Here is a 57,671-nt window from a genome sequence, read left to right on the forward strand (position 1 = left end):
CTGTCGCCGTTTCCGGTGTCGTCGCCGCTGTCGCCGTTTCCGGTGTCGTCGCCGCTGTCGCCGTTTCCGGTGTCGTCGCCACTGTCGCCGTTTCCGGTGTCGTCGCCGCTGTCGCCGTTTCCGGTGTCGTCGCCGCTGTCGCCGTTTCCGGTGTCGTCGCCACTGTCGCCGTTTCCGGTGTCGTCGCCGCTGTCGCCGTTTCCGGTGTCGTCGCCACTGTCGCCGTTTCCGGTGTCGTCACCGTTATCGCCGTGGCTAAAGGCATCTCCGCTGATCACTTCACGGTTGCCACCACTATCGGGACCTTTCCATTCAAGCTGCAGCGTGGACTTACCCCGAGCTTCAAAATACAGAATCTCGATCTTGTGGGCACCTTCGGACAGGTCCAACGTGACGCTTTCTTCGCGAGCCCTATGACGACCGTCATTGTTGATCACGCGCTCACCGTCAATATAAAGCGCTGAACCGTCATCGGATGTCAGATAGATCGTATAGTGCCCTGCGGTATCGACATTTAGTTGGCCTGTATAGCGCGCGGCAAAAAAATTCTTTGGGCCATCGTCCCAGAGAGATCCACGTGAGAAATAGGTGTCGAGTTTGGACACCACGCCTGTGCTGTTGGGATCGGCATCGAAATCAATATCAGACAGGCGTTTGGCGCGGGTGTTCAGGACAAAGTAGGCGCTATGGAGGCCCTGCATATTTTCGTTGTCCTGATTAGCGGGTCCGCTGTCATCGGTGTGGTTATCATGCTCTGTGTCACCCCCACTGACGCTGTCATCGGTGTGATCGCCATGCCCAGTGTCATCTCCGCCGGTGCTGTCGTCGGTGTGATCGCCATGGCTAAAAGCATCTCCGCTGATCACTTCACGGTTGCCACCGCTATCGGGACCTTCCCATTCAAGCTGAAGCGTGGACTTACCCCAGGCTTCGAAATACCGGACTTCAATCTCGTGTGAGCCTTTGGATAGGTCCAAAGTTACCGTCAACTCGCGGTCCGCATGTAACTCATCATTATTGATGACACGCTTGCCGTCGATATAGAGTGCCGAACCATCATCTGAAGTCAGGTAGAATGTGTAGACTCCGGCGGTTTCAACATTTAACTGGCCTGTGTAACGTGCCGCGAAGTAGTCGATCGTTCCGCCGTCCCAGAAGGAGCCTGCGCTACGCCTAATATCCAACTCCGATACGGTCTCAGTATCATCTGCCGCGCCTTCGAAGTTGATTTGGTCAAGACGTGACACCTCCGAATCAACGAAGAAGTATTTCGCAAAAAGACCCATGAGGTTACCTGCTCTCTTAATCCCGCTGTCAAGCGGTTATTGTTTCCATTTGACGGCCTCAGCGAGGCCCAATTAAGGCGGAATTACGACTCGGCAAAAAATCGCACAAAGCCGCACGTCTGCTGCAACACCCCACCAAGAAACCAAAAAACCTCACGAAACACAGTGCAAACGCCAGTTCATTCGCCGCAAAAAAGTACCACCTAGCTAAAGTGTGACTCCGTGCTTTCGTGATTTACTCGCTGCTCTTGCAACATCCCCATTCTTTAGTTCTGGATTGTTTCAATTCGGGAGCCATTGCAATCCTCATCAAAGAAAGTAGTTCGCTTTCGGCGAAAATCAGCGGAACAAAATGTCTGTGTTGGCAAAAATATGTCAAAAGGCCGAACGGATTTACTCAGGCGGTAATATGCATGACTGCTTCTGGGTTAGCTCCCCCATGGCTGTGCCATTTTAAGATGAGTAGTAGCAGGTCTCGCCAGATAAGCGCCAACTGGCCGCCCAAGTGAAGGCTCTGATAGACCGGAACCCATCCCATGCCACGTGCGATCGGGTCATCGAACTAAAACGTTGACAAAAGTGATGGTGTTGCAAAGAACGGTCTGGGCTAATGCAGTGATACGACACTGTTGCATAATTGATTGAGAAAAGCGTGATTATGGAATTAGTACCCCTTACAATCCCAGACATCCTTTTAATCACACCCGGACGTTTTGGCGATCAGCGGGGGTTCTTCGAGGAAACTTACAATCTGGACAGTTATGTGACCGCAGGCATCGAAACGGTATTTGTGCAGGACAACCACTCGCTTTCCAGCACTGTCGGCACGGTACGCGGTCTGCATTTCCAGGCGCCTCCACGCGCGCAGGTCAAGCTGGTCCGCTGTGGGCGCGGACGGTTTTTTGACGTGGCCGTGGACATCCGCAAAGGCTCACCTACCTTCGGCCAATGGGTCGGCGAAGAGCTCAGTTTCGAGAATGGCCGTATGCTGTTTATCCCTGCGGGGTTCGCGCATGGCTTCATGACGTTGGAGCCCGATACTGAGATCGTCTACAAATGCTCGGACACTTACGCTCCGGAAACAGAAGGCGCCATTCGCTGGGATGATCCCGATATTGGAATTAATTGGCCATTAGACATGGCCGAACCGCAATTGTCCGATAAAGATAAAGCAGCCCCATTTTTGCGAGATATAGATACCCCGTTTACGATTAAGGATGGTTGATGAAAATTATGGTCACGGGCGGTGCGGGCTTTATCGGCTCGGCTGTTATTCGGCGCGCGATTGCCGAGGGGCACTCGGTCGTCAATGTCGACGCTCTCACCTATGCCGCCTGCCTGGATAATGTTGCCTCGGTCGCGGATACGCCTGAGTATGAATTTGAGCAGGCGGATATCCGGGATGCCGGTGCGATGTCCAGCATTCTGCGCAAGCATCAACCCGATGCGATCATGCATCTGGCTGCTGAAAGCCATGTGGACCGTTCGATTGACGGCCCCGCAGCCTTTATCGATACCAATGTAACCGGAACATATGTGCTGCTAGAGGCGGCGCGTGCCTACTGGATGGAGGCTGGCCGACCCGAGAGCTTCCGCTTTCATCACATCTCGACCGATGAGGTCTTTGGATCTCTGGGCGAGACCGGCTTTTTCACCGAAGACAGCCCCTATCAGCCCAATTCACCCTATTCGGCTTCGAAAGCCGGATCAGATCACCTAGTGAGGGCGTGGCGCGAAACCTATGGCCTGCCAGTGGTTCTGACAAATTGCTCGAACAATTACGGCCCCTATCAGTTTCCGGAAAAGCTGATCCCGGTGGTGATCCTGAATGCGTTGTCCGGCAAGCCCATTCCGATCTACGGGGCAGGGGACAACATCCGCGATTGGTTGCATGTCGAGGACCACGCCGAGGCGCTGCTGCTGGTGTTGGAGAAAGGCCAGTTGGGGCGCAGCTATAACATCGGCGGTGAGAATGAGATGACCAATCTCGATCTGGTCAAAATGCTCTGCGCGACCCTGGATCGGTTGAAGCCGGGCAAAACGCCCTATGCCGATCTGATCACCTTTGTCACAGACCGCCCCGGCCACGATCGCCGCTATGCGATCGACCCAACCCGGATCCGCGAAGAGCTGAACTGGCGACCGTCCTACACGCCCGAGACCGGGTTGGAACAGACAGTTCAGTGGTATCTGGACAATGGCGCGTGGCTGAACGCATTACAGGCGCGCAGCGGAGTGGGCGAGCGGCTCGGGATTGCAAAATGAAGGCGCTGGTGTTCGGTTCTAGCGGTCAGGTAGCGACAGAGCTGCGCAGGCGTGCGAAGACGCATGACATCGCGATTGAAGCGTTGGACCGGTCTCAGGCAGATCTGTCTGACCCAATGGGTTGCGCTGACGCTGTCCGGCAAACGGATGCAGACGTGGTCATCAATGCCGCCGCCTATACTGCGGTTGATAGGGCCGAAGAAGAACAGGGGTTGGCCCAGCGGATCAATGGGGACGCCCCGGGCGCCATGGCACGCGCTGCGAAAGATCGGGGCCTGCCCTTCCTGCATATCTCGACCGATTATGTTTTTGATGGAGCAGGGGAGGCGCCCCGGTCCACCCAAGACCCAACTGGTCCGCTGGGTGTGTATGGCCAGACCAAACTGGACGGAGAGCGCCAGATTGCCCAGGCCGGGGGATGGCACGCCATTCTGCGTACAAGCTGGGTGTTTTCAGCCCATGGGACGAACTTTGTAAAAACGATCCTTCGGCTGTCCGAAGCGCGCGACAGACTGACCATTGTTGCAGATCAGATCGGCGGACCGACCCCCGCAGCCGATATTGCTGACGCGCTGCTGACAATCGCTAAGACCGAGGGGCGGGCCGAAGGCGGCCTGCTTCACTATTCTGGCGCTCCGGACGTCAGTTGGGCGGGTTTCGCGCGCGAAATCGTCTCTCAGGCGGGTCTAGCAACTCAGATCGAAGACATTCCGACCAAAGACTATCCGACCCCGGCCCCCAGGCCTCTAAATTCGCGTCTGGAGTGTTCGCGGCTTAAAGATATCTTCGAAATTCCCCGGCCCGACTGGAAAATCGGTCTGGCCAATGTATTGGCTGAATTGAAGGTCGCGAACGACTGAATCCTGAAAGGACAGATCATGCAGCGCAAAGGTATTATTCTTGCCGGTGGGTCCGGTACCCGGCTTTATCCGATCACCATGGCGGTCTCAAAACAGCTGCTGCCGATCTACGACAAGCCGATGATCTTTTATCCGCTCAGCGTCCTCATGCTCTCTAACATCCGCGAGATCGCGATTATCACGACGCCACAGGATCAGGACCAGTTCCAGCGCCTGCTGGGTGACGGCAGCCAATACGGGCTTTCATTGACCTGGATTACGCAGCCGTCTCCGGATGGTTTGGCGCAGGCTTATACCCTGGCCGAGGATTTCCTGGCGGGGGCTCCGTCGGCGATGATCCTGGGAGACAATATATTCTTTGGCCACGGCCTTCCGGATCTGCTGCATGAGGCGGACGCGCAGGAACGGGGAGGGACGGTCTTTGCTTACCGTGTCGCCGACCCCGAACGGTATGGCGTGGTTGATTTCGAAGGTAAGAAAGCGCGTGGCATCATCGAAAAACCCAAGGTGCCTCCGTCGAATTATGCGGTAACCGGGCTTTACTTCCTCGACGGCGATGCCCCGGCGCGTGCGCGCCAGGTTCAGCCATCCGAGCGTGGTGAACTGGAGATCACGTCGCTATTAGAGATGTATCTCGGTGAAGGGTTGCTGAATGTCCAGACCATGGGCCGCGGCTTTGCCTGGCTGGACACCGGCACTCATGGGTCCTTGCTGGATGCGAGCAACTTTGTGCGCACATTGACGGAGCGGCAAGGCATGCAAACCGGAAGCCTTGATGAGATCGCCTGGGCCAACGGCTGGATCAATGATGAAGCGCTTGAGGCGCGCGCGCGGCTGTTCGCCAAGTCTACATATGGTGAATATCTGAAGAACTTGCTGGGCTGAAGTAATGGTTCATTTGTGGAAATTTCATGGCGGGCCAAGCCACTTTTGAACTTCTAACGTTGGCTAATACCCCCGATCAGTCAAAGCGGTCCTTTATTTGTTACGCCGGCACTTTCACCTTTCTTGTTGCCAGAACTGTTCAACCGTTAATCGCCGATCAATCATCAGGCTTTTGAAACAGCGCAGCGACTTTGCGACAATCAGAGCGACCATACGATCGCGCAAGCTTGATCGTGTTAGTACTAGCCGAGGCTTCCATCGACGCGACTACTTGGGAAGCGCGACTGCGTAGAGTGCTGTTGACACATGGCGTTGCCCTTGTGCACGGTATCTTATCTCTAGTAATTATGTTTTGACCGAGGTTTTACGGTGACAAATACTTCTGGCTCGCCCCAGTGTGGCGAAGAAAACTCAAGCGTTTACCAGATCGATTGCGATACTCTTTATATTGATCCTAAAAAGGCAGCCGAAATCGGCAAGACTTTCGCGACTGAATATCAGTCAGGAAAGCCTTTTCACTACATTGGGATTGATAATTTCTTGCCTTTGTCTGTTGTCGAAAAGGTGCGACAGGAGGCCTTGGATCAAGGCGAGAAAGCTCCTGAAAATCTCAGCCCGCAAGAACATCTGAAGGCGTCCTACAAACCTGATATCCTACCATTGTATTCACGCGCGGTGTTCAACACCCTGAATTCCAAAGCGTTTCTTAAATTTCTTGAAGAGATGACGGGAATCCCGGGGCTTATCCCGGATCCATATTTTCTGGGGGCAGGTATTCATCGCACCAATAACGGCGGCTATTTGGGCGTTCACGCGGATTTCAACCATCATGGCCCAATGAATCTTGAGCGCCGCCTTAATGTACTGATTTATCTTAATCCGGATTGGAAGCCCGAGTATGGTGGCGCCTTCGAGATTTGGACTGATGATATGAAGCAGCAGGTTGCAGCTTTTCCGCCCATCATGAACCGGATGTGCTGTTTCTCGACCAGTTCGACAAGTATGCATGGCAACCCTGAGCCCATAAATCACCCGGAAGGTGCGCCCCGCCTTTCGATCGCGCTTTACTATTACACCTCTACCTGGTCCGACAGCCATATTGCACATTCAACGCTTTTCCGTACTCGTCCTGGTACGGGCGACAGAGCCGAAAACAAACAACAACGGTTAAGAACTATGCGAAAGTATACCCCACCCGTTCTGCACCCGCTGGCAGAAAGGGTGATGCGCAAGTTGCGGATCGTCTCGTGGTGAAGCTGGTAAACTATGGATGCTCCACTTTATTGTTATCGGAGCCCTGTACGCGGATTTTTTCGCACAATATCCCAGACGACTTTCTGCATCAGCCGTGCGGCTTCAGGGCCGGGGTCGGCGGCGGGTCCCCCGTCAACCTTTGTCAGAGCATGTGGCAGACCGACCGGTGATGCTTGATACAGAACGGCATAATGGGTCAGGGCGACAAGATATGTGCCGTAGTCGCTGAGGTGTATACCGTCGGAAAATAGATCCCTGCGATTGGATATCGGTCCAACGCCACCGCGGCTTTCAACCTCTCGCACGAACTGGGCCAAGACCTGACCGGCGGGGATGATATAGATGGGCTGAGGCTGGTCTTCACGAGCCAGAGCGCGTCGCAGGATATCTTGCTCCCAATAACGCTCCAGATCCTTGTCAAGACGGTTCAACCAGCCTTCTTCACTATCCAACGGGTGCCAAGTTTCGTAGAGGTAGACGCGTATATTAGGGTTGGATTGCCTACCCAGTTGCGCCCACTCATGCAGATACTTCCCGCTGTCGAAATATTTGATGGCATCTCGGATCTCGACCATCTCGGTCAGGACCAGCGCGTTGTAGTCCCCGGAAGAGATGGCGTCTTTGGCATCCTTGTACTCCGAGGGCATGTTGCGAAGTTCGAACCCTGCAATAGCCTGATCTGGTTCCCAATGGTCCATCAAAGGGGTACCCCAACCCAACTGGCTGCTGTAGTCATGCCCGTCCCCAGCCAGTTGCATCAGCATCACCGGCATGTCAGGCCCAACCAGGCTGTGGCCCAGGTGAAAGACGTTCGTAGGCCTGGACGGGGGCGGAGCAGGCACTTCGTATAAGGCATCGAAGGCAGCCGCATCCATTGGTTTGGCGGTTCCGAACCGGATCACTCCGACAACTGTGGCGATGGCAAGCAGGACAAAAGCCGGAAGATATCGTTTGATCATTATTTAAACCTGTTGCTATGTGTTGTGGGGCTAAGCGTTTCAGACACGTTCGTATGTGCGAAAATACTTCTTCCGACGATGAGGGTTTTGGTTTCGATGTGCACTCCTACGGGCCGGTCTGCGAGGATAATTCGCCAGACAGGAACTGCGATTTCCTCCTCCCTAAACTCAGTTACCTGACCCCTCAAAGGATAAAGCGTCCTATAGATGCTTTCCTTCATACAAAAGATTTGCTTGATCAGGCGTCCACGCCAGAAAACAGCCTGTGTCTTTAGCCAACCCTGCTCGGATGGGGTATATATAACATCTTCTGGATCGGCGGCCCTGATACCGATATCGGGGCCGAGCATCTTCTGAAGCTCAGCCTTTATTGCGGTGAGCCCGCTCATGCCGACCGTCTGCTTGCCCGCATTTCGCGCCGACGGGCCATGGCATCGCTGCGGCTACTGGCTTTTTCCGCGGACGGCTGGGTTGGGCTGGCCTCGGTCGATTTCGCACCCGTTTTCTGTTCCACCGTATCGGCCAGAGCCGTTAGGGTTGGGAACCGGAAAACGTCGGTAATGCTGAGGCTGGGCACGTTCAGCTCTTTGCGGATTTCTCGATGCGCCTGTACGGCCAGCAGGGAATGTCCGCCCAGATCGAAGAAGTTGTCCCGCCCGCTGATGTCGGTAACGCCCAGTATCTGCGACCAGATTGCTGCAATCTTTTGAGTGACCGATCCGCCGCCAGAAGCTGTTTCAGCCTGGGCAGGTGCAGCACGTGGTTTCTGAACTACTGGCGAAGGCAGGGCCTTGCGATCTACTTTCCGGTTCGGGGTCAGCGGGAAGCTGTCCAGTGTCACGAAACGGGTCGGAACCATGTAGTCGGGCAGGTGGGATGACAACGCGCTGCGCAACGCCTTTTCGTCTACAGGATGGTCCACGGTCATATAGGCTGCCAACTGAACCAGACCGGGCGTATCCTCCCGCGCAATGACAACGGACTGTCGCACGCCAGATTGCGTATCCAGAAGGCTTTCGATCTCACCCAGTTCGATACGATAGCCGCGCAGCTTGATTTGGTGATCTGCGCGGCCTAAGAAGTCGAGCCGTCCATCGGTGCGCCAGCGCACCAGATCTCCTGTGCGATACAACCGTGCCTCGGCCATGTCCGAGAACGGATCAGGCACAAACCGCTCGGCTGTCAGGTCTTCGCGCTGCCAATAGCCGCGGGTTACGCCAGCGCCGCCGACGTAAAGCTCTCCGGCCATGCCAACGGGGACTGGATTTCTGTCGTCGTCCAGCACGTAGACCTGCGTATTGGCGATCGGGGTCCCGACATTGACGACGCCATCGGTTGCAGTTGCGGTTTCGGTTGTCGACCAGATGGTCGTTTCCGTCGGCCCGTACATGTTTTCGATATGCGCCGGAGATAGCTTGTTGATCTGCTTGACCAGCGATCCGGGCAGGGCCTCGCCTCCGATCATCATGTGTTTGACCTTGGACAGCGCAAAGCGTGCTTCGTCGCTCATCAGGATCATCTGCGCCATGCTGGGGGTGCATTGCAGATGGCTGACATTGTGGCGGACGATCTGCGCGGCGATGGAATAGTCATCCTCTGCCAGTTCTGTATCCTGATTGGACAGGCGCAGGACATCAGCAAGGGGTTTCAAACCCTCCATCACCTGATCCACCGAGATGCCATAGTCGATCAGGCAGGCAATCTCATCGACGCCGATCCGTTTCAGATCTTCGACTCTGTTCAGGCAATCCTCGACCGTACCGAACAGGCCGGAATCCTCGAAATAGCGCAGGAAGGCGAAATCGAGGATCCCTTCCATCTCTTCGTCAGACAGGCTGCCCAGATCCAGTTGGAACGGGTTCGACACGCCCTGCGGTTTCTTGAACGCGGGGAAGGCCCAGGCATATTGCTTGATCAGCCCGGCGGCCGAGCGCAGGTAATCCTTCATCGGTTCGCGGGCGATCTCGCGCACCTCTTCGCGATCGTCTCCGACAAAAGTATGCAGCATCAGAGTGACCTTGTGGTCTTCGGGATCATGGCCTGCCTCGCGCAGGGCGGCATGATAGATGCCGATCTTGTCGGCAACCTCCTGCACGCTTTGGCCCAAAAGGTGGGTCAGAACGTTTGCCCCGATTGCCCCAGCTTCGCGCCATGTATCGGGATTGCCAGCTGTCGTGACCCAGACAGGTAGCGTTTTGGAGACCGGACGCGGTTGCGTAACAACACCATGCATCTCACCGGTTTTGGTAGGGAATTCCACCGTTTCCCCGGCCCAGAGCTGGCGCAGGGTGCCGATAGCCTCCAGCATCGCAGGCTTGTTTTCAGGTGGCGTATTTTCGGGCCGCAGGATGAAGTCATCCGGTTGCCAGCCGGAAGCAATAGCCAGCGCCGCACGCCCATTGGTCAGGTTGTCGATCACCGCCCATTCTTCGGCAATGCGCGCCGTATGGTGCAGGGGCGCGACACAGCTACCCGCACGCACACCAATATTCTCGGTCACGGCAGCGACAGCGGCACCGGTGACCGAAGGGTTGGGGTAGGGGCCACCAAAGGCATGAAAGTGGCGCTCGGGTGTCCAGACGGCGCAGAATCCGTTCTTGTCGGCAAATTTCGCGCCCTCAAGCAGCAGCTTATACTTGTCCCTGCCAACGCCATCGTCATTGCCCCAATAGAACAGGCTGAATTCCATCCCTTTGCCGGTGATGGATTTTCCGGGGTCAGAATCACCGGCCACAAGGGCGCGGTTTTCGTCATCGCTGAGAACGATCTTGAAGCCGCGCGCCAGGGTCCAGAACAATTCAAGCACAGAGATGTCGAAGGACAGGCTTGTCACCGCCAACCAGACACCCGCAGGGTCATGGCTGATACGGTCATCCATGCCGGTGAAGAAGTTCGACACATTGCGGTGTTCGACCATGACGCCCTTGGGGCGTCCGGTCGAACCGGATGTGTAGATCATATAGGCGAGGTTGGCCGAAGTTACTCCGCTGTCGACATTGCCAGTCGCAGCCGTACCCAGCCGCGGGTCCGTATCCAGCAGCAAAGCCTGAGCGCCATGTTCGGGCAGGCCCGAAACCAGCGCGGATTCCGTCAGAACAACTTTTGCGCCGCTATCCTCAAGGTACAGCGCGGTCCGATCCGCAGGATAGGCCGGGTCCATCGGAACATAGGCACCGCCCGCCTTCAGAATACCCAAAGCCCCGATCAACAGCAGCGGCGAGCGTTTGACATGCAGCCCAACCAAAGTGTCGGGTCCCACGCCCATCTCGCGCAAGACATGCGCAACCTGATTGGACAGAGCATTCAGCTCTGCGTAGGAGAAACTGAGGTTTTCAAAGACCAGCGCAGGGGCATCCGGGGTACGTTCGACTTGGGTCTCGAAATGCTGGTGAACGCAGGTGGTCCCGTCATAGTCGACGGAAGTATTGTTCCAGTCCTGCAAGATTTGTGTGCGTTCCGTATCAGGCAGAATGGAAAGCTTGGCGACGGGTAGCCCCGCAACGGTTGGATCAGTCAACGAGGCAAGCAGGCTTTCGAGCCGCGCAGCCAGCAAATTCAGGGCGGATTCCGAGATATGTCCGCTATCGGCAAACAAAACCGCCTGATCGCCGGATGTTGCCAGCGTCAGGCTTGTGCCCGGAATCAGGCCGGCTGACACGTCATCGGAAAGCCCTACCATGGGTGTTTGCAATGGCGCAGCGCCGGGTAGGCGCGCGGGAAGATCACAGGCAAACGGACCCAAATCTTGGGCCTGCGCGATTGTTTGGTTCAAACTCTCCCGCGCGTCCAAAAAAGTCTGTTCCGCATCAAAACGCACCGGAACCCAGCTATTGAGATAGGGCGACGTCGCCTTGTGCAGGCGCAGCGCCAGATCAAGGGTGAATGTATCCCCAAGACGTGCCATGAGGGCAGCCATTGCCGCCTTGGCCGTCTCATCGGCAAGATTTGCAGGCACATGCAATGGCTGCGACCGCGGCGCGCCGGAAGGTGCCGAAGTGTTGACCAGGGGTACCTCAACGGATTGCAGCGTCTCCAGGCGGGTGCGCCAATTCAGCTCGGTTGGCAGAGTATTAGCGATGTCCTGATCGATTGAGGCCGCCTGTTCCGCGATCAGTGGTGGCAAGGCACTGCCGCCATTCAAAATGCCATCCGTTGGCACAGACGCACCCAGACCATTGCGCAGGTCGCTGATCTCAATCGCGCCGTCTCCGGTTGCGATGGTCACGCTCTCGGCGTCGCTTGCAAGAATGGTACCCGGTGTGGCATCGGTCTGCTGGTCGCTTACCCGGGCCGACCCGATCAGCCAGACCTGACCATCGCGCTGAACCTTCGGCCGGCATAGCGGGTTCCAATAGTCACCGTGGTCCAACGCGCGGACCAGCGCGGCCAACTCTTGCGCGGGTTTTGCGAAATCCAACCGGGCCGCCGCCTGCGGGCGGTCGTTTTTGGCGAAATAGCTGCGCTGCGACAAGTCCTGCTGGGCAGGGGGCTGATCCGCCTCAAGCGCTCGGATCACATCGGCAAAACTTTCGATAGCGGCCCCATAGCATTTGGTGTTCAGGGTCAGGGCGGTTTCCGTATCGCTGATATCGAACAGCTTTTGAGCGACAATCCCGCCCTCGTCCACTCCACCCGAGATCATGTGCCAGGTGATCCCGTGCTGCACCTCACCATTCAGAATGGCCCAGACCGGCGCGTTCAGACCCGCATAGCGGGGCAGCGGGCCGTCATGGAAATTGACGGCGCCTTTCCGGGCCTTGTCCAAAAGCGCCTGCGGCAACAGGTCGAGGTTGGCGATGCTGAGCAACCAGTCAAACGAAACCCCGTCGATCCGGTCATGCAAATCCCGACCGGGCGCATGGAGGGGTAGAGAATGAGATTTGGCCCAAGCTTCGACATCCGGGTTACGAGTCGCGACACCCTGAATGCTGTGGCCGGCCTCGAGCAGCATTTCCCCACATTGAATGACAAGAGATTCATGGCCGACAAGAAAGGTGCTGAAAGGCATCGTTACTCTCCAATAACAGGCTTGGACAGGCTGTCCTGCTTGGCTTTGCGCGGCGTCGCGCGAAAGCAGGCAGACAGATCATGCCAAGCCAGGGTACGCAAAAAATGAGGGGGCACGCCGCTGTTTCTGCGGGTTATCAAGCAGCGTAGCCAATGCAAAAAACCACCTGCCAAATGCACGCAGGTGGCGCAGGCGGCATAAAACTTGCCGTGGTTCTTGACGAAATAATGCAGGCGGGAGTCAAACCAGTAGGTAGGCACACGTTGCCAGGTCTTCATGCCAGTTGAGACGGACCCGATATGCATAACCTCGCTGGAGCGCACGTAGTCGGTGCGATAGCCCGCCAGCGCAGCGCGCCGACACAGGTCGGTTTCCTCAAAATACAGAAAAAACTGTTCGTCAAAGAGGCCGATCTCATCCAGAACGCTTTGCCGCATCATCAGACTGGCCCCGGCAAGCCAATCGACGGGGCGGGTCTCAGACGGAATGGGAATAGGTACGATCCGGTTTTTGAACAGCCGGGTAACGGGACCAAAGTTAATACCGCTTTCAAATTCACTTGCAATCGAAGGGAAACGGAAGCTGGTCAGGTGCGGGTCATCGTCTTCGCCGTAGATATAGCTGCCGGCAAAGCCTGCCTCGGGCGTGGTTTCCAGATGGTCCAGCAGCAACCGGATTGCATTTTCGGCCGGAAAAGCGTCGGAATTCAGGATGTAGATATAGTCAGGCTGCGTGCCATCCGACAGACCTGTCCGGATGCCCACGTTGTTGCCCGCACCAAACCCGCCATTATGGCCCGACTGGATGACCCGAACATGGTTATCTTCATCCCAGCCCTGATCCTGAACATGCGCCGTGATCGCCTCAAAAGAACCATCCTGTGAATCATTGTCCACAATGATGATCTCGCTTGTGATCCCGGACATGGCTTTCCGTGCAGCCTCTGCCGAGCGCAGGGTCATATCCGGCGTTTTGTAGTTCAGGATAATGGTCAGGAGCACGGGATCGGACATGGCTATTCCGCCGCTTCCTGTATCATGGGATGTGGCCGTGCAATCTGGCGTTCCGCGTTTTCCAGACAGGTTTTCATTTGGGCCGCCAGCACCCGCACATTTGGCTCAAGAACCATCGAGTCATGATCTCCAGGCACTTCAAACACTTCGATATTAGGGGCCCAGGGCGTCCAGTCATTGTCATGGGTCAAGTAATGCCGCTCATGGTGCACCAACTGACCCGGTGCCACCTCCCATTTGCCAACCAGAGGCGGGCGGAACAGGGTCAGCGGACCGTTCCAAGCGTGCAGCGGATAAGCCGCGACGCTTTGCAGGAAGGCCGCCTCGATTTCGGTGTCATGGAATTGCTGACCGGTCTCGACCGTCTCGTCCTTGGGTTGGCGCTTCTCGATTTCCCAAGCGATCCGGTTTCTGGCCCACTGGATCGGGTAGCTTACCCCTTTGTCCCGCATCTCCAGCCACTGGATCATCAGACGATCCCGTTTGCTCAGGGGACGCCGCACCGGCAAGGGTGTATCGAGCATGACAAGCGCCGCGATCTCTTCGCCTGCTTCAGACAGTTGGCGTGCAATTTCATAAGCCGTAATCCCGCCACCCGAAAAACCGCCCAGCATGTAAGGCCCAGTGGGCTGAACCTGTCGCATTTCGGCGATGTAATCCTTAGCCGCTTCGCGCAGATCACGATGGGGTTCCTCATCCCCATAAAGGCCACGGGCCTGCAGGCCGTAGAATGGCCGGTTGGTCCCAACCAGATGTGCGAGATGGCGCAGGTTCAGCACGTTGCCAAACATGCCCGCCACCAGGAAGAAGGGTGTCTTGGATCCGCCTTCGCCAGAATGCATCGGCACCAGATGGGTAAAGCGACGTTCCGGTGTGGACGGTGCCGCTTCGGCAGGGGTATCTTCCCCGCCGTCTTTCGGCACGCCTCTGGCAGCGATGAGATCGGCGCATTTGCGGATGGTCGGAGCCTCGAACAAAACCGAGATCGGGAAGTCCACGTTATAGGCTTTGCGGATCTGCGCGAACAGCCGAACTGCAATCAGGGAGTGACCGCCCAGATCGAAGAAACTGTCTTCGACGCCAATCTCGTCAACGCCCAGCAATTCCTGCCAGAACCCGGCCAAACGTCGTTCGATGTCATTCTCCGGCGCGACATAGTCCGAATCCAACTCAGGCCTTTGGAATTTTTGATCCGCACTTTCGGTGGATGCCCCACTATCGGCAGCCTGGGCAATCAACCCATCCAGATCCAGCGAGGACAGGATGATCTGAGACTGCCCGCTAGTCAGCGCCTTGAAGAACAACGCAGGTCCTTCCGCTGCCGGAATGCCCTGAGACAGGTTGTGCCGCAGGCGTTCCTCGGCCGGGGAAAGGGGTGCTGGGGCATCTACCTCGGAGGTGACAACCGGAGCGCTTTCGGTGATCGCGAAGTCCACCGCGTCTTCCATCCTGCGGATCGAGAAGCCCTCGACTTCGATGCAGATCGTGCCGTCCGGGGCAGCAATGCTTACATCAAAGCTGGCGGTTTCACCCTCGGCGCGGTTGTCGCCCGCGTTGCGGACCCAACTGACGATCTGTGCCGGTAGGGGCGCGTAAACTCGAACCGACCGGTACGAGACCGGCACCCAAAGGTGAGACGCCTGATATCCAGAGATCAACTCCATCGCCCAGCCTGTTGCCAGATCCATCAGGGCAGGGTGCAGGTGATAGCCTGCCTCGATATCCGACTGCAGGCCCTCTGGCAAAGCCAGATGGGCGAGGCCTTCATTCTGCCCCAGCGCTGTCGAGGTCAGCACCCGCCAGCGTGGACCGAAATTCAGGTGCGCTTCCTGCAGGGAGCGCAAGCGTCCTGCGCCTTCGGCCTGATGGGCCGGGCTACAACGGCTGGCGATGGCCGCCACATCCAGCGGTGCGGGCGCGATCAGTGGTAGCAGTGACAGACTGGCCTGCGCATTCAGTTCGAACGCGTCATCCGTTCCGCTCTCGACCGTCAGATCATAGCCGACATCGCTGCGTGGCAAGCGTAGTCGGACCTGCTGATCTTCATTGTCCGACACAGCCAGAGGGCGCAGGAAATACAGATCACGGATCTCGAACGGGCCGGTTTCGCCCTGTACCCGCAGCGCCTCGGAGGCCAGTTCCAGATAGCCGGTGCCGGGCACCAGAGCGTGACCGGCCTTGGTCCGGTGATCGTTCAGAAACCAGCGATCATGGGCGTTGTAGGTCGCGCTGAGCAGGCGGTTTCCGGTGTCATCGAATGTTGCCTGATCCAGCATTGGCACATCTGCCGACGTGACCGGCGCGGGCTCTACGGAACCGGTCCGGGCCTCCATCGCGTCGGCGGCCATGCCAACATCGGCCCAGATGCCCCAATTGACCGACAGAACCTGCGTTTTGCTACCAGCGCGGGCACGCGCATAGGCGTTCAGGTAATCATTGGCGGCCACGTAATCGACCTGACCCACAGGGGCTGTTGCCGTCGAGGTAGACGAGAACAGAACCAGCCAATCCAGCGACCCATCGGGGAAAATCTGGTCGATGACCTGTGTGCCGTGGATCTTGGGTGTAAAGACATCCTCGATCTCCATCATGGTCTTGGTCATGATCGGCGCGTCATCGATCAGACCCGCCGCATGGATCACACCGTTGATCTGGCCGAATTCCTGTGTCGCGCTTTCAACGCATTGGCGCATTTCTTCAACGTTGCTGACATCGACCGACATCGGCAGGACCTTGCCACCTGCAGCTTCAAGCGCCTCAATAGCGCGGATGCGGCGGGCAGTTCTGTCTTGCGGGGCAGAGTTATTCAATACGTTTTCCCACTGATCGCGCGGCGGCAGTTCACCGCGCGCTAGCAGGACAATATTGGCGTTCACTTTGGTAATCAGCGCTTCGGCCAGTGTCAGACCGATGCCGCCAAAACCGCCGGTGATCAGATAGGTACCGCCGTCGCGCAGAGGTAAGTCATCCAGAGACGGCTCTGCCAGAGCCTGCGGGCGGTATCCCTGTTCAAAACGTTTGCCCCCGCGGATCGCTGCCGTGAACGAGGCGGGCGGGGCCATCAGGTCTTCGAGCACCTGATCGGTCAGGCCGTCGGGCAGGGCAGGGGTCCGGCGTTTTCCAGCGCTTTGTGGCAGATCGATATCCAGCAGCGCACAGGTCAGGCCGGGGAATTCGCGCGGGATGACGCGGGTCGGGCCGGTCACGGTGGCTTTTTCCGGATAGGGCAGCGCCTCATCCCGGACCTGCAACGCGCCCGAGCTGAGGACATGGAGGTGCAGGGGCATCGGCAGGTCTTCATCCCCGATTGCCTGTGCCAGAAAGAACAGGCCGTAAAAGCCCTGTTCCAGATTTCGGTGGAAAAAGCTGCCGCCGGGGCGGAAGGTCTCGGCCTGTGTCAGCAACCAGCCATGCACGATCCGGGTTGGGATGCGGTCCTGCGCGACCAGATCGCGGATCAGCGCATCATAGCTTTCGCGCCCGCGTTCGGGAGCCAGTTGATAGTGATCTTCGCTGATACGTGCAAAGGCATCGCCGGGCGTGACCGTCACCACCTTATGGCCGGCCTGCTTCAGACGCTCGGTCAGCTTGTTGCAAAGCCCAGCCTCATCCGCAAAGATCAGCCAGCTTTCCTGAGGCGCGTCTGACAGATCACCCGTAACATCGACATCACAGGTTGCGTATTTAGGTGTCCAGGCGACGCGATAGCCCCAATCGGCTGCATCTTCAGTGCGCATCAGCCATTGGCTGGTCGTCTCCGCCTGCGTCTTGCCGGGTTCGATGAAATAGGGCGAGCGCTGGAACGCATAGGTCGGCAGAGGTACCCGGTTGCGGCGCGCCTCACCCCAGATCTGCTCCCAGTCGAACGTGCCGCCCAAAGCCCAAATGCGACCCAGCATGGCCATAAAATAAGCGTCATCAGCCACGTCATCGTTCGGGTGACGCAGGCTGCTGATCACCTGATTGGCGTCCACCTTATCATGTTGTCCGGTCAGCGAAGCCAGCGCCTTGCCCGGGCCGACCTCGATGAAAATCCGCTCGGGGTTTTCAGACAATGTGGTGATGCAGTCGGCGAAATGAACGGTGTTGCGCAGATGGCCGACCCAGTATTCGGGATCCGTGGCCTCAGCCTCGGTGATCCAGTTGCCGCTGCGGTTTGAGGGGAAGGGGATCTGTGCTGCCTGCAGGTCGATCGAACGCAGATAATCGCCAAACTCCTTCAGAATAGGCTCCAGCATTCGCGAATGCGCGGCGATATCAATCGGGATGCGCTGGCAGTCTACGCCCTGATTGCGCAGGCGTTCCTCTAGATCATCCAGCGCCGCTTGAGGTCCGGTTGCAACGCTCAGGCTGGGAGCGTTGACGGCACCCAGATCAAGCGCGTCTCCCAGCAGCGGCCTCAGATCGTCGGCAGGCAGGGGGACGCTCAACATACCACCTGCAGGAACCGTATCGAACAGGCGCCCGCGCAGATGGACCAGACCGATGCAATCCTCGAATGACATCACACCTGCCACGCAAGCGGCGGTGTTTTCGCCCATCGAGTGGCCGACCAGAGCGGCGGGCTGAACACCCCATTCCATCCAGAGCTGCGCCAGCGCATATTCGGTGATCATGATCAACGGCAGCTGCACCGAGGGCGTTTTCAGCCGCTCATCCGCGGCCTCTTCCTGACCAGGTTCGGGCAACCAGATCGCGCGGATATCGTAGTCGAGTTTGGCCTGCAGAATATCCAGACCACGGTCCATCCAGTCGGCAAAGACTGGCTCGGTCTCATAGAGGTCCCGTGCCATACCGGCATATTGCGCGCCGCCGCCGGGGAACATGAACACATGCTCGGGCGCGTCCGAGATCACCGTATGCGTGAACACCCGGCGCGGATCGTTTTCCTCCAGAATGGCCGCAGCCTCTTCATGGGATTCAGCGACAATTACACGCCGCTTTTCAAACCCGCGCCGCCCGTTTTTCAACGTCCAGGCGACATCGGCCAAATCCTGATCGGGATTGGCGCGCAGATGTTCAGCCAGCGCCGCGCTGTTGGCATCCAGCGCCTTTTTGCCCCGCGCCGAAACCGTGAGGATTTGAAACGGCCAGTCCGAAGGCTCTGATGCAGCCCGCTCGGGCGCTTCCTCCAGAATGGCATGCGCGTTCGTCCCGCCGACCCCCAGAGAATTGACCCCAGCGCGGCGCGGCCCCTTGTGCGAGACCCAGTCGGTCAGGCTGTCATTCACTTGGAACGGGCTGTTCTCGAAATCAATCGCCGGGTTGGGCTTTTCAAATCCAAGGCTGGGCGGGATCTGCTTGTGATGCAAAGCCAGCGAGGTCTTGATCAGACTGGCCACCCCGGCGGCCGTATCCAGATGGCCGATATTGGTTTTGACCGAACCCAGCCGACAGAACCCCGTCTCCTGCGTGGTTTCCGAAAAGGCCTGCGTCAGCGCGGCCACTTCGATCGGGTCACCCAGATAGGTGCCGGTGCCGTGACACTCGATATAATCCACCGTATCGGCGCTCACATCGGCCATCACATGCGCCTCGGAAATCGCGGCAGCCTGACCATCAACGGACGGCGCCAGATACCCAGCCTTGGCCGCGCCGTCATTGTTGATGGCGGTCCCCCGGATCACGCCCCAGATATGGTCGCCATCCTCAATGGCATCAGACAGACGGCGCAGGATGACAGCGCCCGCGCCTGAGCCAAAAACAGTACCTTGCGCGCGATGATCGAAGGCGTGGCAATGGCCGTCCGGCGAGAGCACTTCGCCCTCTTTGTAAACATAACCCCTATTATGAGGCAGCTCGATCGTGACACCCCCAGCGATCGCCATATCGCACTCACCGGTCAACAAAGCCTGTGTCGCGTAATGCGCGGCAACCAATGAGGTCGAGCATGCCGTTTGCACATTCACACTTGGCCCCTTGAGGTCAAGGATGTGGCTTAGCCGGGTCGACAGAAAGTCCTTATCATTACCGGTATGGCGCAGCAGGAACATGCCCACATCATCGACCAGATCCCGGTTCGAACAGACGTTGAAATAGAAATAGCTGCCCATCCCACAGCCAGCGAATACGCCGATTGGTCCAGGAAAGTTCTCGGGCGTATGTCCTGCGTTTTCGAGTGCTTCCCAGGCAGTCTCCAGAAACTGGCGGTGCTGCGGATCCATGATGGCGGCTTCTTTGGGCGAGAGCCCGAAAAACTCGGCATCGAATTCCTCGAACCTGTCCAGTGGTGCGGCAAAAGGCACATAATCCGGCCGCTGCATCAGATGCCGCGCCTCGCCCGCGGCCAGGATCTCCTCTTCGCTCAGGCGGCGAATGGATTCCAGCCCTGCGCGCAGGTTGGACCAGTAGGCCCCGATCGACGAGGCACCGGGGAAATGCGCCGCCATACCAACAATTGCGATATCGCTTTCCCGAGCAGAACTATTCACTTTTGAACCATCCATTAACGAACCGGGTCGAGTTTAGGCCGCCACGCGCAGAATGCCAATGAAACAGATGCGATTTGAGGGATACGGAACGCCACACGGTGTTTCACAGTCCGGCACCCTGACATGGGGGCAGGTTTTCCCTGAAGTTCATAGCGTTTATCACGGTATCCCCCGAAATTATGTCGTACAAAAGGCAAACACACGCCAAAATCCCGGTTTCTGAAGTTAACACAATTATGTATCGGCCATGTGTTTGTGCTGAAATCCGGATCAGTAAAAAGGTACTGTCCCGCCGGATTATGGACAAGCAGATGACGCTGGGGCATCAACTGGCTTACGAAGCCCTTACGCCGGCGGATCGGGGTCCCGAGCAGCATGAATGAACCAAAGCTTGTCAATTTTGCCTCGCAGCGAGATCTGCTGACCGATCTGGACCGGCGTTGGAGCGAAGGTCGCGGGTTTGCGGTGGCGACACTCAATCTGGATCACATCGTCAAGATGCGCCAATCCGACGCGTTCCGGGCGGCCTATCTCGCGCAGACCCATGTGGTGGCCGACGGCAACCCGATCGTCTGGCTGTCGCGGATGGCCGGGCGACCGGTCGAACTGGTGCCGGGATCCGAGCTGATCGCGCCTCTGTCGGTGCTGGCGGCGGCAAGATCCGTCCCGGTTGCGCTGCTGGGGGCGACGCAGGACACGCTCGATCTGGCCGCCGCACAACTGGAAAAAGCCCATCCCGGATTACAGGTGGTGACCCGGATCGCCCCGCCCTTCGGATATGATCCGGAAGGGACAGATGCGGTTTCCAACCTGAAAGATGTGGCCGCTTCGGGCGCGCGGCTGTGCTTTCTGGCGCTTGGCGCCCCGAAACAGGAAAAGCTGGCGGTACTGGGCCGGACACATGCGCCCGAATGCGGCTTTGTCTCGATCGGAGCGGGTCTGGATTTCATCGCCGGGTCGCAGACCCGGGCGCCGCGCTGGGTGCGCAAACTTGCACTGGAATGGGTCTGGCGGTTGCTGAGCAACCCCACCCGGCTGGCCGCGCGTTATGGGCGCTGCATCCTGATCATGCCGGGGCTGACCATGGCCGCACTGCGCGAGCGTTTGCAGGGTTGATTCGGTTTCAACACCATATGTGTAACAAAGTGTTGTAATCTGAAGCCATGTTTCAGCGTTCCCTTGCCCTACCCACCTTGCTGAGCCTTTGCGTTGCCGCGCAGGCCGAAACCATCCGGCTGAACCCGGACGATCTGGTGCAGGTGGGCCCGTTCGGTTTGCTGGCCACAGGAATCGATATACCCGCCCCGCAGCCGGGCGGGCCAGTGATCGGTGAAAGCGCGGGCAACAATGCCGCGGCGATGCTGCGCCGGTTGGCACATCAGGGTGTGGCGGCCGGACTTGGCGGTGTGCTCTACGACAACCGGGACCGGGATCATTCAGCCCTGCCGCAGGACCTGTTTCCCGGCCTGACCCACATAAGCTATGCCCCCGCGCTGCGCGAAGCGGGCCTGGATTACGGGCTGGCCGGAGAAATCCTGTTTCCCGCAGTCACGCTGGGCAACTCCTCGACCGCGCTGACCGGTCAGACCATCCCGCGCAGCCAGCCACGTCTGGCAATGACCGCATCGATGGCTCCGGCCCGGGCCTTCCGCGGCTATGCAGCCAATCACCTCTATATCTACCCCGAACATCGCGATCACGATGCACAGGACCTGTTTCCCGCCAACTGGCCTTATACCGTGACTTCGCAAGGCTCTTCCGGCTCGGATCAGGCATTCCTGCGGGCACTGCTGATGACATTGGCGGCATTCCGGCCCGACACCCGCGATCGGCTGGAAGACGAAGGGCTGATCGCCCCGACCCTGCAGATGATCCTGCGCCGCACGCAAAAGGGCAGCTATAGCGCCGAAGCCTATCGCACCGGGGCCGCCCACCCCACTGTGTTTGACGCGCAAAACCTGTCGCCCGGACGCATGATCGGGCTGGCCGCGTCGATCTCCCCGGAAGACATTCCACCACTGGTCCGCCTGCATGTGGTGGCCGAAGATTTCGAACCCGCAGCCGGGCTGGCCGACCTGCCAGAGCGCTTGTTCGACACCCCTTCGGCCATCGCCCGCGTCTGGCGCGGACCGGACTATGAACGGAACATCACCCTGTCAGCCGCCCGAACCCGCGATCCCAATGGGCATGATCTGGAGTTCTTCTGGGTGCTGTTGCACGGCGATCCCGACAAGGTGCGGATCACCTCAGCTGAGGATGGGCTGAGCGCCGAGATTGTACTGAACTGGCATGACCCCTTCCCCGTTCCCGCTTCACCGCGGGGTGCCCCGCGTCTGAGTTCCCGCGTGGATATCGGCGTCATCGCCTGGAACGGAACCCAGTTCAGCGCCCCTGCCTTTCTCTCGGTCAGCTTCCCGACCCACCAGCTGCGCGTTTACGCCCCCGGAACGGACGGCCAGAAACGGCTGGTCTCGGTGGATTACGACGCACAGGCACGCAACGCGGCCTATGATCCGACGCTGCACTGGTCAGCCCCTTGGCGGGATGTGATAAAATATGACACGGATAACAACCTGACCGGCTGGCTGCGTGAGACGGGCGGCCAGACACTGGACATGAAGACGAAAAACGAAACCGTGGATGGCCAATCTATCCGGTACAACGTGCAGAATGCCCCGGGCGGATCAGGACTGGTGATGTCTTCGGAGCGTGAACTGGAACTCAGATAACCAACTTAGTGTTTCGTTTTGAATTCAGCATAGAACTCAAACTCGAACATCTGGCAAACGAGGAGATTTGAGACCTTGGCCGGATATGCCAAATGTCTGCGACTTTTGTTCTAGGGGTAGAGCCCGCACTGTTTGATGGTGGTTTGGGAACACGGTCTACATGAGTCTTTAGCAAGAATCCCAAACCATTAGTTTCCATACCGTCGTCTTGGCTATGTGCTCCATTTTCCAAAATTTAGGAGGACAAGATTAGTAATCTATTCTTGGTGACCGCTGAGCAGATGGCTCGGCTGGCTACGGAAGGAAGCGCCATCGTGATGATACAGATTCCCTAAAGCGTCCGACCCAAAACCTGAATCGCGAGGGATTCCCTTGAGGGATCAGATGTGATTCATCTTGTTTGGGAGGATAGATCATGTCAGTACCTTCGCCGGATGCGCTTCGTGCGCGGTTTGAGAAACTGATTGAAGAGGGGTTAAGTGGACCTGCGGCGGCGTTGCGCCTGAAGCTCTCGCCTGCCACCAAGGCACGTTGGGGCCTTTCGATCCGGCGAACTAGACAAGCTAGGGCCGCGCCTCAAGAGCGCCCTCGCGGCAAGGGCAAGCTTAATCCTCACCGATCTATTCCCGTCGAGCTCATCGATCAGGAAAGCGACATGACCATGCCTGAACTGGCCGGGGCGCTAGCCGATGCGACCTGCGTTCAGGCGCACCCCTATACGATTGGCGGGCTTCTGTACAAGCTCGGGTTCTCATACAAAAAAGGCGCTGATAGCGACCGAGAAATGGCGCACAAGGGTAAGGAAGCAGCGCGACAACTGGATTGCCCGCGGCCTGCCCGCTGTCTCGGCCCAACCAGATCGCGTTGTATTCATTAACGAAACTTCAATCAAAACAAACCTGACCCGCCAGCGAGGCTGGTCACAGCGGGGCCAACGGCTGGTGATGGATGCGCCCTTTGGATCATGGGGGACACAGTCCTTCATCGCAGGTCTCGGCGCTAAAGCGTTGATCGCAGCATGGGTGATTAAAGGCGTGATGGGTGGCGAAGCCATTGCGGCCTATGTCGAACAAGTGCTGGTGCCAGAGCTGGAACCGGGTACTGTCATCATCCTGAACAATCTCGCCACGCACAAGAATGTCGCTGCAGCCAAAACCATGAGTTAAGCAGGATGCTGGTTTTGGTTCCTGCCACCATACAGCCCCGACCTGAATCCGATTGAGATGGCCTTCTCGAAACTTAAAGCGCACCTGCGCAGGATCGGCGCTCGAATTTTCACTGATATGTTCGAGGCTCTCACGGCGATTTGCGAACTCTTCTCATCAGACGAGTGCCGAAACTATTTTAAGGTCGCCGGCTATGTCTCAAGTTAAAAACCGGAAACTTTAAAAGTGCGCCGAATAGTCTCAAGCTTGTAGTCTAAAAAGGGGAGCGTGATGGGCTGATCAGGCAAATCAATGGGGGTATGAAAAATGACCACCGTCATATTGCGTCCCAAGCCTGAAACAATTTGTAACACAACTACCTTATCCTGTCATAAACCAAAAGGGCAACGGAGGAGCCCAATCCTCCGAGGTCTGGCTACTGAGATGTTTGAGGTCCGTTCGCTTGAAGGGTAGACTGCTAACTGTCAGTAATTGACCGCTCACAATGCAAGAGACTCTGCGCCGTGCCGGAACGGGTAAAATTTTGACAATTTGACGATTGCGATGTCATGAAAATTCTGTCTTTGAAACCCGGTCATGACGGTACAATCGCAGGCATAGACACGGACACTCAGCGGTTATTGTTTTCGTTTGAGGCTGAAAAAGGCGGATTTCCCCGAAACACCGCAGTAACTCCGGATACGTTCCTGGACGCCGGGCTGTGGTTCAACCAACTGCCTGACGGGATTGCGTTGAGTGGTTGGTCCATTCCCCAAGCGGACCACTCAGCCGTTTCAGGTGCAGGATATTGCGGAGTCGACCGCGGGTCAGAACAGATTAGAGAGATCATCTTTTTTGGGAAAACGCTGGAATGTTATTCCTCAACGCATGAGCGGTCTCATATATGGGCGGCTTATGCGATGTGCCCACTCGAGCAAGGTGACCCCTGCTATGTCCTTCTTTGGGAGGGCGTTTTGGGGATTTTTATGAAATAGGCAGCGCATTGAACAATCACCATCTTGGCCAAACCCTTGCTGCACCAGGGCAGAAATACGCGTTTCTGTACAACTTGGCCGATCCGACCTACTCGCAGTCTGCGGGAGCGTGCCAGAAGGGGAACGCAGGCAAACTTATGGCAGCAAGCGCAATGGGCGACGCAAACCGTACCGATGAAGATGCCGACGCCCTGATAGACCACATTCTAAGCTGGGATACGGATGCCAAGGCTCTCAATAAATGCGATTTCTCATCTTCGCCTTACTTTAACTCAGGTACAGACAACACGCGTTTTCACGACCTGGCAGCCAAGTTCTCGGACACTCTGTTCGACAGGTTTCATCGTTTCGCCAAAGCCAATCTTACAAAAGGCTATCCCCTGCTTATTTCAGGCGGTTGCGGGTTGAACTGCGACTAGAATACGCGCTGGAAGAACAGCCGCTTGTTTCCCGACGTGTTTGTTCCGCCATGTACCAGCGATTCCGGCAGCGCGATCGGAACCGCCGTCGACGCTATGCGGCATTATGAAGGGTTGGCAAAACTGGATTGGGATGTGAATTCCGGCCAGGCCTTCATCGATGATCTGATCGATCTGCAAGATGTGACCAGGCAGAACTGGACCTGCCCGGGATCGCCGCTGCTTTGCACAGGGGCGCGATCATAGGCTGGGCCACGGGCAATTGCGAAATTGGGCCGCGCGCTTTGGGCAACTGATCAATTCTTGCCGCGCCGTTCAGCATCGAAACGCGCAGGAAGCTGAACAAAATCAAAGGGTGGCACGCGGATGCACCGATCGCACCCGTTTGCCTTGAGGAAGACGTCTCGGACCATTTCGACTGGGCCGGACCTTCGCCCTATATGCTGCATTTCCAGAAGGTCATTGATCCAAGGCTGAAGGCGATTGAATATCTGGACGGTTCGGCGCGCGTACAGACTGTGACGCGCCGGCAAAACGCACGGCTATACGCGTTGCTACAGGAGTTCAAAAAGATCTCGGGTGTTGGTGTGTTGTGCAACACGTCCCTGAATTTCAAAGAGGCTGGGTTCATCAACAGAACCAGCGATCTGTGTCACTATGCACGCATCGGCGGGCTTGATGCATTCGTCGCCGGTATCTCGTTCTATCGGTTTGACAAGGGTCAGGCCGCTATTGGGTCTTCAGCCAATTCGCCACGGACGCGCCCGCAACCCTGTGACCTTCAGCATTCCAATGAGTGTCCCCCCAAAACCACGGAGGATTGCCTGATTGCGCTGCATCTTTCAAAGGCTGCGTCAGATCCAGTAGGGAAATCCCGGCTTCACTGGCCCAGGATGCCACTGTGTCAGGCAGGTCGGACAGGTTTTCTTGTGGAGAACTGATCGCACTGCCTTCGGGAAAATCGCAAAGCTCGTGCAGAACGCGGTATTTTGTCGGCACAAAAACCAAAGCATAGTCGGCGCCGGCGCTTGCCAGTTGGTTTTCAAAGGCCTCAATCTCCCCGGCAACGACCGGAAATTCGTCGTCGAGCCCCGCAAAGGATATCCGGGTCCACAAAAACAGGTAATCCGCACTGTTTATCCGGCAACTGTTCAAGTCTTTTTGCGGACTGCTCAGCCGGACAAGGCGTGTCCATACGATCCGCACGAACGAGGACCGCCGGTTTCCCGGCGCCGCGTCCGACTGTTGGGTGTAGGGTTGCCGGAGACCTTCCGAATCCAGAAGGTCGTTGCCTTCGAAAAAGAACTGGATGACCAGCTTGTCCTTCAGCGGCAAACCGGACTCCAACAGCATTTTCTGCTCTTCCTGGATGGAAAGACCTAACAATGCAGCCTGCATCACCGGCCGGCCCAGTTCCGCGGCAACAATACTGTCAACGGTCTGCGCCTTGGGTACCAATGCCCCCAGTACAACCGAGTCGCCAAGAATGACTATATCCGCATCGCCGCCCAGAGAATTCCGGAACCCGTATTCGTCCGTTCTGAACTCAAAATCTATCGGATCGCTGGGCACCTGCATCCGGGATGCAATGTCCTGATAGGTTTGCCCGGACACATCCGCATTAGGCACCAAAGCCCATCCGGGGCTTTCAGTGTTTGCAGCCCTCCGTCCCAGCAGACCGTCCCAGTCGACAATCCCGACCCGACCGATGCCTTCCAGTAACACAAGGAACAGCGTCACAGGCACCGCTGTCGCCCAGAACGCCAAAGATGCCTGCCGCCCGAAACCCGCAAAGACAAAAGCGGCGGCCAGAAAGAAGAACACAAGCGCCAGCGCGACGTGGCGAAACCGCCAGTTTCCGAACAGCATATCCGAAGAAGGCTGAACGGCGGAGTTGATCCAGAGTATCGCGATGCCGCAGACAATCAGAACAGCGCCAATCACGAGAAAAATTCCTTTTGTCAAAACTCTGGACGCCAAAACCAAATTCCCCTTCCGGAGAAATCCTAACCTGATAAGAAAATGGACCTCGTCCACTTATGTTCCTTGGTTCTTTTTCATTTGTCCATAGGCATCCCTTTCACCGGAACGGTTAAAGCAATTTCGGGCTGTTCCGGCTTGGCGCGCGTTGGAGCGGGGTGTGTTTCAAGAAACAAGTTTCGCCTCCGACACCCGATTTATTCCATTCGAATTCCGCGCCCCGAGGACCATTCGGCCAAAACACCAGAATTGCCGATTTAATATACGCCGCCGCTGTTTTTCCTTGTTTAAGATACCCTTACGGTGTCCGAAAGGACGTGGTCGCCCACCGCCGGGCTCTGTAAAACAAGGGAAACATGTTGACAGGTGACGACAGCAGCAGACACAATTTCAGGTAAACTGTGTAAAGATCTATTTGTTGAGGGTTTTTCTGTGACCGACACGTCGGCACATAGCGAAGTACGAATGGGCTCTGAGCGATCTTTCGGCCTCGTATTTTCCTTTGTCTTCCTCGTCATTGCGTTGTGGCCGTTTGTTTTTGGCGGCGGGACCCCTAGAATTTGGGCGATTGTGATCGCGCTGGGGTTTCTGATCGTCTCATTGACCGCGCCGCATTATCTTGCCGGGCTGAACAGGGTCTGGTTCAGATTTGGATTGCTTCTGGGTAAAATTATTGCGCCCGTTGTGATGGGTTTGATATTTGTTCTGACCGTCATTCCGATCGGGTATCTGCGCAGATTGAAGCACCCCGATCCGCTGAAACAGAACTTTGACCCAGAAGCCGAAACCTATTGGGTGTTCCGTGGCACCGAGGGGCCACCTTCATCCATGTATAAACAGTATTAACGATTGAACCTTTGGAGTTAGAAAATGTCTTTTGTGGCTGAATTATGGGACTTTCTCAAAGTCCGCAGGAAGTTCTGGCTGCTTCCGATCCTGATCATGATGGTGTTGCTTGGCGGATTGATCGTGTTGACGCAAGGCTCGGCCATAGCCCCGTTCATCTATACACTTTTCTAAGCACCAGAAAAGAAAGCCGCGATCCCGGGGGCCGTTTTCACAGGCGGCCCGGACGGGACAGGCTCATACGCTCAGGGGTCTGCACATGTCATCCGTCCTTGGAATCTCGGCATTCTATCACGACAGCGCCGCCGCGTTGCTGGTGGACGGGGAGCTTGTCGCCGCCGCGCAGGAAGAGCGGTTCACGCGCAAAAAACACGATGCCGGGTTTCCGCGGCATGCTATCGAATATGTGCTGGATGCCGGCAACCTGTCGCTTGAAGACGTCGAACATATTGCATTCTATGACAAGCCGTTTCTGAAATTCGAACGCCTGCTAGAAACATATGTCGGCAACGCGCCGCGCGGTTTCAGATCGTTCAGCGTGGCGATCCCGGTGTGGATCAAGGAGAAACTGTTCCAGAAATCGCTGCTGGTGAACGAGCTCAACCAGATCGGAAAAGCCCCCGACTATCACAAGCGGCTAATGTTCGCTGAACATCACATGAGCCATGCGGCCAGCGCCTATTACCCCTCGCCCTTTGACGAGGCCGTCGTGCTGACGCTGGACGGCGTGGGGGAATGGGCCACGACAACTGTCGCCGTCGGACGCGGCAGCGACCTTGAAATGGTGAAAGAAATCCACTTTCCGCATTCCCTGGGTCTGCTGTATTCCGCGGTCACCTATTACACCGGGTTCAGGGTCAACAGCGGTGAATACAAGGTCATGGGGCTGGCCCCCTATGGCGAGCCGCGCTTCAAAGGCATTATTTTTGACAACATCGTCGATCTGAAACCGGACGGATCTTTCCGCCTGAACCAGGATTATTTCAACTACATGACCGGTCTGACGATGACCAACCAGAAATTCTCGGACCTGTTTGGCCGGGACGTCAGGATGCCCGAAAGTGACAGGCTGGATCAGTTCCACATGGATATGGCGGCCTCGGTCCAGGCCGTGACCGAGGACATCGTCCTGACAATCACGCGGCATCTGGTCGAAGAGTATCAGATACCAAACCTGTGCATGGCCGGGGGCGTGGCCCTGAACTGCGTTGCCAACGGCAAGATCCTGCGCGACGGGGCGTTCCGCAATCTTTGGGTGCAGCCGGCTGCCGGTGACGCGGGGGGCGCGCTGGGAACCGCGATGGCGGCCTGGCATCAGGAACTGGGCAACCCCCGCGTTGTCGACCCCGGCACCCTTGACGGGATGAAGGGCTCTTATCTGGGTCCGGTCTACGATCAGGCGGACATTGAAACCCGCCTGACCGCTGTCGGTGCGAAGTTCGAGACCCTGGACGAGGACGACATGATCGAACAAACCGCCCAGCACCTGGCACAGGGGGATGCTGTCGGCTGGTTCAACGGGCGGATGGAATTCGGGCCGCGCGCTTTGGGGGCCCGGTCGATCCTTGGCGATCCCCGGTCGCAGACCATGCAGAAGACGCTTAATCTGAAGGTAAAGTTTCGCGAAAGTTTCCGCCCCTTCGCCCCGTCGGTTTTACGGGACAGCGTTCAGGACTGGTTCGATCTGGATACGGACAGCCCTTACATGCTGTTGGTTGACCGCGTGAAAGAAGACCGCTGCCGTGAGATGTCGGATGCCGAGAAAGATCTGTTCGGCATCGAAAAGCTCAACATCACCCGTTCCGAGGTTCCGGCCATCACACATGTGGACTACTCGGCCCGGATTCAAACCGTGCACCCGGAAACCAATCCGCTCTATCACCGGCTGATTTCCTCGTTTCAGGCCAGGACCGGTTGTCCGATTTTGGTCAACACATCCTTCAACGTCAGGGGCGAACCCATCGTGTGTACCCCCGAGGATGCGTTTCGTTGCTTTATGGGAACCGACCTGGATCTTTTGGTCATCGGGAATGCGGTCATGAAAAAGGCTGATCAGAATCCGGAATTGGTGGAAGACTACAAAAACAAATATGATCTCGATTGACCACCGAACTGCATCGTACACCTGATACATAGATTGCCTGCGCAGACCGGCACTCAGCAACCGCATCAACCAATTCAATCTGCGGGAGCCGCGCCAAATACACCTATCCTTTTTGCCTTTAGTCAGTGCAACACAAACGAACCGGCCTGACGTTAGTAGCCGTAGCTGTCGGCCTTATCCAGAAGCCGACATTTGTTCAGCACAACCCCCAGCAGGTTGCTACGGGAGCCGATCTCGCGCTCGCATTTTTCCAGTTCTTCGGCGGTGGTCTTTTCGGCTGCGGCTATCAGCAGCACGCAATCGATCTGGTCCAAGAAAGCAAAGGTATCATCGCAGGCTAGCATCGGCGTCGTGTCGAACAGCATCACGTCGGGGTCATACCGCTCTTCCAGCCGGTCGATCACATGCGCCGCGCTCTGGCTCTGCAACAGTTCCGCCGAGTTGCCGGTCGGTTTGTGATTTGCCCCAAAAGCGAGCCTTTCCCTGTAGCAGGTCAAATGCGCTTCCGGGCTGCTGTGACCGTCCAGCACGCTGGAAAAAGACTGCTCTCTCGGTGTCTGCAACAGTTTCGCCATCGACGGGCGGCGCATGTCCAGATCGATTACCAAAGTGTGCCCTTCGCGCTGACGTGCAAGGCTGAAGGCCAGATTCAGACACAGCGTAGTCTTCCCACAAGTGCTTCCCGGCGAAGTGATGGCTAATCTTCGCCAACTATTCTTCCGCATCTCGTGCAGGATACGTGTGCGCAGCACGTCAAACGGGGTTGTCAAATCACCGGCCTGGTCGGCAAAGATGCGCCCTTTAATTAGAGCGGAAGTGCTGAGCTCCGCGACCGGCAACTCGGCCCACAACCGATCCAACACAGACAGTTCAGACGTTTCAGACGCTGCAAGCAATGGTAACGGTTTGCCCGCATTTCCTGCAGAATGTAGCCCCTGCCCCGCACTAGGGGTCACGTCCTGTGTGCGCGCAGCACGGGCTTTCTGGATGGCAGATTGGATACGTTCCATGCACCTGTTCCTATCAGCTGATACCAAATCGGCTGAGCAAAGTGTCAAGCCCGAGTTTGTCACTTACTTCATCGACGAACAGATCGAGCGGCATATAATAGAAATGGATCAAATAAAGTGACGCGCAAATCCCAAAAATCGGTGCACAAACGGCACACAGAACGAACGCGCGCCGTAGCACCACCTCCCCTGAGGTCGGGATGTAGGGTACGGTGCCAAAGGCGGGCGCGCCCAGCCGGTTGACCAGATCGACAGGGCGGCGGATTGTGTTGTTAAGCAACTCCAGCACCACAAAAAGGGCAAATGCCAACCCCACTCCACCAGCAAACCCGGCGGCAGCAACGAGCTTGCGGTTAGGATCGGTTGGACTGGTCGGCACTATTGCCTGCTGTGTCACGGTAATCCGTTGGCCGCGCGATTGTGCCTCAATCTGGTCACCGGTGCGCGCTTCGGCCAAGCTCGCGGTCGCTTGTTCATATTGTATGCGCAGCGTGTCGTAATCTCGCTCCAGCGTGCCCAGGGTAATGGCATTGGTTGGTGTTTGTTCGATCGCCACGGCCAAATCGTTCAGTTCAGCCTGGATGATCGCTTTCTGTTCACTGATGAAATCGAGCTGCCCGTCGATATCCGACAATTGCAATTCATAAGCAGTGATGTTTGGTGCGCTTTCGGTTCCCAAACCCAACGCGATATTAGCCGCCTCCAACGCTGCGATCTGCGCATCCAATGACTTCACCCTCGGATGATCAGACGAATAAATCACCATTGCCGCAGAACGCTGATCCTTCAGTTGGCGCAGTTGGCGCTGTTCAGGGGTCAGGCTATCTCCGAAGAAGTCCGGGCGCCCGGTACGTTCGTAAATCTCGACCAGCCGGGCCCGACGATCACGCAAGCCCGATAGTTCCCGGTCCAGTTGCAGAGTTCTCTCTTGTAGCAAAGATTGTCGGGTGCGACGATAATCTAGCCCTTCAGGCAGCGCATCCTTGTGATTTTCCTTGAAAGCAAGGATGCGAGCGTCCTGATCCGCCAGTTCTTCATCTAGCCGCGCCACCTCCTGTTCGAAGAACTCCAAAGTCAGACTGGTGGCACCAGTGCGCAAAGCCACGTTTTCCTGAAGAATTTGGGTAACCAATTCATTGGTGACCTGAGCCGACACTTCACCTGAGGCAGCTGCAAAAGACACCGTCACAAACGAAGCTGAGTTGTGACTGCCTAAAGGCAGCGAGATATTGATCCGGGAGCGCATGTCAGAGACCATGGCATCCGGCCCCATATCTGGGTCACCGGAATAGACATTGAACCGCTGCGCCAAATCCAAAAGATTGGCCCGGTTCATCAGTCGCTGCTCGATCACTTGAAGGATTTCAACTTCACTGGCCTGCACCGTAGTGGCAGCCAAATTGTCGGGAATCTGAGGTGACTCCACCACCAGCCGGGCGGTGGCGCGATACACTGGCGGCAAGGTGATTGCCAACATCACTCCGACCCCGGTGCAAGCGACTACAATCAGAAGAAGATAGGGTAGCCTGCGGAGTAAAAGTGACAGGTAGAAACGAACTTCACTCATCATGGCAAGGGATGGCTTTCTTTTGGGGGTAGGCCGGCGGCAAAAAATGCGCCATCATCCAGAACCTGTTGTACCAAATGGCCCGAAATCCCTTTGCGCTCACGGGTAAAAGCGTAAACCATCGCCAAATCGCAGAGCTGGTTAACCAACCGAGGCACTCCATGAGTGGCCTCGTAGATCAGATTCGTTGCGACCGGGCTAAAGAGGTTACGCTCAGCGCCAGCAACGTGCAGGCGGTGCCCGACATATTTTCGGACCGTAGATCTTTCCATTGAAGTCAGGTGAAAATTGGATGACACACGTTGCGCGAACTGCCGCAATTCGGGGCGATGGACTATATCCCTCAGTTCTGGTTGGCCAACGAGTACCAATTGCAGCAACTCATCCTTGTTAGAGTTGATATTGGTGAACATTCTCAATTCTTCCAGCGACTCTGCGCTGAGGTTCTGCGCTTCATCAAATATTAAGATGACCCGGTGGCCCTTGGCATATTCGTCAATGAGATATGCCTGAAAAGCGGCAAAGAGGTCAACATAGGTCGCCTCGGCTGGCGCCAACTGACCCAGCGCCATCAGCACCCAGCGCAGCAACTCACCCCGATCACCATGTGCGTTCGAGATCATGCCAATCTTCACCCGGTCATCAACCGACTTCAGCAAGTGGTGCAATAGGGTCGTCTTGCCCGCGCCGACTTCGCCAGTGATAAGGGTAATCGGCGCGCCTGTAAGGATGCCATATTCCAGCATTGTATAGGCCCGCAGGTGCATGTCGGACCAGAACAGGAAATCCGGGTCCGGCAACAGCGTGAACGGGCGCTCGGTCAGGCCAAAATACTCTGTATAAATTTCCAAGCTACTGCCTGTCTGGCAGTCCTGTGTGGTATGACCGGGATCAATATTCACCGTACTCTTTTCTTTCACTAGGGAAACAGGAGAAACGAAGACCTGCGTCGCGTCCATCTTATCATTTGATACGGGTGGTTTCGAGGCGTCAGCGTTTCCAACCCTCCGATTGGCACGGCTCGTGCCAAACCGCCAACGACGGCGCAGCAAAAGCGGGTTTGCCACCGTCTTATCAGGTATGGAAAGCCGATGGGGCATTTCCGTCATCTTCCGTTTCGAACGAGCTCCGATCCTCGCCCGCAGAAATCTGTTTGATACTCATTACTCACAACGCTGATCTTTTATCAAATACTTAGTATAGGGACTTAGCTGCCGTCGGCTAAGGTTGCATCAGGCAAGCACGATCAAAACAAGGTTACACCTTCGCCCTCGACTGACCATCACATACTTCGCAATAACGGAATCACCTCTGTTGCACGATCGCCCCCGCCGCCGCTGGTATTTTTTTGTCACTTCCTTTTTCAGCTTTTTTATCAAAGATATACGCAAACCCTTTAGAAGACTGCAATGTGCCCTTGGTCACAGAAAAGATCGCAGGATCATGCTTTAGTCGGATTGCTTGGGGACACCAGCCGTCCATCAAAGGCGCATAATACGTCAATCACTGATATTTTGAGCAGCGCATTGGAAACAATAGTGATCACGCTTCAGACGATAGAGCAAATTTTTGTCGATTTTGCGGCAAATTTACGTTTGCCTGTAACTGTCCGTTTGTGGCCAAGGCCAAAATGGTGTAAAGCTTCTTAACGTGGGAAAGGATGCTGCTATAAAAACGATGTAGTTTCTTCTGTTATGTTTCCATCGAATGGCTCTTTTGTTTCGGGTCTCGATTGTGCCTCTGGTTAGTAGGTGTTGGTGAGTGTTCCGGTTAGTAGGTGTTAGTTAGTGTTTGAGAGTAAAATGATTGTTCAGTACACAAATATTCCCGACAAAGCGCAGCCCGTTGCGCCCGCGCTTCCGCCCCATAATGTAACATCGCAACCCATCGATACCTACCGCAGCTTTGGCAAGCGTGCGCTCGATATTGCTTTTGTCTTGCTGGCGCTACCGATTGCTCTGCCTATCGTGCTGGTGATGGCGATTCTGGTCGCCAGAGACGGCCGCAACCCCTTTTACGGCCAGACCCGCATTGGCCGCGGAGGCCATCGTTTCACCATGTGGAAGCTGCGCACCATGGTGCCGGATGCACAGGCGCGACTTGAAGGATATCTGGCACGCAACAAGTTGGCGCGGCTGGAATGGGATAAGCACCAGAAGCTCAAAAACGACCCGCGTATCACTTCAGTTGGACAGATCTTGCGCAAGACGTCGCTGGACGAACTGCCGCAGCTTTTCAACGTGCTGACAGGAGATATGAGCCTGGTCGGACCTCGGCCGATGATGCCCGACCAGCAAAAGCTGTATCCAGGCCGGGCATACTACGACATGCGCCCGGGAATTACTGGCAGTTGGCAAGTATCGGACCGCAATGATTGTAGCTTTGCAGACCGCGCCGATTTTGATACTGCCTATGCTAAAGACATATCACTGAAAACTGATATGGGCATTCTTTGCGCCACAACTCGCGTGGTGCTGTGCGGAACCGGATACTGATCCTATTCCTTCCATCTGCAGACTTTAGCTCTACCTCAGACTGGTCTTTCGGTCCCGTCCCGGTCAAACTGACCGGGACGCTTTATGAACAGCAAAGGCCCGCATGTTTCACCAGCACCTTCCCCTTCGCGTTCCACTTCTATTCTGTGCACTTCTGGCGCTGGTAAATTGCGAAAGTTCCGAGGAGCGCGCCGAGCGACACTATCAAAGCGCCCTGGCATTCCTGGAAACAGGTGATATCGACCGTGCATTGGTCGAGCTGCGCAACGTAATCAAATTTGACAATGACCACGGCGAGGGCCGACTGACCTATGCTCGAGTGCTGGCCGAACAGGGTGACGCGGAGCAATCCATAAGCCAATATCTGCGCATAGCCGAACAACAGCCGGATCTGCTGGAAGCACGCGTTGCGGTCACCCGTATGGCACTGCAGCAGAACGCTTGGGAACAGGCCGAACGGCATGGGCGGGCCGCGCGGGAAATCGAACCGAATGAACCTGTCGTGGTCTTTCTCAATGCTATGCTGGACTACCACGCAGCACTCCTGGCCGGGGATGAGTTGCAGATGAGTGATGCAATGACCATCGTTCGCCGGAGAGTAGCCAGCGAACCAAGCGACCGGTTAGCTTGGCGAATGATCGTCGACAACGCGATCATTCAGGGTGACACCAGCAATGCCCTGAACGAGATTAGCAAGGCGATGATCCACCTGCCCGATGACTTTGATTTGCACCTGGCCAAGCTACAGCTGCAAATGGAACAACAGGACAGGGCGGTGATTGGCACCACACTGCAGGTTATGGTTGCAAAATTCCCCGAGGACCTGCAGGCGCGCAACATGCTACTGGCCTGGTATCTCGAACAGGAAGATATGGCAGGCGCCGAGGCATTTTTGCGGCTACAGGCTGCTGCCCCGGGCGCTAAAACAGATGAACATCTTCGGGTTGTCGAATTTCTACGCACCACACAAGGAAATAACGCCGCAAGGGTCGAACTGAAGCGCCTAATTGACGAAAATCCTGATGAAACGACATATAAGGCCACATGGGCCGCGTTGGATTTCGAGGTTGGCAATACGGAAGCTGCCATCGCGACCATGCAGTCGCTACTATCCGATACAGAAGAAATAACAGAAGAAACCGCAAACCTTCAGGTTTCTCTAGCGCGCATGCTGTTCAGCAACGGTGATATAGCTGGTGCAAAAAACCGGGTCGCAGACGTTTTGGAAGGGACGCCAGGTCACGTCGAGGCTCTGAAGATGCACGCTGCATGGCAAATTCAGGATGACCTACCTGAGACTGCCATTCTGACTCTGCGCACAGCCCAGGCGGAAGCACCGCGTGATCCCGGCATTATGACGCTGATGGGTCAGGCTCACGAGCGCGCCGGCGCCCGTGAGTTGGCAGGTGAACGCTATGCATTGGCGGTCGATGCTTCCGGCCGCGCACCCGGCGAAAGCCTGCGCTACGCCGCTTTTCTATTACAAGATAACAGGGTCAAAACGGCCGAAAGCGTTTTAAATGATGCGCTGCGGGTGTTGCCTTCCAACATCCAATTGCTATCTGCGATGGCTGATTTGCAAGTCAGGAAACAGGACTGGACACGGGTACTCCGCCTCATCTGGCAATTGCGTAGTCTGGACACCCCGATCGCCACCACCGCTGCAAACCGGATCGAAGTAACCTACCTGATGCGCCAGAACCGCTCCGAAGAAGTTGTCAGCCTGCTCGAATCTCTGGCTGAGTCCAACAATCAGGACACCACCGCTCTTGCCAAACTGATCAAGGAGCTGGTGCAGCAAGGCAGGACAGACGAAGCACAGATATTAATTTCGGGACGCCTTACAGATATGCCAAACAATCCGGAATTGCGGTTTCTGCGGGCCGGGTTGCATCTGGCCGAAGATGCGCCGGATCAAGCCGAAGCCATATATCGCGCCCTGATCGAAGACTTTCCGGAAGGAACACAACCTCTACGCCAACTGGTCAGGCTGTTACGGTCGCAGAACCGCGGCACCGAAGCAGATGCGTTGATCGACTCCGTGATTGCAAGCCAGCCTGAACTGGCATTCCCCCGCCAACTCAAAGCGGAACAACTCGAACGGGACAGGAATTTTGAAGGTGCAATTGCACTATATGAAGCGCTTTATGCTGAAAACAGCAGCAATTTAGCGGTTGCCAACAATCTGGCCAGCCTGCTTTCAACCCATCGCCAAGATGACGAAAGCCTGTCCCGCGCCTATACTATTGCCCGGCGCCTGCGCAATGCGGACATACCCGCCTTTCAAGATACATATGGCTGGATCGCGTTCCGCCGGGGCAATCATTTCGAGGCTCTGACACATCTTGAACCAGCGGCGCGCGGACTGCCCGACGATCCGCTGGTACAATATCACTTGGGCGAGACTTACATGGCCTTGGGCCGTGTAGAGGATGCAAAGAATACACTGGAATTGGCGCTGAATTTAGCCGGGGACAGCGACCTGCCGCAATTTGAGCGCGCTCGAGAGATGCTAAAGAGCAATTCAGTCGCAGATTGATAGGTGCATTATTAGCCGTCGGTTACAACCTGTGTAGGCAACTTCTTAGGCAGCAGCAGAACTGCGATCCAAACACAAATACTCAGGCTTCCTGCGCTCGCATAGACCAGCAAAGCCACCCAAGCAGACATGCCCAGAATTATAGCAACAACACCGGCGCTCGCGCCGATTAGCATGCCCAGTAAAACGGCTCCAACATTCATGATGTCTCGCTATGCCTCATCACACGAAGTTTACCTCAGGTTGAGTTCGCGCATCAATTCTTTCGTTTATCTAGCATAAAAATGGCAAAATTCAGCCGCCCGGCTCCCAATTGTTGCCTTTACGACAGTCTGCGCTCAAAAAAACCGCTTCCTGTGTTTCAAGTTTCGGAAAGAATGGCGCTTTAATTGAAACCCCCCCAATATGATTTTGCCTGGGGACATAGATTCGTGACCCAGCAACGGAAAGATAGCTGCCAAAACACGCTCCTGGTGAGCCGAGAAGGAAGAGTTTGGAAATGAACGCTGTTTTTGTGTTATTTGGCGCGACGATTATTAGTGTTTTGGCCGCCCTGCCCGCCTTGGCACAAGGTTACCGCGTGCAACCCGGGGACAGGTTGCAGATCGAAGTACTGGAAGACGAAAGCCTCAACCGAGATGTGCTTGTACGCCCAGACGGTCGCATCACCATGCCACTGGCAGGGACTTTAGCCGCCAGCAACCGAACCACCGAGCAGATTGGAGATGATCTGTCTCGCATGCTATCTCCGAATTTCGCCTCGGCCCCTACTGTTTTTGTGTCGCTGAGTTCGATTGCAGAAGAGGACGAGGTCGAACCGATCGACGTGTATGTTGTAGGTGAGGCTGAAAGTCCAGGAAAATATGAGGTGGATCCAGGCACAACGCTGTTACAGTTATTTGCCGAAATGGGTGGTTTTTCTAGATTTGCCGCTACTAAACGCGTAATGCTCCGCCGTACCGATCGCTCCGGGAATGAGGCTGTTTATAAGTTCAATTACGATGCAATCCTGGAGGGCACGGGAACCGGGGCAGCAACCAGGCTGGCGGACGGTGACGTCATAATAATTCCACAACGGCGTCTGTTTGAATAACGCCAAAGAGGGGGCGCAGTGAAACAGAACCTGTTAATGCATACAGCGCCATGTTGTGCTGTGTGTTTTGTTGCAATTTCCATATCGGTTGCACATGCACAGGAAATTCCGGTCGAACCCGGCGGCCCGGTGATGCGATTCGGCATCTATGAGCGGCTGGAAACGGGCCGCAATCTTGGCCTCGATGTCCCTGAAGAGGGACATGGAACCATCGCGTCGACCATCTTTTCCTTCGGGCTCAGCAGTGAAACCCGCACTCAGACCTTCAACCTCGACGCAACGACAGCCCTGCGCTTCAATAACCTGCCGGACGAGGACAACGAGACTGATTTCGGCGATACTCGCCTGATACTCGACTACACCCGTGAGGCAGCCAACGCCGGCATGGAGATTCAGGCCAACTATCTGGCTTATGATATCGGATTCCTGCGATCGCTTTCTGACTTTGTAGACGACGAGGGCGTGATCAACCTGCCCCCTGATTTTGCCGATCTGACCGGCGATGGAACACGCCGCGAATATGATCTGCGCGCGGGGTTCGACTTCGGACGGCAAGACCTGATCGGATATAATTTCTTTATACGAGCGAATGGAATAAGTTACTCAGACACAACGGACTCTTCTCTATTCGACGAAGAGACTTTGGAGGCTGGGGCCGGAATGACGTTCAGCCTGTCATCCCGCACGACAGCACGCTTTAATTATAGCTTTGAACGATATGAGCGAGACGACCCTGAACAGACTACCGAAGACACGGATGACCTGATCCTTGGGGTAACACATGAGTTGTCCCCACGCACGACTCTTGATGCTTCCTTCGGATACAGCAAAATTGATGAGCGCACATTGACGGGCGATGATCTCACCGAAGGCTACGTAGGTGGGTTAGGGTTGGAATACGCGATGCCAAATGGTGTGATCACCGCCGATTTGGACGCGGACCTGGAAAGTGCCGGGCGACTGGATACCTTAACCGTCGGGCGCAGCATGGAGATACCCGATGGGACCTTTTCAGCCAGTTTCGGCGGCGCGCGTGTGCCGGGCGGCGAGGCCGATTGGATCGGATCCTTAAGTTACGAGCAAGAACGCGGCCCTAATGATGTATTTGTCCGATTTCGCCGTGAAGTAACCACCAACTCTGAAAGAGAGTTCCGTCTCGAAAACATAGCTGACATCGGCATTGTACACCGCCTCACCCCTGTCTCACGCCTCGGCTTTAGTGCAATCTACGCACTGACTGAAGAAAACGTGACCGATCCTCGTACTGAATACACCGAGCTCAGTGCTGTATATAGCCATCGGCTAACTGAGTACTGGAATTTTAACACCGGGGTGAACTACCGCGTACGCGATGAGGACGGAATTGGAAGGGCCACTAGCCCACTCGTCTTCTTTCAGATAGGTCGCGACTTCGTATGGCGACCCTGAGACATATCCTGCAGCCTTTGAATAGTTCCAGCAAAGACGTGGACACCACAGGTGCCACGTTTGAATCCGCCTCTTGTCACTGAAATATGCTGGAAATGCAAAAAGAACGCCTATCGATGGCTCCGCCCGCATACCCTACGTCTGTGAAGTTTTTGTGGAGGTAGGTGTGATCTTTTGCTGTGCTCGGAGCAATTTAGCGATACGCGAAGCCAACACAGACACGTTTGGCGGCTCCAATATGCCGAGGTGATCACCGGGGACATCCAGAATGTCAAAACCAGCCGACGCAACTGACTGCCAACCCAATCCGGTATCGATCGCTTCCCGACTGTCAAACAGATTACTTGCCGCCCGGTATATCGTCAGCCTGCGAGCGTATGGCTGGGGTTCATATGCTTTAATCGCAAGCGTGTTGGCCGCAACGAAATTGGTAACATCAGCCTCTACAGCTTGGTCGCCGGTCTCAAGCTTGCTCATCGCCACAGCGAGCATGGCCGCTTCACGCCGGGCGGCAATCCGTTTGGCAACATAGGTCCAGCCTTCACGCGCAATTAGTCTCGCATGAGCAGCTAGCCGGCCTCCGCGGCCAACCGTAGGCCGGCCTCCAGGGCCTTCAGCATCCAGCAGGATCAGAGCTTGGACATCCCTTCCAGCTTGAAGCAGTTGTTGGGCGAGCTCTAGGGTCACATAACTACCTGCGGACACCGCAATCAGCGACAATGGACCTTCAGGGTAGTGCCTTTCTATCTGGCACAGATAGAAACGTGCAATTTCGGACACCTGTGTCGGAGTGGTTTCTGTTAGCAATCCTACGGTCAATCCATAGACAGGCTGGTCTTCCCCCAACTCGGCGGCCATTGGCCGGTAGAAAGAACCGTTGTCTCCCAGCACGTGCACTCCGTACAGCGGAGGTAAGTTTCCGCCTTCCTGGATAGGGATTACAACGAGTGGGTCAGGATCCTGCGCTTGTAAGGCCCTTGCCACGCCACGGGGTGTCGGATCACTGTAAAGGGCAGTTGGTTTGATAGTAACCTTGAATCTGTCTTCCAGCAGAGGCAGAAGCCTCAGAAGGGCAAGGGAATCCCCGCCCGCATCGAAGAAGGAGGTTTCGGGCCCAATGTCCGAAATTCCGAGAAGCCCACTAAAAATTGTAGCGATCTCATCGGTTAGCGGCGTCGCAGCAGTATCGGAATCGCCTGCATCCAGAAACTTTGCCGTAGCGGGCGCTGGCAATTTGACGGTATCAACCTTGCCGCCAGGCGTTTGCGGCCAATCGGTCACTTCGACGAGATCGGGTCGCATATGCGAAGGCAGAAATTGCGCGACCCACTGGCGTACCTTTGCAACTTCCGGAGAGGGTTGTCCCGCTGCAGCGGAATACCATGCCACCAGTTGCGGCTGCCCGCCAACAGGCGTAAAAAGCGCAGCATAGGCACGCCCCACCTGCGCGTGTGACTCCAAAGCCTCTTCAATCTGACCGGGCTCGATCCGAAAGCCCCTGAGCTTGATTTGGCGATCCTGCCGACCCAGGAAATGCAACTGACCGTTGTGCCAAACCGCACGATCGCCCGTCGCATAGATCCGACCCACATCCGCATCAAACGCGGCTATGCCAAAGCTTTGGGCCATACGTTCGGGATTGCCGATGTAACCTTTGGCGACGGCCGGGCCTGATATGAACAACTCCCCTTCTGCGCCCAAGGGTGCAAGCGCGCCGTCCTTCGACAGAATCCAGGCGCGGGCATGCCCCAACGAACGTCCGATAGGCACGGTTTCACTGTCATACGGTCCAGGCGGCGCCTCGTAAACGGTGCACGTGATCGTGGTTTCCGTTGGGCCATACCCGTTCAGCCAGCGCAACTCGGGTAGATGTTCACGCCAGCGCTTCAGCGCTTGCGGCGGAATCCGTTCACCGCCAACAATGACCAGCCGTACTTCGTCAGGGAACCCTCCCATATGACTACCGAGCTCATCTACAAGCACGGCCCAGAACCCGGTTGGCAAATTCATAACCGTGATTTTGAGCCGGTTACATTCTTTCAGGAACTCCCCGACGGAAAGCGACATTTCATCGCTTCTCAGCACCAAGGTGGCGCCGACAACGAGGGTCGGAATGATTTCTTCCAACGCAACATCAAAACTCAACGCCGCAAATTGAAGCACTCTGTCTTCTGGTGTCAGCTCAAAAAGATGTGTAACCGCTTTGCCATGTGCGGCCAGGGATTGGTGAGAGATCATAACCCCCTTGGGCCGACCGGTGGATCCCGAAGTAAAGATTATGTACGCGGTTTGATCCGTGCTGATGCTCTGCGAATTTAGTTGGGTATCCCCGGAGACCGCGTGTAACAGTGTTTCGAACATCTCTTGCCGTGCCGATAATTCCGGGTGGATATTCCCGACCAACACAAGGCGCGCTTTGCTATCCTCGGCAATGATATTCAACGTATCCACAGGATAGCTGGGGTCCATGGGTACGAATGCGGCTCCGGCTTTCCAGACAGCAAGTATCGCAGCCACGAAATCCGCGCCGCGCGCCATACAAATGCCAACGACATCCCCTGGCTGGACACCGGCACGCGACAATCCGGCAGCCAAGCCGCTGGCCCTGGCATCAAGCGTACCATATGTCACAGTCTTCTGACCCGGTTGTATTAGCGCTGGTTTATCCGGGAATTTCTTTGCGGTTTGTTCAAATCCATCCAAGCTCGAAGGCAGATCTGGGACATCGAAAACAGGTCCGGCCAAATCGTACAATTGAGCCGCTTCTTCAAAAGGCAACATAGAAACCGTAGCCAGAAGCGTGTCTGGTTCCGCCATTGCCAGATTTCCCAGAAACTGGATCAGACAATCGGCCAGCCGCTGCCCCTCAAGGATCTGCTCGGGGTCAAACTCGACGTCAATCTGAAGTTGCTCCCCCATGTAGGCCGCGATGGTGACCGGCGTATCCCCTTCTTCCAGCAACGTGACTTTTCGGCGTGCCCATTCCCTCCCGCGCGCTTTCATCTGTTCGTCAAGCGTGCCGTAATCGAACATGACAACAGATTCTATAAAGTTGCTGTGAGGAGGTAGATGTAGCCGCTTGCGGATTTCGGTCAGCGGCGTGTGTTCATACGGCCGCGAGGCAATCTGATCTTCTCGAATGCGGGTCAGAAGCTCTCCAACCGTAAGTCCGGCTTGTAATTGGATCCGAACTGGAACGGTTGTGATGAAACAGCCAGCCGCTTCGGCAGATCCCGGCACCAGATGGCGGCCATTGCGTGTATTGCCGAATACGACATCCTGCTGACCCGTAAACCGAGCGGCTACAACCCCCCATGCGGCCAGTATGACGCTGCTCAGCGCCGTATCAGAGCGTTTAGCGAGCTTGACGAGAGCCTGACTTTGTTCTGCGGTCAATTGATGAACGGAAAAGCGTTTTCGGGTGGCTTCTCTATCTGTTGCAACCAGACTAGTGGCGCCTCCCCATCCAGCCAGCATTTCGGCGAAAAAGTCCACGCCCTCTGTATGCGAAATGGTCGCCAGTTTTCGGCAATGAGCCGTAAAAAGATCTGGCGCCACTGAGGGAGGGGATGTTTCGACATCCCCGCTCAAGCTTCTGCCGTAGCGCTTAAAAACATCGTCCAGCAACAGGGCGAAGCTGCGCCCGTCAAGCAGGCTGTGAGGAAATGTCCAAACCAGTTTGCTGGTATTATCCGCGGTTGCGATGAATGTTATGCGGAACGCTGGAAAGCAGGCGGCATCCACCCCCTTCGCTCGATCTGCGATCAAAAACTCAGAAAGCCGCTGGGCACTTAGTTCCGGCGTCAGACCGCTCCAGTCCAATACGTCCGGCACGACCAACCCAACCGGTTGCGTTTGCTGGTGCCATACGCCCTGTTCATCTGTTGTGATCGTGTTCCGAAGAGCCGGATGGCACCGAACCAAATCAGACCAGGCCCGCCCCATGGCCTCGGCATCCAGCCGGCCATCCAACACATCGACAACGATCTGCTCAACATAGAGCCAAGGCTGACCGGTCAGGTTGGCACCGGCGTGCATACTGCGCTGCAATGGAGTCAGAGGAAAACCGTTATTTTCTTCCACCTGAGTATTGTTTGGAAATTGACTGGAAACCATAAACCCTTTGCCGCCTAGTAGTTACAATCTCGGACTAAGCTGACGAAATAACGCATTTCGAACCTAGCTCTGTTTCCGGTTACTGTCCATGCTTAAGCCTTATGGTCAGAATATGATGGTAGCGGCGACTGCTATTGCCGAGAGAACGGCATTTGGACATCTATGATAGCGGATTGTGAATTAACGCTAGTATTTGATTCTGCTGAACATGAACTGAGTGCGCAAGAAGCCGGAACAAAACGCCCAAGATCTCTCTGGCCTTCAGTTCGTCCAGACGGTGGTTTTTAGGTAATGTAATCTCCACGTTGGCCTCTATCGAAACCAAATTATTCACGCTTTGGTCACTTAGACGGACACCATTTGCTTGCGGAGGTGAGGATGGTATTGAGGCTTTTGGCGAAATAACGATAATTTTTGCGACTAGACTATATCTTAATAGAAAAGCAAATTTAACAGCTCTAGGCACCCGAAGTCTCGGAGATGTTTTAACGCTCCAGAACACCGTACTCTCGCAAAGGCGACGGCAAAGAGCAGAAAGGTTTGATTTGGCGGGTTTCCAAAATGAATACCCTGAAACTTCGGAAAGGGAAGTCACACGGCACAAAATCAGAACAAACGCGTGCCCGACAAGGCGGGAAATTTGACATGATTTCATTCAAGCCGCTACAGTGCAAGCTTCGCAAATTGGCGCGACGCCCTATCCCCGATTTTCTGACTCAGGCCGACGAAAGCTGGGAGATAGAGCCCGGCACCATGGCGCATATTCCGGCGGCCATCTTTCTGCCAGACCAGCCCGACAGGATCAAAGACACCGCATTTGCACCGATTGACGATGTCATCCGGTCCTTTCGCGGCGGGTATGATTACTATGAAGACCCGACTGTCGCGCACCGTTTCCGAAATGTCGATCTTGTGAACGGGGTGCTCTATGCGCGCGGCAGCCAGCTTTATCTGCGCGACCAGCAAACCAAACCTCTGATCTACCGCTCTCCCCGCGAGGTGATGCGCGGCGTCATGTACGAAAGCTGGACCGGAAACCAATGGTTCGGCACATGGCTGCGGGAAGACTGTCTGACCTATTTGCTGACCGAACCCCTGGGGCAGGCCGTCACCACGGCCCCCGAGCCAACCGGCCATATCCCCCGCTATGAACAGCTGCTGCGGATGGCCCCCCAGCGCCTGACGGACGTGCATTTCGAAGAGCTGATCCTACTTGAAAACATGTCCAGCAATGAAGGCAAGGCGCAGCGGGCGCGCGAACTGCGTAGCCGACTGCTGGCGGGGCGGACGATCAAGCCTCTGCCCGGCGTTTTTATTCTGCGCGGGAAATCTGGCGATATGCGGGTGCTGAAGAACGAACGGCAGATCGCTGAAAAACTGGCCGAGGTCTACGGGTTTGCGGTGCTGGACCCGGCAACAAAAACCGTCGATCAGATCGTCGAAATCTGCGGCCAGGCCGCCGTGATTGTCGGTGTCGAAGGCAGCCATCTGGCGCATGGGCTGGTGACGATGCCGCCCGATGCCACGCTGTTTGTGATACAGCCCCCCGACCGGACCGTGGCCTCGTTGAAGGTTGTGACCGACCGTCAGGGCCAGCGCTTTGCGTTTGTGGTCGCGGAAGGAACGCAGCTGAGCTTCCGGGTCAGCTGGGACGAGGTCAGACGCACCCTTGATCTGGTGTATTCCTGACGTTGCGCGGCACAAAGACGCTTGACACCACAGGCCGCAACAAGGCTTTAAGAAAGCATGGTTTTAAAGAGTGAAACTGCCGTAACTGTCATAAGAAGCCGGATTGAGTTGAGTAGATGTTTTCAGTGACCAAGCGCGATTTCGACCGCCATGGCAGGTCTGTACTGGATGCGGCCTTTGTCTCTCTGCAAATCTACCGCTTCGGCCACTGGGCGCTACAACTAAAAAACCCGGTCGCCCGGTGGATTGCAAACAAGATCTACGGCTTTCTCAAGGTCTTCGTGCTGAACGTGACCAAGGTGTGGATTCCGCCGCAGGTGACCATAGGCGAAGATTTTCACATCATTCACGCCGAGGGCAGCCTGTCCATTCACCCCGAGGTCGTGATCGGCGACCGCTGCGGGGTCATGCACAACGTCACCATCGGCACTAATATGGGGCCTGGTGCGCCGGTGATCGGCGATGATGTCTTCATCGGAGTGAATTCGACCGTGCTGGGCAATATCCGCATCGGTGACCGGGTGCGGATCGGGGCCAATACGGCGATCACCACAAATGTGCCCTCGGATTCCAGCGTAATCGGGTCGCCCGCGCGCATCTTTCCCCGCCTTGGCGCGATGATCGGTGCAAAGGCCAATTCTGCGGACGGGGAAACCCCCTCAGACAAATCGGATGGGAAAGCGGGCTGATCGTGGCGGACAAGGGGATTTATCGCCTGCTTGCGGGCAATCTCGCAGACAACGGGGACCAGACGGCGCTGATCGATCCCAAACGGTCGGTCACCTATGCCGAATTGGCAGCCGAGGCTGACATTGTCGCCGATTACCTGACCCGAATCGGCGTGCGCAGCGGCGACAGGGTGATCGTGCATCTGCGCAAGGCGATTGAAGAGGTCGCGGCCATATTCGGCGCGGCAAAGATCGGCGCGGTGGTCGTCAATGTGAATTTTCAATGGACCCCCGAACAGCTCTGTTATGTGGCCGCAGATTCCGGAGCAACAGCCCTGATTATCGGTGCGGCGGCACAAAAAGGGCTGTCGGACCGGAACCTACCCGACAGCGTGCGTGGCATCCTGATCGCCGGTCAGGCCACGCCGACAGGTCCGACGCAGGAGTTGTGGTCAGATCAGACCATTTCGGGCGCAGCATCCGAGGCCCGGCCCACCGCCAATGATCTTGCAATGATAATCTATACCTCTGGGTCAACCGGGATGCCCAAAGGAGTGATGCTCAGCCACCGAAATATCCGTATAGGCGCTGATACCGTAATCGAATACCTGCAATTGAAAGAAACCGACCGCCTGCTGTCAGTCCTGCCCTATAGCTTTGACGCCGGGCTGAACCAGCTGACCACCATGATGATGGTCGGTGGCAGCGTTGTGCACCAGCCGGTCGTCATGCCGGCCGAACTGATCAAAAGCATAAACACCCATGAAATCACCGGATTTGCCGGTGTCCCGCCGCTGTGGAACCAAGTCGTGCGCCTGCTCGACAAGGCGCCGCTAGCGATGCCCTCGCTGCGCCTGATCACCAATACCGGTGGCAAGATCCCTCCCGACGTCCTAGAGCGCATGCCCGATGTTTTCCCAAATGTGCAGATATTTCTGATGTACGGGCTGACAGAAGCGTTCCGCTCCACCTACCTTCCGCCTGATAAATTCACTGCAAAAATGGGCGCGATCGGCCAGCAAGTCCCCAATGCCCAGGTTTTTGTAATCAAACATGGTCAGGGTCGCGCCGGACCCGGTGAACAGGGAGAGCTGGTGCATGCCGGTCCCCTCGTCAGCCTTGGATACTGGCAACAGCCCGACTTATCGCAACAGAAAATCCGCCCTTGCCCGGAACTGGCCGATCTGATCGGGGATACCCCTGTCGTCTATAGCGGTGATCTGGTCCGGATCGATCAGGACGGGGATCTGTGGTTCATCGGCCGCGTCGACGACATGATCAAAACCAGTGGGTTCCGGCTCAGTCCGACCGAGGTCGAGGATCTTGTGTCGCGCAGCGGCATGGTCTCGGACGTTATCGCCTATGGCGTTGATGATGACGACATGGGGCAGATAGTACATATTGTCGTCACTGCGGCTGACGGCTTTGATACGGCCACATTGATGTCCCACTGTCGAAGGACAATGCCCCACTATATGGTTCCGGGCCAGGTACACGTCTGGACCGGACAAATGCCACGCACCGCCAGCGGAAAGCTGGACCGCCCCGCTGTCATTGCCCACGCCCGGGGCACATTCAAATAAAGGTGTTCAACCGAACTATCGAGGTATTTTCATCCTATGGCTTTAACTGAACAAAATCTGATCGATTTTCTTAAAGAATCCCTGCAGCTTGAAGAACAAATAGATGCGGACACGGGACTTTTCTCGACCGGTCTTCTGGATTCTGTGGCGATGATGAACATGATTGCTTTTATCGAAGAAACCGCACGTACCGAAATTCACCCCGCGGATGTGACCCTGGAAAACTTCGATACGGTCGACCGGATCGTGCAACTTGTTCAAAACCAGTCCTGACATGAACGATCTAGACGCTCAACTGGCTGAAGTCGCTCGTAAATTCGGGACACCTGCTTATGTCTATCTCATCGATACAATCGACCTACGGCTTGAAGAGATCAGGGGAGCATTGGGGCAATGGTTCGAGCTGAGCTATGCCATGAAATGTAACCCGAATCCCGGCATTCTGAATCGCTTGGTGGATCGGGTTGATTTTCTGGACGTATCGTCGATCGGGGAGTTGCGTCTGGCCCGTCAGGCGGGCTGGGATCCTGCCCGCGCCAGCTTTACAGGACCCGGCAAACGTGACGCAGAAATCGCCGAAGCAATTGAAACAGGCGTGGGCGAGCTCATTCTGGAAAACCTGCGCGAAGCCATAGTAGCGAACCGAATTGCCGGTGAAACCGGCCGCATTCAGGACGTGTTGATACGACTGGCTCCTTCGCGTGTACCCAAAGGGTTCGGAGATCACATGGCGGGTCGCCCCAGCCCGTTTGGTATTGACATTGAGGATGCCGCTGATCAGTTGCCGCGAATCCTTGCGCTCCCGCATCTCTCGGTTGTCGGTCTGCACATCTATTCAGGGACACAATGCCTGAAATCTGAGGCTATTTGTGAGAATTACGGGATATTCATCTCGGTCTTCCGGGAGATCTGCGAGGCTCATGACATCACGCCGCACAAGCTGGTTTTTGGTTCGGGTCTTGGCATTCCCTACCACCCCGGTGACACGCCGCTGGACCTGGCTGTGGTCGCGGATGGCATTCGCGCTGAGCTGGAGGCATTCCGCGCCCAAGACCGGTTTTCGGACACCCAGCTCATTCTTGAACTTGGTCGATATCTGATCGGGGAGGCCGGGTATTTTCTGACCAGTGTCATTGGTATCAAAGAGTCACGTGGCCAGAAGATCGCAATCTGTGATGGCGGCATGAATAATCACCTGCCCGCGTCCGGGCATTTTGGCATGGTGATCCACCGCAACTATCAAATGCATCGTGTCGGCGGCGGTAAGGGTGAGGAAAAGGTCAATCTGGTCGGCCCACTCTGTACGTCCATCGACAGACTGGCGAACGCGGTCGCCCTGCCCCCTCTGGCCGAGGGCGACATCGTAGCGGTGCACAGCAGCGGTGCCTACGGCCTGACCGCAAGCCCTGTCCACTTCATCAGCCATGCCTGCCCCCGCGAGATCCTGATTGACGGGAATATCATGACCGATGTCTCCCGGGATCTGAGCGACTAAACGCAATCCGTTTCAAAGATCACTCGTCCCAGGGTATAAATCTTTGCAAGCGCCCTTCTATTGCCCACAAGCTATCACGCAGGCGCTGGTCTGCCGCCGTCTCATCCTCATCGGAACCAATAGGGGTCATCAAACGCACAAGAGCTGTGTCGCGGCGGCCATTCGTAACCTTGCCTGCCAATAGCAGCATTCTGGCCCTCAAGCCCGAAGCCACTCGCTCGCCTTGTTGTTCAAACCAATAGTATACCAGCCGCCGGTCCAAACCTTTCTGGATGATGGCCCGGTTAACAGAAAAACTCTGAATTTCGTTCGAAACCTGGATCTGCTCCAGCCAGGCGATCTCCCATCCGGCCCCAGGCAGGCAAGCTTCGGGCGAATGCACACCCCCATCATTCTGGTCTTTGTACCAAGCCATGAATAAATCGACCGGAGCGCTTTCCCCTGCCCTCTCCAGCGCAACCGAATGGTAATCATCCGCCCCCAGAATGCGCTCGACATCCGGCTCCAGTGCCTGCGGCGGCCCAGATCTCCAGTCGCCCAGCTGAGTTGGGAACAATGCAAACGGATCGCGATCAACGGGCTGTACTTCTCGGCTGGGCACACTCTGCCAGAGCACACTGAGCGCAATCACCGAAACTGCTCCAACGATGAGTACCACTGACGGTGCAACAAAGCGGATACGCTTGGCCTGTTCCCACAACCCGTCGGTTTCCAGATCCAACGCTTCGACCAGCGTGATATTCTCTCCGCGTAGACGAACCAGAACCCACGCCAGGCCAAAAAGGATCAACACGCAGCTGATAAAGACGACCCATCCCTCAAAGAAATGCGTCAGCCCCTCGGCATACTCCAAACCGTAAGTGTTCACGATAACGCCCGCCACAGCGATCCGCACCGAGTTCATGACTACGGTAATCGGCACCGCCGAAATCAGCAGGATCGCCTTGTGCCAGGTTGGTCCCCGGTAAAGCACCGCAAAAATATAGGAAAAGCTGAGGATCGGAAAAAGGTACCGCAGACCCGAGCACGCCTCGGCAACATGTAGGCGGTAGACCCCCAAATCGATGATGTTGCCGTCCAGAAAGACCGGTACCCGCAGGATATCCAGAAACCACACGCCAAGCTCGGACGAAATCAACTGCAGCCATGTGGATACACCGTAATAAAGCGCACCTGGCAGCGGAAGCATGTAGACAAGATGCAGGACTGGCGGCCAAAATGCGCGTCCCTGCTTCCAGCCAAAACTGATCAGCAATATTGCACCAACCCACAGGATTAACCCGTAAGCGACGATATCGGGAATACCAATCAACATCCCGAACCCACCCAACACCAACGCCAGAGCTAACAGCCCCGCCCCTTGCCAGAAATCACGTACGGGGGTCGCATCAATCGGAACAGTCTTGAGCTGCCTCAGAAACAGCAGTCCGGACAGGACAGGTATCAAAGGACCGTGGCTATATTCCGGAAGTTTCCAGACCCGGAACAGCTCAGCTATCCCCTCCTGAAAAAAGGCAACGGCGCCGATCACCATAAGCACCAGCCAGAACACACCCGAAGCCGAGCGTGAAACTATCCTGTGTTTCAAAGGTTTCAGTGGTTCGTTTGTGAGAGACATAACCAAGCCATTACAGCATACCAAATGCACCACATGAATTGTGGTGTAACCAAGGTAGTGTAACAAAAGAGCGGCAGCGTTTTGACGCTACCGCTAAAAAAATTCTCGTGAACGTGTCTCAGGCCATCTGCTGCTTGCGACGGCGCAGCATGCCAAACCCGGCAAGACCGCCAATCAGCAACAGCGCAGACGCCGGCAGCGGAATGGGTGCAACCGTGAAGCCGCTAATGACAAAATTGTCTGTCGAATAGCAATAAAAACTACTACAGCCGCGACCATCAGCCAGAACACTGAACGAGCTTGCGATCTGACCGTTAAAATAAAATGGGTTCTGACTGCTTTCATTGGCAACGCGTGTGCGATCTACATAGACATCCCAGTCGTCATTGCTGTCGACATGCGAGAATGTCACTGAAATCAGGCTCACCGCACTATCGAATGAAAAAGTCAGCCATTCAGTAAGAAGACCACTCAACTGCCGGGTGTCATCAAACCAAGCGGAGCTGACACCTATTCCGCGCCGAGTCTGCGAAACACCAGCAGGCAAATAGTATGCATTGTGTGCCGTCACATGTCCTGAAACGCCATCAACGTCGAAAGTGCCTGTGCCGCCAACTATCGACAAATCCCCACCTCGTGTGAGATCAACATTGACGGGCGCGGCACTCGCACCAACCGTCATCAGAAAGAGAGCGGATATAAGTGCAAAAACTCTGTTCACCATTACTCGTACCAACTGTTTAACAAGTTTTATTAGAGTTATTCTACCAGAAAGGTCGACTTAACACGAGAGTAAGTTGACAGAATTGAGGCAAAAATTCCTATTGCTGCCATAATCCGGAAAGCCTATTGGAAACAATTCTGCTTTTCGCCTCATATTGAAGCTAAATTTCACCAAATTTTGAATATTGTTATTCGCGCAACTCCACCCTCAACCACCTAATATAAGCTCAAAGGCGTCGAGCTTCGTACACTGACTAGCCCCCTAAGCAGCCTCATCTGACTGGTCCAAGTTGATTGTTAGCGCATCATTGGCCTTTGATCAATTGAGATGATGGTTTCGGGCGCTGGCGGGCGGTAGCCCAGAGCACTGTGGGGGCGTTTGGTGTTGTAGTGTCTCCTCCATTGTTCGATCAGTATTTGGGCTTCGCTTACGGGAAGTAGGACTGAAGACGCTCCATCTGTTCGTCAGTCAGTCAGAACAGATTACTGATGACAAACCCCTGAAACTCAGGAGCTTGAATCGCACAACCGAGATGCCGACAACCAAATTAATGGGTCTAGAGCCTAAGACAAAGCGTGGAAAAAAGAGACGTTCTATTTGCAACTTTTGATCGATAGTTCATAGTAATTGTTGAAACGGTGACGCATTTGTTTGGTTGGATCGGATGAGTGATCATTTTAGTCGTCAATGGTACGAAAAGGGGTTGGGCCTGCGGACAAAGCTGGCTCCTTTGCACCGGCTCTTGAGATTTTTTCCCGGAAGAGAAGGTAGAGAGGCCTACGTACGTTGGATTGACCACAATCGTAAAGAGCGAATGCAAGAAACAATTGCAGCCTTTGAGGCCGCGGTTGACCGGTTGTCTGATGAGGATATCGTCTTGGACCTTGGTGCCAACGTCGGTGATTACACCGCGAAACTGGCCCGTACCGGCGCACAGGTCCATGCCTTTGAGCCAGAGCCTCGTCTATTCGCAAACCTCGGGCAGCGCTTCGAGGGCGCCTCCAACGTATTCTTGTACCAGGCCGCAATCTCAGCAGAAGCCGGAATGGTGAAGCTTTGGTTAGAGAACAGTGAAGACGCCAACCCTTTGGGTTTGCAATCGCATTCAATAGTTGAAGGTGGCGCTCTCACCACGGAAGGCAAAACGATCGAAGTTGAATGCATTGATTTCTTTACATTTCTAGAAAACCTTGGCGGTGCCCCAGCGATCGTCAAAATGGACATTGAGGGAGCGGAAGTCGCAATTCTTGAACGTTTGTTCAAGGAAGATCGTCTTAACGAAATTGGAGCATTGTTCGTCGAAACACACGAACAGCAAATACCTGTGCTGAAGAGCCGAACTGTTGCGTTGCATCGTCAGGCCCGGGCCTCAGGTGCAATAAATGTGAACCTTTTTTGGCCGTAGCAAAAGCGAAACAAGTAACAGCAGGTGTTCAATTAGAGAAATGCGGTATTACGGCCACCTCGTTCTCAGTCGGCAACCGGCGTGCCCGTCAAGCTGACGCTGACCTTCCCGACACTGTTCAGTGTTTGAGCGACTTGCAAAAGTTATTCAAGAATAGGCATTCTAGTAGCTTGCATGACACAATGGGCTGAACTCCCCCATGAAAACAGTAAATTTTTTGATGCTTGGTCAAGCCTTTTGTACTTTCTATTCAAACACGCCATTTCCACAGTATATTCGGAAACCATAGGCCTCGGACGTAGAAGGGTGTTCCCATAATTCAGCACACTCTTCATAGGAAATAAGTCCTTTGCCCAATCCAAGCGCCCAGTCAGCATCCTCATGCCAACTCCGCTTCAACGCAGTTAAATGATCTGGAGGGGTCAACATAACCGACCACTCTTGGGTAGCAAATGAAGGACCACCCCAGGATCGTACACGTAGTGCAGAGGCGCTCAAAAACCCTCCACATAAAACGACAATCAGGAGCGGCGCTGCAATGCGCCGGACGTCGCGAAGCGCAGGCACCATAATAAAGCGACCCAGCAAAACGGCTGAGCATATTATTATCGGGTACCAGTACCGACCACTCAGAGGAAAGCCTGCCGTACCGGCGGCGGCAGCCACGGTCGCCAGAGAGCCGACCATATAAAGCAAGACAGCACCCCGTTCTTTCCTAAAGCGAAAAAGCCAGCAAAGACCTAGAGAGGTCGTAAAAAGAACAGATAGCACCCCCAGGACGCTCATAATCAGATTGTTGGGACTGGACGTGTTTATCAGAGAGTTGAGTTGATCGGACAATATCTGAAAAATCTGATCTGTGGCGCGTAAAATTATATCTTCTGGGCTAGCCCTGTGGCCGCCGTCACGTTCGACTAAGACCAAAAAGCTCAAAAGCGCCAAGACAGCGATTGCAAAAATGTGCATCGATCTCTTCGTGAATGCTGCCCACACAAACAAGGGTAGGAACAACAAGCCAAGAGGAGAACCAGCCAACCCGGGAAGGCAGATCAATATGTCCGTGAAAGATAGGCTTTTCTTCTGGTAGCTTGCACGCAAACCAACCAGACCAAGGATCGCCAAGCCGGGCCAAAAGGTATACGTCAGATTGAACAGCATGAATGGCGCGAAAACCGCTGTCAGAACAGCAACTGAGATTACCGCCAAGCCTGAATGTGAAGCCCGGAAGATTTCCCGAAGAAGAACCAGAAATATGGATAATGCTATAAAGCTGTACGCGATTGCCTGTATCGCTGGGTTCAAATCAGATACAAGGAACGCGATGGACTGCGGAAACAAGGACCAGTACCCGGCATAGTAAAAGAAGACCGGAGCCCCTTCGAGGAAGTTATATCTGTTAAACAGAACAAGAGAATCCTCGGCAGTGAGGAAATTGAAGTAACACCAAAACACGGCTGCAAAGACTGAACAAAAAATGGCAAGCCTATAGTAAGCCACGTTCCAATGGCTCGTGGAGGTATCGTGCGCGCCTCCGTACCATAGTGTTCTTGTTCTCATATCTTCATTCTCTTGAAAATCCGCTCTGGAACATTGCGAAGGATTGCCATGATCAGTCTCCAGACGGGACGAACATAGATCGTATTTTGCTGTCTGGACACCGCCTGCACGATGGCTATACCGACCTCTTCCGGTTGAGCTGTCAGCTTGGTGGGCAAATCCAAATCTTGGGTCATCTGAGTTGCGATGAAGCCTGGGAGAACCGTCACCACATGCACGCCTTTCGTGGCGAGCCTGTTGCGCAGGCCTGAGAGAAAAGCTGTGAACCCGGCTTTCGCCGAGCCGTAGATGTAATTGGTCGCGCGGCCTCGCTCGCCTGCGACGGAACTGATACCAACGAGGGTGCCCCGACCGCGTTCTTCGAAGCAGTTGGCGAGCACTGCCAATATGCTGGCAGGCCCCTCGAAGTTACTGCGTATTACCCGAACAGCTTGGTCCAAATCGCGCTCGTTTTCCGACTGCTCGCCCATCAATCCGACTGCACAAACCGCAATTTCGGGGAGCTCTGGGAGCTGTTCAACGAACGTGCTGTGGTTTCCCATATCGAGCGCGTCAAATTCATGTAGTGATACGTCGACGTTGTGCCGCAGCGCGATGTTAGCCCGGTCAGCTTCGAGTGTGTCTGTTTGTCGTGCCGCGAGTTGGATTGGATGGCCGATAGCGGCGAAGGCATGGGCTGTGGCTTTGCCGATGTCTGAGCGCGCGCCCAGGATGAGAACGGGGAGCTTCGTCATAAGTTGAGTCTTTCTGATTGGGCAGAGGCGAAGGTCTCTTGCCACGTATTGTCTGTTCGTTGTGCGCGAAACGCTTTGATCCTGTTATCGGAGGCGGCAAATGTTTCAGCAGTCATCCGGCTGTCCTTGGCGAGATAGAAGCGCCCTCTATGTTTAAGCGTGATCCGGTCAAGCTCTTTGAGTAGAACGAGCGTCTTAGGGTTGATCGGGAAATCAAGCGCGAGCGTGTAGCCTTCCATCGGGAAGGAAAACGCGCTGTCTTGCTCCCCGAAGCGTTTCAGGACGGCGAGGAACGATCCCGCGCCCGCTTTAGATATTGCTTTGAGTAACTCTGACAGCCCTACTTGGGATGCATCGAGAGGCAAGACGCATTGAAACTGCGCAAAGCCTTGGCGACCATAGATGCGGTTCCACTGCAAGATGGCATCGAGCGGATAAAAATATGTGTCCCAATCGACAAGCTGTTGTCCGGTCTTCCGTGATCCCACCCAATAGTAGAGCGCATTGAAGGCGCGCGCCGTGACCGTATTGAGCGCAAATCCCGGAAAGTCAAACGGCACAGTACGCGTTGTCTTCTTGGGCACGTTAAAAGGGGCTTGGTACTGTTCTATGGGAAGGTCCTTTAGGCTGGCATGTTCGCCAAGCATGACCAAAGAGCGGCCCAGATCGGCCCCTCCCGCGAGGCAATCGATCCAAGCAACCGAATAGGTCACGTCGTGGTGGGCTTCAAACACATCCATGGCCGCTTTCAGGTTTGGCGCGGGATATGTGGTTTGCCGCATCCAAGCCGTTTCAACCGGCTGCAACCGGATTGCAACTTTCGTGATGATCCCCGTGAGGCCCATCCCGCCAAGGGTGTGCTCAAAGAGAATGGAATTTTTCGTATGGCTACACCGCCTGATACTGCCCGTGGCGTCCATGACATCGATCCAATCGACACAGGCGCGAAAGCTACCGTCTTTATGATGGTTTTTCCCGTGCACATCCGCTGCGATGGCTCCGCCAAGTGTCACGAATTTGGTGCCAGGTGTGACAAGGGGAAACCAACCGCGCGGTAGAAACGCTGCGATGACATCACCAAGCAGCACACCAGGTTCGGCGATCAACAGGCCAATCTCAGGATCAAAGGTGAGCATGCGATTGAGGTGCCGCATCTCCAAGGTTGCAGCGGAGTTGATGGCGCTGTCGCCATAGGCGCGGCCATTGCCACGCGCGATTAGCGTCTGCTCTGAACGCACAGCATCCCGAAGCGCCGCAAGACTGCGCGGCGCTCGCACGCTAGCCTCCAATACCGGGTAACGGCCCCAACCTGACAGCTTCATGTCGCCACCTCCAAGCGGCTGTCAGTGAACACAAATCGCCGATCGAGGTTGTATTTGACGACATAGCCGATGCTCAGGCCAATAACTGCGCCGAATTCCCGCATAATATCCGCCCTCCAGATCAACCAGAATACAGTCTCAGTGCTCCAGAAGATTGCGGTCGTAATGAGCCCCATGGCTGTGTAGAGCGAAAATTTCTGCCCGTGGGCTTTCACGCCGGTGTCGAGGTCAAAGAAAATCCACCTCTTATCGAGAATGTACTTGATGATCAGGCCTACGAGGGTCCCCGCCCCAACCGCCAATGCAAAGGTGATTCCATCTCTACCCTGGGTAAATACCAAACGCTGAATACCCAAGTTTGCGATGGTCGCAATCACCGCAAATGCTGCGTACCTGAATACAAGCACCCGCAAAGTCATAACACCGCCCCTGCCATGACAAAGGCCAAT

At 55.7% G+C, this 57,671-nt stretch carries 41 protein-coding genes and 3 pseudogenes (1 of these 44 running past the window's edge); 25 read left to right on the top strand and 19 right to left on the bottom strand.

The window, feature by feature from the left end:
- Window positions 1–1,247 (bottom strand): PA14 domain-containing protein (locus ACR0LX_RS17875; protein ID WP_480784878.1); only part of this gene is annotated, 1,247 nt, incomplete at its 3' end.
- A 697-nt stretch (window positions 1,248–1,944) separates the two neighbouring features.
- On the opposite strand from ACR0LX_RS17875, the gene rfbC reads away from it, so the two are divergent.
- From rfbC to ACR0LX_RS17900, 5 genes are all read left to right on the top strand, one after another.
- On the top strand, window positions 1,945–2,511 hold the full coding sequence (gene rfbC, locus ACR0LX_RS17880) for a dTDP-4-dehydrorhamnose 3,5-epimerase (RefSeq protein WP_480784879.1): 567 nt from the start codon (window positions 1,945–1,947) through the stop codon (window positions 2,509–2,511).
- Window positions 2,511–3,551 carry a dTDP-glucose 4,6-dehydratase gene (gene rfbB / locus ACR0LX_RS17885; RefSeq protein ID WP_480784880.1) on the top strand — a complete coding sequence of 347 codons (1,041 nt, stop codon included), beginning with the start codon at window positions 2,511–2,513 and terminating at the stop codon, window positions 3,549–3,551. Before rfbC ends, rfbB begins: the two co-directional genes overlap by 1 nt.
- Window positions 3,548–4,411, top strand: a complete 864-nt coding sequence (gene rfbD / locus ACR0LX_RS17890) for a dTDP-4-dehydrorhamnose reductase (protein WP_480784881.1) — start codon at window positions 3,548–3,550, stop codon at window positions 4,409–4,411. The genes rfbB and rfbD overlap by 4 nt, the downstream gene beginning before the upstream one ends.
- 15 nt (window positions 4,412–4,426) lie before the next feature.
- Window positions 4,427–5,296: a glucose-1-phosphate thymidylyltransferase RfbA gene (gene rfbA / locus ACR0LX_RS17895; protein ID WP_480784940.1), complete on the top strand. Its 870-nt coding sequence runs from the start codon at window positions 4,427–4,429 to the stop codon at window positions 5,294–5,296.
- 369 nt (window positions 5,297–5,665) lie between these two features.
- Window positions 5,666–6,550 carry a 2OG-Fe(II) oxygenase gene (locus tag ACR0LX_RS17900; RefSeq protein ID WP_480784882.1) on the top strand — a complete coding sequence of 295 codons (885 nt, stop codon included), beginning with the start codon at window positions 5,666–5,668 and terminating at the stop codon, window positions 6,548–6,550.
- A gap of 32 nt (window positions 6,551–6,582) precedes the next feature.
- On the opposite strand, the gene ACR0LX_RS17905 is transcribed toward ACR0LX_RS17900, so the two are convergent.
- From ACR0LX_RS17905 to ACR0LX_RS17925, 5 genes are read right to left on the bottom strand one after another with little or no spacing between them, the layout of a single operon-like run.
- Window positions 6,583–7,509: a hypothetical protein gene (locus ACR0LX_RS17905; RefSeq protein ID WP_480784883.1), complete on the bottom strand. Its 927-nt coding sequence runs from the start codon at window positions 7,507–7,509 to the stop codon at window positions 6,583–6,585.
- On the bottom strand, window positions 7,509–7,898 hold the full coding sequence (locus tag ACR0LX_RS17910; protein WP_480784884.1) for a hypothetical protein: 390 nt from the start codon (window positions 7,896–7,898) through the stop codon (window positions 7,509–7,511). The genes ACR0LX_RS17905 and ACR0LX_RS17910 overlap by 1 nt, the downstream gene beginning before the upstream one ends.
- A complete protein-coding gene (locus ACR0LX_RS17915; RefSeq protein WP_480784885.1) occupies window positions 7,895–12,517 on the bottom strand; it encodes a MupA/Atu3671 family FMN-dependent luciferase-like monooxygenase in 4,623 nt (1,540 codons plus the stop codon). Before ACR0LX_RS17915 ends, ACR0LX_RS17910 begins: the two co-directional genes overlap by 4 nt.
- Before the next feature lie 2 nt (window positions 12,518–12,519).
- Window positions 12,520–13,530, bottom strand: coding sequence for a glycosyltransferase family 2 protein (locus ACR0LX_RS17920; RefSeq protein WP_480784886.1), 1,011 nt, complete (start codon window positions 13,528–13,530; stop codon window positions 12,520–12,522).
- A gap of 2 nt (window positions 13,531–13,532) precedes the next feature.
- A complete protein-coding gene (locus tag ACR0LX_RS17925; RefSeq protein ID WP_480784887.1) occupies window positions 13,533–19,976 on the bottom strand; it encodes a type I polyketide synthase in 6,444 nt (2,147 codons plus the stop codon).
- A 360-nt stretch (window positions 19,977–20,336) separates the two neighbouring features.
- On the opposite strand from ACR0LX_RS17925, the gene ACR0LX_RS17930 reads away from it, so the two are divergent.
- The 7 genes and pseudogenes from ACR0LX_RS17930 to ACR0LX_RS17960 all read left to right on the top strand — a co-directional run.
- The gene (locus ACR0LX_RS17930; protein ID WP_480784888.1) at window positions 20,337–21,077 is read left to right on the top strand and encodes a WecB/TagA/CpsF family glycosyltransferase; all 741 of its coding nucleotides are present in this window, start codon (window positions 20,337–20,339) and stop codon (window positions 21,075–21,077) included.
- 47 nt (window positions 21,078–21,124) lie between these two features.
- Window positions 21,125–22,690: a hypothetical protein gene (locus ACR0LX_RS17935; RefSeq protein WP_480784889.1), complete on the top strand. Its 1,566-nt coding sequence runs from the start codon at window positions 21,125–21,127 to the stop codon at window positions 22,688–22,690.
- A gap of 415 nt (window positions 22,691–23,105) precedes the next feature.
- On the top strand, window positions 23,106–23,567 hold the full coding sequence (locus ACR0LX_RS17940) for a COG3415 family protein (protein ID WP_480784890.1): 462 nt from the start codon (window positions 23,106–23,108) through the stop codon (window positions 23,565–23,567).
- Window positions 23,568–23,589: 22 nt separating this feature from the next.
- Window positions 23,590–24,063, top strand: a pseudogene (locus tag ACR0LX_RS17945) (transposase).
- Between the two features lie 904 nt (window positions 24,064–24,967).
- Window positions 24,968–25,249, top strand: a complete 282-nt coding sequence (locus ACR0LX_RS17950; RefSeq protein WP_480784891.1) for a hypothetical protein — start codon at window positions 24,968–24,970, stop codon at window positions 25,247–25,249.
- Between the two features lie 24 nt (window positions 25,250–25,273).
- The gene (locus ACR0LX_RS17955) at window positions 25,274–25,495 is read left to right on the top strand and encodes a hypothetical protein (RefSeq protein WP_480784941.1); all 222 of its coding nucleotides are present in this window, start codon (window positions 25,274–25,276) and stop codon (window positions 25,493–25,495) included.
- Window positions 25,474–25,884, top strand: a pseudogene (locus tag ACR0LX_RS17960) (carbamoyltransferase C-terminal domain-containing protein); the annotation flags it as partial. The gene ACR0LX_RS17955 and the pseudogene ACR0LX_RS17960, both read left to right, overlap by 22 nt.
- Before the next feature lie 94 nt (window positions 25,885–25,978).
- On the opposite strand, the gene ACR0LX_RS17965 reads toward ACR0LX_RS17960, so the two are convergent.
- Window positions 25,979–27,193 carry an alginate O-acetyltransferase AlgX-related protein gene (locus ACR0LX_RS17965; RefSeq protein ID WP_480784892.1) on the bottom strand — a complete coding sequence of 405 codons (1,215 nt, stop codon included), beginning with the start codon at window positions 27,191–27,193 and terminating at the stop codon, window positions 25,979–25,981.
- Window positions 27,194–27,661: 468 nt separating this feature from the next.
- Between ACR0LX_RS17965 and ACR0LX_RS17970 the strand changes: the two genes are divergently transcribed.
- From ACR0LX_RS17970 to ACR0LX_RS17980, 3 genes are all read left to right on the top strand, one after another.
- A complete protein-coding gene (locus ACR0LX_RS17970) occupies window positions 27,662–28,075 on the top strand; it encodes an SxtJ family membrane protein (RefSeq protein ID WP_480784893.1) in 414 nt (137 codons plus the stop codon).
- Between the two features lie 24 nt (window positions 28,076–28,099).
- The gene (locus ACR0LX_RS17975; RefSeq protein WP_480784894.1) at window positions 28,100–28,249 is read left to right on the top strand and encodes a DUF5989 family protein; all 150 of its coding nucleotides are present in this window, start codon (window positions 28,100–28,102) and stop codon (window positions 28,247–28,249) included.
- A gap of 85 nt (window positions 28,250–28,334) precedes the next feature.
- Window positions 28,335–30,179, top strand: coding sequence for a carbamoyltransferase family protein (locus tag ACR0LX_RS17980; RefSeq protein WP_480784895.1), 1,845 nt, complete (start codon window positions 28,335–28,337; stop codon window positions 30,177–30,179).
- Window positions 30,180–30,331: 152 nt separating this feature from the next.
- On the opposite strand, the gene ACR0LX_RS17985 is transcribed toward ACR0LX_RS17980, so the two are convergent.
- The 3 genes from ACR0LX_RS17985 to ACR0LX_RS17995 are packed head-to-tail and all read right to left on the bottom strand — an operon-like array spanning window position 30,332 to window position 33,607.
- Window positions 30,332–31,189, bottom strand: coding sequence for a CpsD/CapB family tyrosine-protein kinase (locus ACR0LX_RS17985; protein WP_480784896.1), 858 nt, complete (start codon window positions 31,187–31,189; stop codon window positions 30,332–30,334).
- A gap of 13 nt (window positions 31,190–31,202) precedes the next feature.
- Window positions 31,203–32,759, bottom strand: coding sequence for a GumC family protein (locus ACR0LX_RS17990; protein WP_480784897.1), 1,557 nt, complete (start codon window positions 32,757–32,759; stop codon window positions 31,203–31,205).
- Complete coding sequence (locus tag ACR0LX_RS17995; RefSeq protein WP_480784898.1) at window positions 32,756–33,607, bottom strand: ExeA family protein; 852 nt, start codon at window positions 33,605–33,607, stop codon at window positions 32,756–32,758. The genes ACR0LX_RS17990 and ACR0LX_RS17995 overlap by 4 nt, the downstream gene beginning before the upstream one ends.
- 936 nt (window positions 33,608–34,543) lie before the next feature.
- On the opposite strand from ACR0LX_RS17995, the gene ACR0LX_RS18000 reads away from it, so the two are divergent.
- The 4 genes from ACR0LX_RS18000 (at window position 34,544) to ACR0LX_RS18015 (ending at window position 40,311) form a co-directional block, all read left to right on the top strand.
- Complete coding sequence (locus ACR0LX_RS18000; RefSeq protein ID WP_480784899.1) at window positions 34,544–35,251, top strand: sugar transferase; 708 nt, start codon at window positions 34,544–34,546, stop codon at window positions 35,249–35,251.
- Between the two features lie 103 nt (window positions 35,252–35,354).
- Complete coding sequence (locus ACR0LX_RS18005; protein ID WP_480784900.1) at window positions 35,355–37,790, top strand: tetratricopeptide repeat protein; 2,436 nt, start codon at window positions 35,355–35,357, stop codon at window positions 37,788–37,790.
- A gap of 499 nt (window positions 37,791–38,289) precedes the next feature.
- Entirely contained in the window at window positions 38,290–38,883 is a 594-nt protein-coding gene (locus tag ACR0LX_RS18010) for a polysaccharide biosynthesis/export family protein (protein ID WP_480784901.1), read from the top strand.
- 18 nt (window positions 38,884–38,901) lie between these two features.
- Entirely contained in the window at window positions 38,902–40,311 is a 1,410-nt protein-coding gene (locus tag ACR0LX_RS18015; RefSeq protein WP_480784902.1) for a porin family protein, read from the top strand.
- 135 nt (window positions 40,312–40,446) lie between these two features.
- Here ACR0LX_RS18015 and ACR0LX_RS18020 read toward each other — a convergent pair whose 3' ends face one another.
- A complete protein-coding gene (locus tag ACR0LX_RS18020) occupies window positions 40,447–44,427 on the bottom strand; it encodes a non-ribosomal peptide synthetase (protein WP_480784903.1) in 3,981 nt (1,326 codons plus the stop codon).
- Between the two features lie 645 nt (window positions 44,428–45,072).
- Here ACR0LX_RS18020 and ACR0LX_RS18025 point away from each other — a divergent pair.
- The 5 genes from ACR0LX_RS18025 to ACR0LX_RS18045 all read left to right on the top strand — a co-directional run bounded on the left by ACR0LX_RS18025 (window position 45,073) and on the right by ACR0LX_RS18045 (window position 49,862).
- Entirely contained in the window at window positions 45,073–46,116 is a 1,044-nt protein-coding gene (locus ACR0LX_RS18025; RefSeq protein WP_480784904.1) for a glycosyltransferase family 61 protein, read from the top strand.
- 116 nt (window positions 46,117–46,232) lie between these two features.
- Entirely contained in the window at window positions 46,233–46,805 is a 573-nt protein-coding gene (locus ACR0LX_RS18030) for a serine O-acetyltransferase (RefSeq protein WP_480784905.1), read from the top strand.
- A gap of 2 nt (window positions 46,806–46,807) precedes the next feature.
- Window positions 46,808–48,367 carry an AMP-binding protein gene (locus ACR0LX_RS18035; protein WP_480784906.1) on the top strand — a complete coding sequence of 520 codons (1,560 nt, stop codon included), beginning with the start codon at window positions 46,808–46,810 and terminating at the stop codon, window positions 48,365–48,367.
- 36 nt (window positions 48,368–48,403) lie between these two features.
- The gene (locus ACR0LX_RS18040; RefSeq protein WP_480784907.1) at window positions 48,404–48,640 is read left to right on the top strand and encodes an acyl carrier protein; all 237 of its coding nucleotides are present in this window, start codon (window positions 48,404–48,406) and stop codon (window positions 48,638–48,640) included.
- A gap of 1 nt (window position 48,641) precedes the next feature.
- Window positions 48,642–49,862 carry a type III PLP-dependent enzyme gene (locus tag ACR0LX_RS18045; protein WP_480784908.1) on the top strand — a complete coding sequence of 407 codons (1,221 nt, stop codon included), beginning with the start codon at window positions 48,642–48,644 and terminating at the stop codon, window positions 49,860–49,862.
- Window positions 49,863–49,881: 19 nt separating this feature from the next.
- Here the strand turns inward: ACR0LX_RS18045 and xrtD are convergent, their stop codons facing one another.
- From xrtD to ACR0LX_RS18060, 3 genes and pseudogenes are all read right to left on the bottom strand, one after another.
- Entirely contained in the window at window positions 49,882–51,480 is a 1,599-nt protein-coding gene (gene xrtD / locus ACR0LX_RS18050) for a VPLPA-CTERM-specific exosortase XrtD (protein ID WP_480784909.1), read from the bottom strand.
- Window positions 51,481–51,598: 118 nt separating this feature from the next.
- The gene (locus tag ACR0LX_RS18055) at window positions 51,599–52,204 is read right to left on the bottom strand and encodes a VPLPA-CTERM sorting domain-containing protein (RefSeq protein WP_480784910.1); all 606 of its coding nucleotides are present in this window, start codon (window positions 52,202–52,204) and stop codon (window positions 51,599–51,601) included.
- 296 nt (window positions 52,205–52,500) lie between these two features.
- Window positions 52,501–52,629 (bottom strand): annotated as a pseudogene (locus ACR0LX_RS18060) (integrase core domain-containing protein); the annotation flags it as partial.
- Between the two features lie 239 nt (window positions 52,630–52,868).
- Here ACR0LX_RS18060 and ACR0LX_RS18065 point away from each other — a divergent pair.
- Window positions 52,869–53,609 (top strand): FkbM family methyltransferase, encoded by a 741-nt coding sequence (locus ACR0LX_RS18065; RefSeq protein ID WP_480784911.1) that lies wholly within the window; start codon window positions 52,869–52,871, stop codon window positions 53,607–53,609.
- Between the two features lie 246 nt (window positions 53,610–53,855).
- Here ACR0LX_RS18065 and ACR0LX_RS18070 read toward each other — a convergent pair whose 3' ends face one another.
- The 5 genes in view from ACR0LX_RS18070 to ACR0LX_RS18090 are tightly spaced (at most 56 nt apart) and all read right to left on the bottom strand, a layout consistent with a single transcriptional unit that may run on beyond the window.
- Window positions 53,856–55,106 carry a hypothetical protein gene (locus tag ACR0LX_RS18070; RefSeq protein ID WP_480784912.1) on the bottom strand — a complete coding sequence of 417 codons (1,251 nt, stop codon included), beginning with the start codon at window positions 55,104–55,106 and terminating at the stop codon, window positions 53,856–53,858.
- Window positions 55,107–55,162: 56 nt separating this feature from the next.
- Window positions 55,163–55,900 carry an SDR family oxidoreductase gene (locus tag ACR0LX_RS18075; RefSeq protein ID WP_480784913.1) on the bottom strand — a complete coding sequence of 246 codons (738 nt, stop codon included), beginning with the start codon at window positions 55,898–55,900 and terminating at the stop codon, window positions 55,163–55,165.
- The gene (locus ACR0LX_RS18080; RefSeq protein ID WP_480784914.1) at window positions 55,897–57,222 is read right to left on the bottom strand and encodes an FAD-binding oxidoreductase; all 1,326 of its coding nucleotides are present in this window, start codon (window positions 57,220–57,222) and stop codon (window positions 55,897–55,899) included. The genes ACR0LX_RS18075 and ACR0LX_RS18080 overlap by 4 nt, the downstream gene beginning before the upstream one ends.
- Complete coding sequence (locus tag ACR0LX_RS18085; protein WP_480784915.1) at window positions 57,219–57,641, bottom strand: GtrA family protein; 423 nt, start codon at window positions 57,639–57,641, stop codon at window positions 57,219–57,221. The genes ACR0LX_RS18080 and ACR0LX_RS18085 overlap by 4 nt, the downstream gene beginning before the upstream one ends.
- Window positions 57,638–57,671, bottom strand: the final stretch of a protein-coding gene (locus tag ACR0LX_RS18090) for a UbiA family prenyltransferase (protein WP_480784916.1). Its footprint extends 1,391 nt past the window's final position; only the last 34 of its 1,425 coding nucleotides appear in the window; the start codon falls outside the window, past its right edge; it ends in the stop codon at window positions 57,638–57,640. Before ACR0LX_RS18090 ends, ACR0LX_RS18085 begins: the two co-directional genes overlap by 4 nt.

The sequence above is a fragment of the Ruegeria sp. CH11 genome (genome assembly GCF_056537105.1).

Coding starts and splice junctions, on each gene's coding strand:
- ACR0LX_RS18065 (WP_480784911.1), top strand. CDS start 52,869: ATGAGTGATCATTTTAGTCGTCAATGGTACGAAAAGGGGTTGGGCCTG.
- ACR0LX_RS17905 (WP_480784883.1), bottom strand. CDS start 7,509: ATGATCAAACGATATCTTCCGGCTTTTGTCCTGCTTGCCATCGCCACA.
- ACR0LX_RS17910 (WP_480784884.1), bottom strand. CDS start 7,898: ATGAGCGGGCTCACCGCAATAAAGGCTGAGCTTCAGAAGATGCTCGGC.
- ACR0LX_RS18055 (WP_480784910.1), bottom strand. CDS start 52,204: ATGGTGAACAGAGTTTTTGCACTTATATCCGCTCTCTTTCTGATGACG.
- ACR0LX_RS17920 (WP_480784886.1), bottom strand. CDS start 13,530: ATGTCCGATCCCGTGCTCCTGACCATTATCCTGAACTACAAAACGCCG.
- ACR0LX_RS18040 (WP_480784907.1), top strand. CDS start 48,404: ATGGCTTTAACTGAACAAAATCTGATCGATTTTCTTAAAGAATCCCTG.
- ACR0LX_RS17980 (WP_480784895.1), top strand. CDS start 28,335: ATGTCATCCGTCCTTGGAATCTCGGCATTCTATCACGACAGCGCCGCC.
- ACR0LX_RS18020 (WP_480784903.1), bottom strand. CDS start 44,427: ATGGTTTCCAGTCAATTTCCAAACAATACTCAGGTGGAAGAAAATAAC.
- rfbB (WP_480784880.1), top strand. CDS start 2,511: ATGAAAATTATGGTCACGGGCGGTGCGGGCTTTATCGGCTCGGCTGTT.
- ACR0LX_RS17990 (WP_480784897.1), bottom strand. CDS start 32,759: ATGATGAGTGAAGTTCGTTTCTACCTGTCACTTTTACTCCGCAGGCTA.
- ACR0LX_RS17985 (WP_480784896.1), bottom strand. CDS start 31,189: ATGGAACGTATCCAATCTGCCATCCAGAAAGCCCGTGCTGCGCGCACA.
- ACR0LX_RS17915 (WP_480784885.1), bottom strand. CDS start 12,517: ATGCCTTTCAGCACCTTTCTTGTCGGCCATGAATCTCTTGTCATTCAA.
- ACR0LX_RS17930 (WP_480784888.1), top strand. CDS start 20,337: ATGAATGAACCAAAGCTTGTCAATTTTGCCTCGCAGCGAGATCTGCTG.
- ACR0LX_RS18080 (WP_480784914.1), bottom strand. CDS start 57,222: ATGAAGCTGTCAGGTTGGGGCCGTTACCCGGTATTGGAGGCTAGCGTG.
- ACR0LX_RS17925 (WP_480784887.1), bottom strand. CDS start 19,976: ATGGATGGTTCAAAAGTGAATAGTTCTGCTCGGGAAAGCGATATCGCA.
- ACR0LX_RS18010 (WP_480784901.1), top strand. CDS start 38,290: ATGAACGCTGTTTTTGTGTTATTTGGCGCGACGATTATTAGTGTTTTG.
- ACR0LX_RS17940 (WP_480784890.1), top strand. CDS start 23,106: ATGTCAGTACCTTCGCCGGATGCGCTTCGTGCGCGGTTTGAGAAACTG.
- ACR0LX_RS18045 (WP_480784908.1), top strand. CDS start 48,642: ATGAACGATCTAGACGCTCAACTGGCTGAAGTCGCTCGTAAATTCGGG.
- ACR0LX_RS18085 (WP_480784915.1), bottom strand. CDS start 57,641: ATGACTTTGCGGGTGCTTGTATTCAGGTACGCAGCATTTGCGGTGATT.
- rfbD (WP_480784881.1), top strand. CDS start 3,548: ATGAAGGCGCTGGTGTTCGGTTCTAGCGGTCAGGTAGCGACAGAGCTG.
- ACR0LX_RS17975 (WP_480784894.1), top strand. CDS start 28,100: ATGTCTTTTGTGGCTGAATTATGGGACTTTCTCAAAGTCCGCAGGAAG.
- ACR0LX_RS18030 (WP_480784905.1), top strand. CDS start 46,233: ATGTTTTCAGTGACCAAGCGCGATTTCGACCGCCATGGCAGGTCTGTA.
- ACR0LX_RS18075 (WP_480784913.1), bottom strand. CDS start 55,900: ATGACGAAGCTCCCCGTTCTCATCCTGGGCGCGCGCTCAGACATCGGC.
- rfbC (WP_480784879.1), top strand. CDS start 1,945: ATGGAATTAGTACCCCTTACAATCCCAGACATCCTTTTAATCACACCC.
- xrtD (WP_480784909.1), bottom strand. CDS start 51,480: ATGTCTCTCACAAACGAACCACTGAAACCTTTGAAACACAGGATAGTT.
- ACR0LX_RS18025 (WP_480784904.1), top strand. CDS start 45,073: ATGATTTCATTCAAGCCGCTACAGTGCAAGCTTCGCAAATTGGCGCGA.
- ACR0LX_RS17935 (WP_480784889.1), top strand. CDS start 21,125: ATGTTTCAGCGTTCCCTTGCCCTACCCACCTTGCTGAGCCTTTGCGTT.
- ACR0LX_RS17950 (WP_480784891.1), top strand. CDS start 24,968: ATGGCAGCAAGCGCAATGGGCGACGCAAACCGTACCGATGAAGATGCC.
- ACR0LX_RS18005 (WP_480784900.1), top strand. CDS start 35,355: ATGTTTCACCAGCACCTTCCCCTTCGCGTTCCACTTCTATTCTGTGCA.